The following is a 47139-nucleotide window of genomic DNA, read 5'->3' as shown; positions in this document are numbered from 1 at the left end:
CTATTTCTAATTCTATCATATCTTTGCTTAGTACTTGGTACATAGGGTTGTGTTTTTATGTTTCGCAACACAAATATCTACAACCCTTAATTTTTTCTCAAAAAAAGTCAAGATGACTTCTGTTTAAAAACTTTAAAAATTGCCTTTATGAGACTCTTTTTTGTAAAAAAATACCAAATAACTCTTGAAAAGAAAGAAAAAGCATAGTGCTTAATACATGTTTTCTCAAAAAAAGTATACTAAAAATTGCCGTAGTAACATTAAAAAGACCATTTTTTCACCTTTAAAAAAGTACAGTTGCAACCAACTAAGAGGAAAGGTTCAGTTGAGAGAGAGCACAGCTGCAACCAACTAAGAGAAGAGGTTCAGTTGAGAGAGAGCACAGCTGCAACCAACCAAGAGGAAAGGTTCAGTTGAGAGAGAGCACAGCTGCAACCAACTAAGAGGAAAGGTGCAGTTGAGAGAGAGCACAGTTGCAACCAACTATGAGAAGAGGTTCAGTTGAGTGAAAGCACAGCTGCAAAAAAAAATTGCAGCAGCAGCAATTTTTCATAAAAAGCATAAAAAAACCTCAATAACACCAAGTGTTAAAGAGGTTATATCTTCAAAAAAAATAACTAACTAAACTATTTAAGTATATGTATGTTATTTATGTACTACTGTTTTAAAAGAATATCTAAAGTAAAATAATCCGCAAGCTTGTAATCGAGCTTTACCCCGTCTTCTTTAAAAATTAAAGCATTAAAAGAATTTAAAGTATTCAAAATACAAGTGCTAACTTTCGATAACATAATATTAGTGTTAGATAGCATATTAAAAAGGATTGATTTAACTGATCTTTCTTTTAAATTGGTAAAGTAACTTATAATAAGTTCTAACAACAAATGAATTAGGGTAGCAATATTTTGTAGCGTTACTTTTGGAGTTTCTTTATAGCGAGTCATTATTTTTTTTCTTCAAAAATAATCTTTCAATAAGTTAATCTATTCTCAAATACCAAAGCATATCCGTAGTTACAGTTGAATTATATTTTAGATAAAGTATCAATACAGTGGTTAACATTCTAATTGTATTGGTTACTATGCCATTCAACCCCTTCAAAAAATAAAAATCACTAAGAATAAATTATTTAAAAATGAAATTCACTGAAAAAGGGGTATTATATGTCTCTTTAGTATAAGAGTTTTGAACCTTCATTTAAAGAATAACCAAAAAATCTAATTTAACCTCTAAAACAACATATTAGGTATTAGTATTTCTTTAAACAGTAAGGTTTATGAGAAAAGCAATATTACTCGTTTTTTATTTCTTGTACTATGTTACAGGTTATGGAATAGCTACTATTTATCCAGATGTAACTAATAGTTCAACTGAGATAATTCCTGCAAAAGAAATCACAGAAGAGTTACAAAACTTTTCATGGAAAAACATTGCGAATTGGTATCCTACAAGTACAGCTATTTCTAATGAAAGAAGCTTAGCAGCCAATTCATTTAAACTGATAGAAGAAAGAAATTCATGGGTAGATACTTTTTCAAATGAAGACATTCAAGAGTTACCAGTAGGAGTAAAATACACCAGAGAAAACACTCAATATGCAATTGGTATTACTCAAGCACGAATTTATCAAGACTACACAGAACTTACCGTATTTGCTCGCTTAAAATTACCTCAAACCGATGAAAATGGATTACCATTAGAGCTGTTTTTTGGAGCTAATAATGTAAAACTGTCCCATTACGGAGGTATCATTGGTGAAGCCAATTTAGTATTAATGGGAGATATGTATATTCCTGTAAATGCTGGTAAATGGATGTTAACCTTAAAAGGAGGTTTCGATTATACCAATGGCAACATTAATAACAAAAGTTATGTAACTATTACTTGCGATGGAGTAAAAGGTTTTAGTGTAGAAGGAGAAGTAGAATTTTCACGGGAACTTTTAATTCCTTTAGAAAGTGATGGAAAAGTAAATGAAAATAAAACATTCATAACAAAACAAGTTGCTTCAGAAAACGGAGTGCAATCGGTACAAGTGCCATATAGAGTAAAAGGAGCTTTTTCAACCATGGCAAGAGATTGGAACGATTTATTGATTAACATAGATTTACAACCTTTTGTACTGGCTAAAAAAAGAAATACAAAAAACTACGATGGAAATTTTCAATTTTATGTAAATCAGGCAGTATTAGATTTTAGTGATTTACACAACATACCAGATATGGTATTTCCGAAACATTATTATGAAAACGATTTATTGTTTCCTAATGAGCAATCTTGGAGAGGAGTATATGTAAATACATTAGAAGTAAAATTACCAAAAGAATTTAAAACACAAGAAAGTATATCACAACAAGAACGGGTGGCTTTTGGTGCGCATCATTTATTGGTAGATAACTATGGAATTTCTGGAGATTTTTATGCCCAGAATGTGTTTTCTATTAATGAAGGAAGAACCAATAAAAAAAGAGCTTGGGCATATTCTTTAGATAAAATAACAGTTTCGTTAGCCAAAAATCAACTAACTAAAGTAGCTTTTGATGGTAAAATTCTATTACCAATATCTAAAAAAGAAGAAAAATTAGGACTACGTTATCAAGGACTGATTTCTGAAGATGAATATGCATTAACGGTAAGCAATACGTCTACAGTAGATTTTAATTTATGGAAAGCCAAAGGAAAACTATTACCCAACAGTGCTATCACTTTAAAAGTAAAAGATTCAGAATTTAGACCCAAAGCTGTTTTACATGGAAATTTAAGTATAAGTGCCAATAAAAGTGCAAATACTAACGATAATGAAACTCAAAAAAAACGATTTGTAGAGTTTAATGGAGTTGTATTTCAAAACTTAGTATTGCAAACTGAAACACCTGTGTTTTCTGTAGATTATATGGGATATGAAGGACAAAGTTTACTAGGGAACTTTCCCGTTTCTATTTCAAAAATAGGAATTAGAGCCACTACCACAGAAGCCAATTTATATTTTGATTTAGGAATCAATTTAATGGGTGAAAACAATGGTTTTGCAGCACAATCTAGCTTGGCGGTTATTGGCTATTTTGAAGAAAAGAATAACAGACAAAAATGGAAGTTTAGAGGTGTTGCTTTAGAAGCCATTGCTTTAGAAGCAGATTTAGGAGGCTTTTCTATGAAGGGAAGTCTGTTAATTATGGATGATCATCCAGAATATGGAAATGGATTTGCAGCAAGTTTAGAAGCACAGTTCAAATCAGGAAATGGCATACGAGTAGGAGCTAAAGGAATTTTTGGTAAAAAAGATTTTAGATACTGGCAGTTTGATGTATTAGTAGATAATTTGCCACCAGGAATGGGAACTGGAATTCTAAATCTAGAAGGATTTGCAGGCGGGGCTTCCTATAAAATGAGACGAAAAGATTTTAGTTCTTCTTTCTCACCATCAGGGTTAGGCTATACACCAGACGCTAATATTGGTTTGGGAGTAAAAGCCATGGTAATGTTTAACGCTGTCAAAAGAGAAATACTTAAAGGTGGGGCAGGTTTTGAAATTATTTTTAACAGAAGCGGAGGAATTAATTTTTTAGGATACTACGGTCAGGCTACATTTTTAGCAGTAGGCATACCAGGTATGGATAAGATTAGTGGTTTAATGACGAAGCTGAAGGAAAATGTAGATGTAAAAAATAAATTTTTAGGCGCTACGGGAGAAAATATAGGAAACTCTTATGTAGGTAGAAATTTGTTAGATAAAGCCTCTGGAGAATTTCCGCAAACACCACCAGATCAAATGGTAATGAGTGCTAAAGCTTCCATTACCTACGATTTTCAAAATGATGTTTTACACGGCGAGTTAGATGCATATATAAATGTCGGTGGAGGTTTTATTGAAGGAATTGGTGAATACGGAAGAGCTGGTTGGGCGGTACTACATTTCTCATCAAAAGACTGGTATATTTATGTAGGTACCCCAGAAGATCGCTTAGGTTTACGAATGGGAATTGGATCAATTAGTGTAGAAACAGGAGGTTATTTTATGACAGGTTCTAAACTACCAGGTTCTCCACCACCACCTGTAGAAGTTGCTAATATTTTAAGAGTAGATCAGAGCGAGTTGGATTACATGCGAGATGAAAATGCATTAAAAAGCGGAGGTGGTTTTGCCTTTGGAACTCATTTTTCTATAGATACAGGTGATTTACGTTTCCTTGTTTTTTATGCTCGTTTTAAAGCAGGTGCAGGGTTCGATTTAATGTTACGAGATTACAAAGAAGCAAAATGTGCCAATACAGGAGATCAGGTTGGAATTAATGGTTGGTATGCAAACGGACAAGCATATGCATATTTACAAGGTGAGTTGGGAATTCGTATTAAACTATTTTTTATCAAGAAAAAGATTCCGATTATTAGAGGAGGTGCAGCTGTATTATTACAAACAAAAGCACCAAATCCTATTTGGATGCGTGGTTATTTAGCAGGAGAGTTTGATTTGTTAGGAGGATTGATTAAAGGGAATTTCCGATTTAAGTTAACGCTAGGAGAAGAATGTGTTTTTGAAGATGCATCTCCGTTAGGAGGATTAAAAATAATAACCGATGTAACTCCAGCCGATAATACAAAAGAGGTAGATGTATTTGCAATTCCTCAAGCTACTTTTAGTATGAAGGTAGGAGAGCCAATTATAATTCCTGAAGATGATGGTGATAAGGTGTATAAAATCATTTTAGACAAGTTTCAAGTATTTCATAAAGGAAAAGAAATTGAAGGAGCTATTGAATGGTCAAGGTATAAAGACAGAGCTAATTTTGTATCTAAAGATATTTTACCTCCATACGAAGAAATCAACGTAAAAGTAGCGGTAAGTTTTCAAGAAAAAATTAAAGGTGTTTTTAGAACAATAGAAGTTGATGGAGTACCTGCAAAAGAAATTGAAGAAAGAACTTTTGTTACTGGTGGAGCTCCAGATAATATTCCGTTACACAATATTACCTATGCGTATCCGGTATTAGAACAAAAGTACTTTTTAGAAAATGAGTATAACAAAGGGTATATTCAATTAAGAAGAGGACAAGATTACTTATTTGATAACAAGCAATGGAAGAGTTTTTTAACTTACAACAAAGAGGAAGATAAAACTACTAATAAGGTTAATTTCTTATACAATACAAGTGATAATGTAATAACGTATAATTTACCTAATGTATCGCAATCATCAAACTATAAAATTAGTATTGTAAGCGAATCCAAAACAGGTAATACAACTGTTGAAAATAAAAATACATATAAAAATGTAGCCATAGGAGATAATGCAGAAGGGAATACTATTAGTGTTCAGCAAAAAAAATCTCAAGAGCTTTCAAAAGAAGGAGTCATTGAACGACTGGCATATGGTTTTGCAACTTCAAGTTACAAAACATTCAAACAGAAAGTAAATGCAATTCAAACAGAAGATTACAGATGGGGAGTTATTTATTCTGATGTTATTTATCTAGGAAATACTATTAGAAAACATGAACCTTTTGATCTTACAGATTTATTAGGTTCTAGTTACACAAATAATAAGCCTTTGGTAACTATAGCAGCTACTTTAGAGGATGATTATTTCAAAAAAGATATCAATCCTCCGCTATATTCAAAATATCCTATGAAGGGGTATACCATTACCAATAGAAATGAAAATGAGTTAGGAGCACCACCTAAACATGCCTTACCAATTATAGAAAGTTACTTGCAAAATTTAGAGTACGATGTAGATTATAATATGTTAGAAACTACGTTTCCTTTCAGATATAATTTAGGATTGATCTATAAATCAGATTGGGTAGATCTTCATTCGCAATTAGTAAATGCATTATTAGAGGGAGAGATTGCCAAAGGAGATACAGTATTGAACTTTTTAGATGAAGACTATTTATTTATGCGTTACGGTTTTTATAAAACCAAACTACAATACATGCTTCCAGGAGAAAGAAAAGGAACCACCACCACTTACAAATTTAAAAACCCAAATAAGTTTAGATACTAAGAAAATTAGTGAATGAAAATTTTTAATAGTCATATCAAATATACAGGCATACTATTCATACTGTTTTGTATTGTAAAAGCGGAAGCTCAAGTACAACAAGCAGAAGTAAAAATAGCATCTAGAGTACAAAAAGATAGAGTTTTGTTACGATGGGGAGCTACCACAGCAAGTGCTTGGAAGGCGACTAATTCATCTGGATTTATTTTAGAAAAATACGTGTTATCAAGAAACGGAAAGCGTTTAGCCGATTTAGAAAAAGTATGGCAAAAGAAACTAAAAGCAGCTCCGTTAGAAGATTGGCAAGAAATAGTAGAAAATAATGATAATGCAGCAGTTATAGCTCAGGCTTTGTTTGGAGAAGGATTTTTTGTGAGTGGAGGAAACGATACACAGTTAGCAGATATTTACAATTTAGCCAATGAAACAGAGCAACGTTTTTCATTTTCATTGTTAGCTGCGGAATCAAATTTTGAAGCGGCACAAAAAGCAGGTTGGGGGTATGTAGATAAAGAGGTACAAAAAAACGAAACGTATGTGTATAGAATACTGGCGAATATTTCTGCTGAAAAAAATAACATTAAAGGAAACTCTGTAATAGCTGCTATTCAAAAGTATGAACCTTTACCAAGTCCAATAGATTTTAGAGGGATTTTTGGTGATAAAAGCGTGACGCTAACTTGGGAGTATCAATTACTTAAAAGTATTTATACTTCTTATCACATAGAACGATCTGAAGATGGAATTAATTTTAAATCATTAAGCAAAGAGCCATTGGTGAATTTAAATGATAAACCCAATGCTCCTGCCAAAAGAATGTTTTTTATAGATACGTTAGCCCAAAATGATAAAACGTATTATTATCGATTGCAAGGTATTTCCTCTTTTGGTGAAAAAAGTACCTACAGTAAAACTATTTTTGGTAAAGGACGACCAGTTTTACCTTATACGCCTAGAATTACTGATACTAGATTAACTGAAAAGGCAGATGAAGCAATTGTGTTTTGGGATTTTCCAAAAAAAGGAGAAGCGTTATTGCAAAAATTTCAAATTGTAAATGCTACTAAAGATGATGGCACTTACGTAGTGGTTGCTGATAACATAGCGCCCTCACAAAGAAGTATGCGATTATCGAATTTACATGCTTCAAATTATATAAAAATTGTGGCAGTAGGAAAAGATCCGAAACAAGAAAAAAGGTCATTTTCTTCTCTCATACAATTAGCAGACAATACACCACCTGAGGCACCAACAGGGTTAACTGGAAAAATTGATACATTAGGAATTGTAAAAATAAATTGGAATCCGAATATAGAAAAAGACTTACTGGGCTACCGAGTTTTTAGAGGATTTACAAAAGAAGAAGAACCGTCTCAGGTAACTATTTCACCAATTTCTCAGAACGAATTTATAGATACAGTAGAGGTTAAAAATTTAAACTCAAAAGTATTTTATCAAATTGTAGCCGTAGATAAAAGGCACAATCATTCTGATAAATCGGAAGTTTTAGTATTAGAAAAACCCGATTTAATTCCGCCAATATCCCCTGTTTTTACAGACTACAAAGCTCAAAAAGGTAAAATTACTTTAGCGTGGGTTCGTTCGCCAGAAAAAGAGATTACGCACATACTTTCTAGAAAAAATATCACCCAAAATACAGCTTGGGAAAACATTTTAATAACCCAAGATACGATTCAGCATTTTACAGATACAAAGTTGATGAACAATAATGTATACCGATACAAGATTAAAGCGGTAGATAAAGCAAATTTATCATCAGAACCATCTTCTCCTTTAACTATAAAAGCATTGTCTTTTGAAGTAGATACTTCTATTAAAGGATTCAATTATTTAGTAGACAGGCAAGCACATCAAATAACCTTGTTTTGGCGAGCAGATGAAGGAAAAGTAGCAGAATATACCATTTACAAGCAATTAAAAGGGAAACCGCTTAGTACATGGAAAGTATTACCAGGAAAAATCAAACAAATCATAGATACAGAAGTAAGTCCTAATCAAACTTACATATATCACATTAGAGCTTCTTTAAAAGATGCCTCTTATACTAAAGTTAAAAAAGTAGCAGTAAATTATTAAAAGATGAACAAAAAAATCTCTTTAATTATCGTCTTATTATTAAGTCTATCATACATAAATGCCCAAGAAGCATATTACGAATTAGACATTACAGGATATATAGAAAGTGGGGGAGATGACTGTGGAAGTAAAAGAGGGTTGGAATGGATTGATATTGTTTATGAAAATGGTGTAAGAGATCATTATTTTAATCCAAGAATCTATGAAAATAGGCCAATAGTAACTCCAAAAGTTAGATTTAGTGAGCGAAACAAAATAAAACAATTAATATTTTTTACTAGAAGAAGAGATGATAAAAAGTATGATTGTATTTCTGATAAGTTTACTTATACTTTAAATATTAATTCTTTAACATGTGTAGACTTTTCATTTGATTTTAAAAAAGCAGGATCTTATGTAGGTGGTAATGCTAGAATTATCATAAAACCAGTAATAAAACTACCTGATCCGGGGGTTAATAATAATTTTGGTTCAGAAGATTATTTAAGAATACCAGCTATAAATACTCCAGGGATCAATAATAACTATTTTAATTGGGAGTATGCCTTTAACCCTTCAGGCCCTTATAGAGCATTACCCAATTATACATCTAAAAAGAATTTCTTGAGAGTAAAAGGAGAAGATTTTTTAGACCCTATTAGAGATCATGGAAAAGTAATTCATTTTAGAGTAAATACAGGGTGTATAGGGTCAGTTTCTGATCCCATATCGTATCGTTTTTTAGGAGATGCCCCTCGTATTAGCCGTACAACACGAGAAGCAACAACTTGTTATGATTCTGATGATGGAAAAGTTCGAATATTTTTAGATAGAGTATTAAAAGTGGGAGAATTGTTAAGTTTTGAAAGTTCAAATCCTGATTTTCCAAGTGGTCGTTATTCAAGTTTAACGAGAAGAAACTTCGATGCTAATAATTCTATTGTAATAGATGGTTTAAAACCTGGGACTTATCCAATACAAATGCTTGGTTTTTATAGAGGTTTTAATACATATACAGAATCACCAAGACATCGACGAACAGTTGTTATTACAAAACCAACACCTTTAGAGTTTTTTGTAACTAATACAGATGTTTTTTGTCATGGAGGTAGCGATGGAACTATAACCATAAAAGCAAAAGGAGGAAGATTTAGTAAAAAATATAAATACTTATTAAGAAAAGAAGGAGACAATCGTCCAGTAAATGAGAGTGATTGGGTTTCTTTTAGAAATAGAAGTTTATCTGCTACAAGAGAAGTTACTGAGGTTGTAAGAGGATTGCCAAAAGGGAAATACAAACTGAAAGTAAAAGACTTTAACGATTGTATTGCTAAAAAAGTTATTAGAGATGCGGGCGGTAATATTATAGGGTTACGAGGAGAGAAAGAAGAAAAAATAGAAGTTAAAGAACCTAAGTCACCTCTTAAAGTAGTAATTCGCTATCAGCAAAATCCTAGTGGCTTTGGTTTTTCTGATGGTGAAATTGTAGCACAAATTACTGGTGGAACTCCATTGGCAAACGGGAAATATAATTTTAGATGGGTACACGAAAAGAATGGAATAAGAAACACATGGACTAGTTTTAGAGAAGAATTTGTTAGCGGAGAAGATGGTTGGTTTGTAACATTGACAGATGCCATTGATGGTAATTATTCATTAAGGGTTTCAGATGCTAACTATTCAAGAGCCAATAATTCAACAGCAGATAGAGATGGTTGTTTAGTAACGAATGTAACAAACACCTTAATTGAGCCAGAAAAATTAGTGATAGCTGTACAACAAACGAATCCGATTTCATGTAACCCTACAAATATCTATGGAAATACAGCTAATGATGGAGAATTAACTGTGACAGCAAAAGGAGGGATTCCTTTTAGTCCTTTATTGGAAGGAAAATATAAGTATAAATATACATGGAAGAAAAAAAATGCAGCAGGGAATTATCAGGTTTTAACAGGAGAAAAAGCTAGTGTATTAAAAAACTTAGAAGAAGGAGAATATGCTGTTAATATTGAAGATGCCAATGGTGTTACGGTAGGAACTTATGTAAATAATGTACTAAACAATGCGCAAGATGCCACGTATAATTTGGTAGCACCACCGTTATTAAAATTATCATATACTAAGCAAGATGCTTTTTGTCATCAAGGAACCGATGGTAGTATAGATATTACAATTACAGGTGGAACTGGTAATTATTCGGTATTATGGAGTAACAATGCAGCAACAGAAGATATTTCAGGTTTAACAGCAGGAATGTATACTGTTAAGGTAGTAGATGAAAAAGGTTGTGAAGTAACAGAACAAATAGAAATTAAACAACCAAATGTTCCTTTAACAGTAGCATATACGTTTTTTGAACCAACTTTTGCTGGTGCTACCAATGGTTGGATAGAAGCAACGATTTTTGGTGGTACACCTTTAGATTCAAATGCATATAATTTTAATTGGACAGATAACAGTGGAAATCCGCTGAACCATAAAGTAACTGCTGTTACCAATCCATCCAATTATGTTATAAGATTAAACGGTATAGGAGAAGGGAATTATAAATTAACGATTCAAGATAAAAATTTCCCTTTAGCTTCTGATGCACCAAACTGTACAATTGTAGAAAGTGAATATTTTATAAACGATCCAGAACCTTTAATAGCACAACTAACCGTAAAAAAAGAGATATCATGTAACAGAAATAATTCAGGAAACCCATATTCAGATGGTGAATTAGAAATGACTGTTACAGGTGGGGTACGTTTACAACCGCATGAAAATGGTGGACTTGATTATTATTACACATGGAAAAAAGAAACGAGTCCAGGTGTATGGTCAGTTTTACCAGCCCAAACAAGTAATATAGCTACAGGCTTGGATGAAGGGAATTATGCTGTAAATATAAAAGACGCTAATGGTATTGTGTTAGGCGAATATCAAAACAATGCATTAGTTACCGCAAAAGATCTTACTCAAGAAATAAAAGAACCAGAAGCCATTGAGTTAACTTTTAAAAAGCAAGATGTTTTTTGTTATGAAGGAGGTGATGGTTGGGCAGAAGTAGCCATAAAAGGCGGTATGCCCCCATATCAAATTCAATGGAATACAGGAAGTAACGACGCTAAAATTAGTGATTTGGCAAAAGGAGTTTACGAAGTAACCATAACTGATGCTAAAGGATGTACCGTTGTTGAGACCATAGAAATTAAACAACCAGATGAGGAAATTACGGTAGATATATTAGCTTTTTCTACTCCGATAAGAGGCGGAGAGTCTAATGGTTGGGTATTGGCAGAAGTAGATGGAGGTACTACTTTTTCAGATGGAAGTTATACTTATTATTGGCAAAATGAGGCAGGTAATATGTTAAACGCTCAAACGACAACTTCTGTAGTAAATGGAAAATTTCAAATTAGGTTGAACGCTATTCCGAAAGGAAAATATATTCTAACTATTGAAGATGCTAATTATGTAAGTGCTACAACTAAAGAAGGATGTACTTATTTAGAAAAAGAGTTCAAATTATACGATCCGATAGAAGCGGTAATTAGTATTGAAACCCCAATTTCATGTCATCAAAACAATGTATTTAATAATCCTTTTTCAGATGGAGTTTTAAAGGTAGAGGTTACAGGAGGAGTTCCTTTCAGTACAGGAAATCCGTATAAATACTTTTGGAAAAAACAAAACGATGTAGGGGTTTATGAAGATTTAAATGTTGACAGTGCTATTTTATCAAATCTTTCTGATGGAAATTATGCTATAAATGTTGAAGATAGTAGAGGTATAGTTATAGGAGAATATCAAAGTTTACAATTGATAAGGGCTGTAGATACGCTATTTAGATTTGAAGAGCCTGAATTATTAGAACTCGAATTGAGTGCAACTGAAATTTCTTGTAACCTAGGAAATGATGGAACTGCTAAAGTGTTGATTTATGGAGGAATACCTCCGTATGATATTCAATGGTCTAATGGTAGCAGAACAGAAGAAGCTACAGACTTAATAGCTGGTAATTACTTGGTTTTTGTTACCGATGCTCGAGGATGTCAAGCAACAGGAAATATTACACTAACACCTCCTGGAGGATTAGAAATAAAAGAAATTCGAAGAGAAAATCCTTCGTGTTTTAATGGAAATGATGGATTGATTGAAGTTAGTATTTCTGGAGGAGCACCTCCATATACGTATTCATGGGACACTGGAGCAACTACAACTACCATATCAAATTTATCGGAAGGCTCATATATTTTTACACTTACAGATAGTAATAATTGTAAAGCTTTTGTAGCGTTTACTCTTGAAAATCCTGAAGATTTTGTAATAGACCTTGGTGACGATAAAGTTTTGTGTAACGATCAGTTGTACTCCTTAGATGCTACTATTAGTGAACCAGGTACAAGTTATTTATGGAGTTCTGATAATGGTTTTTCTTCGGATGAAGCTGTTGTTGAGGTAGCAGAAGGAGGAGTGTATAGTGTAAAAGCAACTACACCTAAAGGATGTGTGATTGAGGATACTATTACAATTATTAGTAGCAATCAAGATATTGAAGCTAACTTTTTAGTTTCTTCTCAAGCATATCTAGATGAAGAAATTGTGATCTTTAATAAAAGTAGTTTGTCTCAATCTTCTTTTGAATGGATTTTACCATCTGATGTAAACATTATTGAAACAAGAGATAGAGCAATTGTTTTAAAATTTACAGAAGTAAAAACTTATGAAATAGGCTTACGCTCTAAAGTGGGAGATTGTATTCAAGAATCATATAAAAAGATTGTAATTGAAGAGCCTAGCGAACTTTCTGATTTTAAAAATGAATCGGATTTATTCATAGAACAGTTCACGATTTCTCCTAATCCAAATGATGGAAATTTTGATTGTACTATTAAATTAATTGAAGCTAGTGAGATTTCGATACGAATTTTTAGTATTCAAGGAGCATTAATGAAAAAACATATTCCTTTAGAAGTAAGTGAAGAATATTCAGAATCATTAGCTATTCAGGCACCATCGGGTATGTACATTGTTGTACTTGAAACTCCAGAAGAAACAAGGGTAAAAAGATTGATAGTAAGATAATACTGAAGAAGATGTGTGTTAAAAACTTAGTTAGGTGTCTATTGACACTAGTTTTCTTTTCTTCATGTTATGAGGAAACTGCAATAACAATTCAATCAGATTTCGAAGTCAGTTTTATAAACGAAGACAAATCTGTACCTGTTAGAATTCGAGTAAAAAATAAAACCAAAGGAGCAGATGAATATGAGTGGAGTTTTGATGGGGCAGAAGTAACTTCTTCTAAAGACGAAAACCCCGGAGTAATAAAATACACAAAAGCGGGTGATTTTAAAATACGATTAAAAGCTACAAATGTAGATGGCGAAGAAAACAGTGTAGAAAAACAGATAACACTTCATGAGGCAATAGCAATTGATTTTTCAGCAGAGATAATAGGAAGTGATTTTTCACCAGTAACCATAAAAATAGCTAATGCAACCATAGGAGACTCATTGACCTATTTATGGGAATTTGAACAAGGTACTCCATCAACAAGTACCGATAAAAATCCGGAAAACATTCTTTTTACAGCAGTTGGAGAACATACAATTAAAGTAACAGTCTCTAATGATTTTGAATCGTTTGCCAGTGAACGTAAAGTAACTGTATTGCCTAAATTGGTACCTGATTTTGATTGGGAAGTTGATTTTTTTGATGATGATTATCAAGTTCCTGTTACTATTCAATTGAATAATAATTCGGTAAGTGCTACTTCATATGAATGGAGTTTTGAGAACGGAGTTCCAGTGAATAGTAATGAAGAAAATCCTACAGTAACTTTTACAACTCCAGGAATACATCGCATCATTTTAAAGGCTTCTAACGATAAAGAAACCAGACAGCTTATTAAAACAATAGAAGTATTTCCGAATAAAAATTTAAGAGTTTTTGAAGAGGTAAAGTTGGGTGTTAATGCAGCTCATAACTCAAATGTTATAGGAGCTTTTTTTTCTTCGGAATTAAGAAAAGTAGTAACTGCTAATGAAGTAACAAATGAAAGTAAGGTAGATGTAGCTTTTTTAAGCCTAAATAATACTTTTAGTTTTAACAAATTTATAAGTCCAAATGAAGCAAATTCTAATGGATTTAGTGCAATACCCAATGCTACCAAAACAAAGTTTATTAATAATCTAGAAAACTGTGGATGTGGTATCAGTTTTACTTCAGATGATTTTGATGTGATGGAAAATGACACTCCATTACAAACAATAAATATTGTAGAAACTCCAAATGGATTACTTCATTTTAATAACAATTTGGTGCCGCGTATAGTGCTTTTTCAAACTGAAGATGGACGAAAAGGAGCTATTAAAATAAAGGAGTTTGTTGACGATGGAGTCAATTCATTTATCCGTTGTGATATTAAAATTCAAAAGTTGCCTTAAAATGAAAACCTCATTATATTTTCAACGTATTGTAATTACTGTAATACTATTATTATCTGTAGGATTATATGCTCAGAGATATCCTGTGCAAGTAACACATACCGTTTTTCCACCATATTCATCAAAACTTAGTGATTATGTAACTTCAAATGATGTAAAGTTTCGTTTAAATATAGCATTAACAGATATTTTAGGAAGTAACGAACAAGTAAAATTAAAGCTTCGTATTCAAGGAAATGGATTCAATATTCAGTCTACAGATGTTGTTGTAGGTGCTCCGCAGATATTTTTAACAGGAGGTGTTTTACAGCAATTTACCAATTTAGAATTATCAGCATATTTTCAGCCTAATAACTTAATAGGTATTCCGCCTCAACAATATAACAGACCTCTACCAGAAGGGATGTATACCATTTGTTGGGATGTATATGATGTAGTTACCAATCAGCAAATTAATAATCCAAGTTCTGGATGTGCGAATGTTTTTTTGTTATTAAACGATCCTCCTTTTTTAAATCTTCCCTATAAAGGAGATTATATTTTAGCGAAAGATCCAATGAACGTTATTTTTCAATGGACCCCCAGGCATACAAATGCCACAAATGTTAGTTACGATTTTGAGCTTCGTGAATTATGGGATATCACAATGGATCCGAGAGCCGCCTTTTTAGCTGCACCAAATTATTATACAGAAACACTAAATAATACCACCTTACTGTATGATATTAGTAAACCAGTTTTATTACCAAAAAGAACTTATGGTTGGAGAGTTAAGGCAAAATCTGTTACAGGAATTTCAGAGAATTCAGTATTTAAAAATAATGGATATAGTGAAATATTTTATTTTACCTATGCAAACCCATGTGAAGTACCTACATATATATTATCAGAAGCATTAAATAGTAGCACGGTTAAAATTTCTTGGGAGCCTCATTTTGATCATAAAGAATTTCATGTACAATATAAAAGAGCAGATGTGCCAGGCGCAAGATGGTTTGAGGTATATACCTATAATAATTTTGCACAAATAGGAAATCTAGAAGAAGGAAAATCGTATGAGTTTAGAGTAGGAGGTACTTGTAAAGAACCTTACGAGTTGTACAAAACATTTTCGTATAGCAATGTTAGTCAATTTACAATGCCTAATAAAGAAGATGTAGCTACTTACAATTGTGGGATTATTCCAGATATTGAAATAAAAGGAAGAAATCCGCTTAAAAGTATAGGAGTTAATGAAACTTTTACAGCAGGCGATTTTTCTGTGACTGTAAAACAAGTATATGGAGGTAATGGAGTTTTTACAGGACGAGGTTACATAACTGTACCTTATTTACAAGACACTAAAATAGCAGTAACTTTTTCTTCAATTCATTTAAATGATCATCATCAATTAATTTATGGAGTGGTTAAAACAACCTATGATCCTACTTGGTCTGGAGTTGAGGATGTGAATGATTTAGTGCTAGGTGGTGCAGGAAATTCTGGAGCTACAACGGTTGATTTTGTAGTAGAAGATGTACAAATTGATCCAAATGGAGATATCATAATTATAGGTGCTAATGGAGAAATTGTTGAGTTACCGGGAGGAGAAGATTATGTGATTACCGATGCTAACGGACAAACATGGTCTGTAGATGAAGAAGGAAACGTTACAGAGTCTGGCGAAGTAGCAGAAGGAGGAGCAACAAATTCAGAAAACACAAATGGTGTAAATAATCAAGGAGAAGCAATTGCCTTAACTGCTGAAGGTGTTGTAGTAACTTTTACGAATGATTCAAATGATGTGTATGGTTTTGATGCCTATCAGAAAGATCAAAAAGAAACTAAAAACTTATACAAAACACTTAATAACTATTATGTAATTCCGTATAAAGCAGTTCCAAGAGGAAAAGAAACGACCATTATTGCGAATTTAGATATTACGGATAAAAATATTCAACCTCAAGATATTATTTTTAAAACGAAAGATGGTATTGCTATTTCTAAAATAGATAGTACCGCTACTTCATACACCTTAAAGCTGAAAGGAGCATTCACAGATGCAAGTATAGAAACCCAAGCCGTTGTAAAAAAATCTGGGAAATATGAAGTTGCCGGAGCTTTTATTCAATACCAAGCTGAAGTTAAAAGCATAGATGTTGTTTTAGTAAATGCCACAAATAATAATATTGAAAAGGTAAAAGAATCTCTTCAAAGTATTTATAAAAAAGCTTTAGTTGAATTAAATATTAAAGAGATAAAAGATTTTACAAGTACGTTGGAAACTTTGGTGCCAGGTTCGGTTATAGAAAGTGGTGAAGGTGAATTGTTGGCTAAATATACTTCAGGTCAAAAAGAAATAAATAAAGCACTTAAAGGAAGAGATGATTTTAATAAGAATGCTTATTACTTAATCTTAACAAACAAAGAACCATCCACAAGAAAGGAAAAAGGAGTCATGCCTTTAGGGAAGCAGTTTGGTTATGTATATATGAATAATGGAGCAACCGACCGAACAGTGGCGCATGAATTAGGACATGGAGCTTTTCAATTGAAGCATCCTTTTTCATCGCAAGGTTACGGGTATTCAGAAAAAGCAACCAATTGGTTACTAGATTATGGTACCGATGTAAAACTTCCTTTTGTTCATTGGAGAAGTATTCACAATCCAACATTACAAATTGGCATTTTTGATGCAGATAGTGAAGGACAAAGTGTGGCTACAGCAATGCCTATTTCTTTAGCAATTAACAAGAAAAAGTACAATGGTAAATATTATTTCGGTTATTTAACTCCGTCTGGAGAACGTTTAGTGCTGTCAGATGATTATACACCGATCTTTTTTCATGGAATAGCAAATGATACTTACAACGAAGTTATACCAGGGACTTTAATTGGTTTTAAACGTAAAAACTCAAACAATAATAGAAATGTAAGTGAGGAGAAAATAGATGAAGTTGTATATAAAGCAAAAATTGAAAATGGTCAGTTTTTAGGATATGAAAATTTTTATTATCAGGCTCCTGATTTAAATGGAGATGTAGCTACTTCTTTTGTAATTGGACTTCCTTTTGGCGAATCAAAATCGAATAAGGCACAGTGGAAAAATTATAAATTTGATAGTACGAATGTTCTTGAATATCAAAATGAAACAAATGATATTGTTACCATTACTTCAGAAACATTTCAAAATATAGGGTTATTTAATACAGTAAATCCTGAGATAACAGAAGTTTTTACAGAGGTGTCTGAAATTTTGGGTGATGGACAGATTGCTGTTTCAGAATTAGAAATTCAATTATTAAGCGGTGAGTTTAATCCTGTATATGTAAATGAAAAAAAGAATACGCAAGGGAGAGTTAGAAATACGAAAGCACACATTAGTCATAATGAGAGAAGGGAAGTTTTTTTAATTGTTAAAATAGCGGAAATTTACAATAGATATCCAGTGTTATTTAAAGAGTTTACCAACTTCTTTAATAATTGGGATCAATCTTTTTTAATTAAAACTTTTTCAGACTATGGAAAATGGGATAATGAAAATATTCCATTCGGAGGAACTCCAAGTCAGGCATACAATACTTGGAAAGAAAACTTAAAGTTAGAATCGTCTAATGATGCACTATATAATTTTTATCAAGATTTTTTAATTGAATTATTAGCTTTTACTAATGAGAAAGCAACAGAAAATAATCTTTGTTTGTCAGCAGATTTTAAAACAAAGTCTAGCCAAGAAGTTTATGAATGCATAGCAAAAGCTAGTGAAAATGAACTGATAAATTTATCTGTTTCTAAACAAATTGAAGGAATTAAGAAAATACTATTATTATCTACAAATGGAGGAAGTATATCAGATAAAGAAGAAATACAAGTCGCTAGAATTTTTGAAGCCATTGCCAGCGGACCGTCGTCTAATTATCAAAAAGTACTTGCTTTACTAGAAACAGAAGAAATAACTTACAATGTAACTAACGTTGGGCAATATGCAGCTACCTCAAATGCAAAAACGTACCCACTTTGGTATGCATTATTTAAGAATATACAAGATGAGGTTTTTGTTTTTGGAGAAGATAATAGGCAGAGTATTGTAGCATCTATTGGTAAAATATTTATAGGTTCAGAGAGTTTTCAAGAACAGTTAAAAAGTAGTATTGATATTGAACTTTTAAAAGAAATGACTTTTGAAGATGTTAAAACAATACACAATCAATTTTTTACCTATGAAAATGATTATCAGAATATTTTTAGGAGAGGTTGGAGTCATATAAAAACTGATTTTAGAAGAAAAATACCTGGAATTTCTATTTATGATGAAGATGATTTTTATAAAAGTGTAGATACTGAAATTACAGGTGATTATTTAATTAATGCTGAACAAAAAGTTAAATGGGGTTTTGTTAAAAGTAAAACATTAATGAATGAAAATTTATCACCATTTCAGTTGATATCATTCATTAATATTTCTAAAAATAATTTACTAAAACCATTTACAGCTAAAGATCAAAGTGGAAATCCGCAAGCCATTTTTATACCTGCTTTTACGTTGCATTATGCTAGTGAAACTGATGCTCTGCAAACTAAGTCAGATATTATACAAACATCGGTAGATTTACTCGCTTTTTTACCAACAGGTGGAACTGCTGCTTTAAATTCTTTTGGAAGGTTTTTATACTATGCAGATAAAATGAGTTCTGCCACAAGTATGGCAGGGACAGCTTTTGGAGAAACAGATCCGGAGTTGGCTACTTATATGAATCAGTTGAGTTTGGTAACCGGGATAGCAAGTTTGGGAAGTTTGTCTAAAAAACTAACAGAAAGTAAAGAGGGAGTAAAAATTGAGGAAAAAGATATCAAAGTAGGAGACGAAATCCATCCTGATGTTTTAGAAGAAGCGAATGATCAAGTAGCCAATGTAAATAAGTTAGTAGTTGATATTTTACAAGATGATGTGCATCTGAAAAAATTAACTCCAGCACAATTACAGGCTTCTACTAAAATTCTAGAAGAAGAAATAACTGTATTAAAAACAAATACTGATTTCGATGTAGATAAAGCTCAAAAAGCGGTAGAGAAACTTAAGAGTTTAGATGTATCTAACAATTCAGTATATAAAAATATAGAAATTGTAGGTAGCCCTTATCCTGATTCATATAGAGATGTAGAAATTTCAACGTTGACTACGTTACACCCAGTGCCAAGAAAAACGCAACCTAACGGAGTTAATTCGGTTATGGAAAAAATTAAAGCTGAAGGATTTCATATAAGAGGTAATGATGGAGCGCATAGTTCACCTGTAAGAGTTGTAGAATTACCAGATGGAACCAAAGTAGTGATAGATGGAATGCATAGAGTAGCAGCGATGCAAAAATTAGAAGAAACTCATATTCCAGTATCTTATTATACCTATGATGAAGTTTTCAAGGCTTTTGAAGCAGGTATGAATAGAAATAGTATTGATAATATTTTTATAACACTTCATATTGGTAAAAGAACAGGATATTATTCAGGCGATTGGATGCCAAATATACCATGGGAATCTAATGGAAGAAATGAGGCGTTGAGTGAAGTTGATGATTTTATGAAAAAAGAGTTTCCTGATTTAGCAGGATCTTCTGAAGGAAAGTTAGCTTCTTTAAAAGGATTGATTTTTAATGAAAAATTAAGAACAGTTTTTCAGAAAGAACTATCTGGAGATATTAAAAGAATTAATGAATTTAACAGTAATCCTAATTTAGTTGATGCTTGGGTAGATATGCAACGAACATTGGATGCAAATTCAGATGCTTTTCCGAAGAATATTGATTTTACTGGATTTAATTTTGATACAGGTGATACTTACATAGATGTTATTATTCATTTTGAAAACGGTAAGTTTATATCTAGGGTTGAAGGAGCAGATGAAGTTGTAACAATAGAAAAGTTAGCAAAAGCAATAGACGCTACATCGTCTGAATTTAAAGTAAGATTACTTTCTTGTAGTACAGAGGAAGCTGCAATTTCGCTATCAAAACTTACTAAAAAACCATTTTATGCTAATGATGGAAAAGTTAAACTGTATTCAGATGGAGAAGTTATACATGTAACTCCTTTCCAAAAATACCATAGAGGTGCTCGTAGTGATGTAGATGAAATTCCACCGAACTTTGAACCAAGACCAGGTACACCAATTGTTTTAGGAAAAGAGACAGGAATTGATGAACAGCTTCAAAAGATTTTTAAAGAAAATGCTGAACTAGTTCAGGGGAAAATTAATGAATTAAATTTTTCAGATGAAACATTAGCTGCATTTGTAGATGATTTTGGCTCTTTGAGAAAAGAAACGGTTGAAGTTGTTGGTAATAATCCTTTGTTAGTAGCATCATGGAAAGTTTATGATGACGTTTTTGGAGGAAAACCTTTTCAAATCAATAAAGAAAACTTACAAAGTGTATCAACGGTTTTAGAAGCTGTAGGAGGTTATAAAAAATGGAAAAATACAGCTAAAGGAAAAGAAAATAAGCTATGGGATAGAGTAGTAATTGAAGATAAAAGTTTTAGTGCAGTATTATTAAATGGAGAGACTGTAAAAATTGGGAATTTTAATTTGAATGAAGATTTACGTATTGTAAACTTTAGTTTTGATGTTCCTAATTATTTACAGCGTCAAGGAATAATGGGGGAATTATTTCAAAGTGTATTGATAAAACATGACCCTATTGAGATTAAAGAAATGTGGTTAGGTTTTGGGTATGCTGACGGTATGTCTACAAGCTTGTATGAGTATCAGAAAAACTTAAATGAAACGAATGATAAAATAACCGCTGCATTTGCTACACCAACAGGAAAAATAGCAAAATTGAATGGCTACGATGGTACTCCTGTTTTTTTAACACAAGATGAGAATATTGTTGAGTTATTTTTTACGAAGCCATTTTATAGTTCAAGAACTGATGTTAGAAAGTTGTTTGAAGAATTGACGGCATATGAGAATTATAAAAAAATCAATGACTTTATTCAAAAGTTAGAGCAGCACAAATTACTGAAAGAGTTTGTGATTGACTTTAAAGGGAAAAACAATAAGTTAAAAGAATTGCTAGAGAATCCTGAAATTATAGATACTTGGATTCCAAAAGCATTAGAACTTAAGATTGGTAACTTTTCAGCTTTATACAAGGCTTTTGAAGGTAAAGCAAATGTTGATGCTATTAAAGAGACAATTCAAACATTTAAATTATCCTCTAATGAAGAAGTTGCCTTTGTTGATTATATAGTTTCTTTAGATCGATTGGTACAAGATGAAATATTGGTAAATACTAATGTTTTAGAACCTTTAAAGGCGTATCATGATATTGTGCCTCAAAAGCAGTTTGATTTACCAATGATACAATTACAACAGATTCATAGAATTCTGAAAAAGATTGGAGGTTATAATGGATGGAAGAATTCTGAAAAAGGTAAGAAAAATCAATTATGGGATCGAATAGAAATAGATAACAAAGATCATGCATATGTAATTTTATTAGATGATCTTAAAACACAAGAAATAGGTGGCTTTGCTTTATCAAAGGAAGGTATGTTTATTCATACTGTAGATCTTCCACAATACCTTCAAAGACAGCAAATAGCTACAGAAATATTTAGAAGAGGAATAGAAAAATACAATCCAAAAGAAATTGAAGAAACATGGGGAGCTACTAATATCAATCATAGTGATGTTTCTACAAATTTATCGGTTTACTTATCAGAGATAAAAAAAGGTAAAACCAGAGAAGAAGCTGCTTTTGCAACTCCTACAGGAAAGTTAGCAAAGCAAAATGGATATACAGGAACTCCAGTGTTTAGAGTTGATACCGAAACAAGAGTAGATGTCTTTTTTACAAAACCTAGAAGTAATGAAGGAATTTATAAAAATGTTAAAATAGTAAGAAACCCTAAAGGAACACCATACCCTGAAAAGGTTAAAGATGTAAAAACATCTGAATTGACAGTAATACACCCAGTAACTAAAAACCGAGTAGAAGAAGTAGTAGAAAAAATACAAAACGAAGGTTTTGTTGTAGCAAATAGTGGTTTTATTGATGTTGTTGAGTTACCAAATGGGACTAAACTTGTATTAGATGGAATGCATAGGGTAGAAGCAATGAGAAATAGGTTAAATGAAAATTATGTTCCTGTTTATTATAATACCTATGATGATTTTATATATGATGAAGATGAAATAGAAAGAATTTATTTTTCTCTGCTCTTAGCTACAAGGTCTGGATTTTATAAAGGAGAATGGATGCCTGAAGCTTCATGGATAGATACAGCAACTAAAATTAGGTTCTTAGAGAGCATTGAAGAATCAATGAAAAGAGATTTTTCTGACTTTGTTCAGAAAGATGAAGATATTTTAAGGTCTTTAGAAATATTAGTTCCTGAACATTTGCAAGAAACATTTAAAAACGAGTTTCAAAATAATACAACTAAACTAGCAGAATTTGCAGAGAAGCCTGAATTAATAACTACTTGGGTGAAAATTAAAAATGTACTTATAGAAAATAAAAGTGCATACCCTAATAATATTGATTTAGTTGGAATTAATTTTAATACAGGTGATGACTTTTTAGATGTTATTATTCATCATGGTGAAAAAGGTTTTGAAATACGAGTAGAAGGAAAGAATACGGTAATACCAATAGAATTATTGGCAGATGTGATGAATTCAATTCCCGAGAGTCAGAAAATCAGATTATTATCATGTAATAAAGATAAAGCAGCTTTAGAGCTATCAAAAATTGTTAAAAGACCATTTTATGCAAGTGATGGGGTAGTAAAATTATATGCTGATGGAACGGTAGTACATAGTACTCCGTTTAAAAAATATTATAAAGGAAATCGTAATGATACTGATGAAATTAAACCTAGTACAGATTCAGGAAAAGGAGAATCAATTCATTTAGGTAAACAGGATGAATTGAATCAGGTATTTGGAGAGTTTGATGCTGTTGTAAAAGAACGATTAGAACAATTAAATTTTTCTAAAGAAGATGTAGATGCTTTTTTAAACTATGTTTTTTTAACAGATGAAGCAGATACAGCCATCATAAATAATCTAAATATTATAAATGGATGGAAAGTGTTTTATGACACAAACCCTAGAGGATTATACACTAAAGATATTGAAGACTTTCAGCAAATAAGCGATTTGGTTGCTTTAATAAGTAAAAACTATAATGAAGAGGTAGCGAAAAAATTTATAAATAATCTTGATAATCATTCATATAGAATTAATGAGTTTATAGAAAATACAGCCTTGATAGATGAATGGGCTATTCTATATCAATTAAAATCTCGTTTTCAAAATTTGAATCAAGGAAGTCCTGAAAAAGTAGCAGATTTTATAACTCGATTGGAGCGTTTAGATGTCAACTATATAAAGGAGTTTATAAATGATTTTGAAAAAGTTGGTGAATCTGATTTACAAAGATTTGTTGAAAAATCTGATTTATTAATTAGTTGGAAGTTTTTATTAGACAAAGGAAGTAATAACAGAAAAGATTTTGATTTCTTAGAATTTATTCAACAAAATACAATTCCAATCTTCTTAGAACAAGTAGAGGAGAAAATAGCGATTCTGAAAGGAAAGTATCCTGATATGTCAGTAGAAGAATTTACGGCTATTTATAACTATACAGTGATGGCATATTCAGAATTGAATGCCGCCTTAAGAGGGAGAAGAGAAATGACTAAAGATTTACAAGTTTTTGATAATGTACTTAGAAAATCTTTAGAAAGATTGCCAGAAAAATATAAGCATACAACATATAGAGGTACTCAGGTAAGAGAATCAAGATTAGAAGCGTATAAAAAAGCGTTTGAAAATCAGAGTAAAATAGTAGAGGAAGCATATACTTCTGCCAGTAAAAGTATAGCAACAGCTAAAACTTTTATTCCTAAAATGACAGAATCGAATAGGCAAAAAGTACTGTTTACGATTGAAAGTACAAAAGGAGTAGATATTGAAAATATTTCTGCTGACGGTCCTACATTCAAAACTACATATAATGAATCTGAAATATTACATATAAGTAATACCGAATATTATGTGACAAATTATGTAGAGAAAATAGACGAGAACGGGGAGAAGCTTACTTTAATAACACTTAGCGATACCAGATCAAAAACCGTAGGATCGAAAAATAATCAAGCAAAAAGTGAACTAGAAAAAGTATTTGAAGGTTTAGACTCGAATGTACAGCTAAATACAATTATTCAAAAAGTAGCAGGATTTGAAGAGTTAACAATTAACGATTTTATTACAGACTTTAAAAAAGCTCCTAAAGTGCTTTTAGAAACAATTGCTAAATCTCCTTTGTTGGTAGATAATTGGAAGCTATTAAATTCAATTAAAAGTCCCAACCGATTGGATGTTGACTTTTTAAAGTTGTTCAATATTGATTTAATGATGAATTCATGGAAAGAAGTAACTAAAAATAGTGTTAAGCTCAAACAATTATATCCAAATGTAACTCTTGATGAATTGACAGCTGTGTATCATTATACAAGCTCATTGTACACAGTTGAAGGTTTCAATAAAGCACTAAGAGAGAATGTAACTTTAAAAGGAAACTTACAGATTTTTAATAATGTATTGAAAAAGAGTTTAGAAAAGTTTCCTAAATATAAAGAAGTAACATATAGAGGTATTACCACAGAAAAGTCAAAAATTGAAAGATATAAAACAGCATATGAAAACAAAACAAATGTAGAAGAGTTAGGCTATTTGTCTACGAGTAAAGATCGATTTGTAGCAGGATTATTTTCAGAAAAAACAGAAAATGAGGTAAGAGTAATATTTACTATTCAAAGTAATAAAGGTGTGGATATTGAAAATGTTTCGTTGTTAGGTCCTACTTTTTCGAATGTTTCAGAAAGTGAAGTGTTATTTCTAAGCGGTGAAAAGTTTAAAGTCACCGAGTTTAGGGTAACAAAAGACAATGATGATAGAGAGTTAATATACATAACACTAGAAGATTAAAAGCGGGTATAGCATTTCTATAATTTTTTAAGGATTGTATGTTGAGAGATAGAAAAATATATGTGGTAATAATTATTTTTTGGTGGTTTGGTGTTTTAAACGCTCAGAATTTAGATCTAGATAATATTGTTAAATCCACAAAGTTTAAAGTAAGTGGAAATATAAATGCGAATATGGTGTATTATAATTCGAATATTAGAAATGCACGAATACCATTTACATATTTTGCACAAGGAACGTTGAATATGAGTTGGCTGACTTTTAGTATGCCTATATCTTACAGTTATTCAAATCAAGGTGAAAACTTTAATTATCAATTACCTTTTAAGTTTAACCGGTTAAGCTTACATCCAAAATATAAATGGATTCAAGCTCATATTGGAGATGTAACTATGAATTTTTCACCTTACACATTGAGTGGGCATCAATTTACAGGTGGAGGTATAGAACTATTGCCTAATAAACCGATAAAGTTTAGTGCAATGTATGGTAGGCTACTAAAAGCCACACCCGACGATGGTAATGAACAAACATTACCTGCTTATCGAAGAGTGGGGTATGGTGCAAAAATTGCTTGGGAAAAACCGAGTTATCAATTCGGAATTATTGGTTTTTATGCAAAGGATGATTTAAATTCAATTCCGTTAATTTCTGAAGAACGAAATATAAAGCCAAAAGAAAATTTGGTGATCAGTTTAAATGCAGCCACAACTATTGCAAGAAAATACGGAATTAAGTTAGAGTATGCTTCTACAGCCATTACTCAAGATATTAGAGCAGATAACAGTGATGTTTCAACCTATAATATAGCTGGACTGTTATTTAATAAAAAAACATCTACCGAGTTTTACAATGCGTTAAAACTAGGATTTGATGCTAATATGGGAATATTAAAGTTTGGAATGGGATATGAAAGAATAGATCCTAATTACGAAACTTTAGGAGCATATTATTTTAACAATGATTTTGAAAACATAACGATGAATTTGGCTACAGCATTGTTTAATAATAGATTGAGTTTAGATTTTAATATAGGTTATCAAAGAGATAATTTAGAAAATCAAAAAACACAGTCTTTGGGAAGAACAGTCGGAAGTGTTAATGCTACGTATCAGTTAACAAATACAATTATGTTAAGCGGATCTTATTCGAATTTCACCTCTTTTACCAATCAAAGTTTAAATCAATTTGATGATATTAATGACAATGATTTAACAGATGAAGATCAAGAGGCTTTAAATTATAGACAACTTTCTCAGAATGCAAATGTAAGTTTGAATTGGGCATTACCAAAAAAGAAAAACACTACACAGAATGTAAATTTGAATTATGCTTTGGCATCTTCAGCAAATGAAGAAAATGGAATTATTAGAGTAGGGCAGGCAAATAATTTTCATAACGGTACAGCTACTTATACACTAGGATTTCTTAAACAAGCGTTTACCATAGCTTCTTCATTAAATTATAATTACAGCGATATTGGTAGAGATGATAGTAAGGCATGGGGAGCATCTACAAATTTTAGCAAACTCTTTTTCAAGAAAAAATTGAATACTTCTTTAGGCATAGCATTTAATAAAAATGAAAATAGAAATGTACAAACACAAGTTGTTAATTTAAGGGCAAGTGCAGGAACAATTATTAAAAAACAACATAATTTAAATTTAAATGCAGTTCAATTATTTAGAGATATAACCAATCAAGAAAGATTAAATGAACTTACTGTTACTATAAGTTATGGGTACAATTTTGGCTTAAAAAAGCCTCAAATTCGTTTCAAAAAAAGAGAAAAAACAAAAAAGGGAAAGATATTTCAGTTTTCACATAAAGAACACATATTTCAGGGAAGTCATACAAAAATAAGTGATGAAGTATTGGTGCTTATAGAGAAGCCTTCTTTTAAATGGGTGAAATATTTGAAACAGGTAAAAAATGATTTAGAGTTACTAGGATTAAACTTAAAAGAAAATGAAGAGAACAGTAATAAAAAGTATAAAAAAGCTGCAATTGATTATTTAAAGTTGTTATATAAATACAAGGACTTTTCAGATATTTATCATAAGATTTCAGCTGAAAGTTTAAAAGAATTGTATGCAGATGCCGTTTTGTTAGATGATAGAATTAAAGATAACTATACTAGATTATTAAATTTAATTACTGCTGAAAAGCAAAAAGGGAATTATGTGTTAGAAAGCGATGAAAAGGATTTAATAGTTAGAAGAAAAAAATACAATGCCCATGTTTGGATGCAAGAACAACTTACAGGGCTTACTTATCAAGATGTTGTAAATGATAAAGGGATTTTAAAAGGTTTTAAAAAGAAGTATATATCAAAGGTTTTTGATATGCTAGAAAATGGTAAATCTATTAAAGAAATAAAGGCATATTTATCTATGAAGTATGCAAAATATTATCATGATAATGCACCAAAGTAGTTTAAAAATAGAATAATTATATAATTCAACTCTCTACTAACAAAAAGAATAAAGCTACCATGAGTATTCCTATTCATTGTAGCTTTATCTATTATAGTTTATTTAAAAATTGTGTAGTTTATTTACTACAACTCTCACAGTACATTGCTCTTAAATTATCATCTTCTAAAAGTTGAAAGGTAACACCTTTATTTAATGCAGAATTGTAAAGTTTGCAAAAGCGCTTTTTATTCATATTAACTGCATTTAAAAGAATAGCTTTGTAGGCATCTGTATGAATTAGTTCTTCTTTTGTAATAGTTAAGTTTAAGTAATAAAATAGCAAATCTTCGTCAACAGTAACTTCTGAAACTTTGTCTTCAACTGCATCAATAGCATCATAAATGTTACTATTGTAAGTTAAAAACTGAGCTAAATTCAAATAATCAAAGTCAGATAAAGGAAGTTTTTTATACGAGTTCATTACAAATTCAACAGAGCTATTTCTTCCTTGTATATTGTTTTTACGAATATCTTCTTCTGCTTTAATAATGTGATAATTCACAATCATTTTGTCGATTAATTCTTGAGAAACACCCACTTTTTTTAGATTCAAAATCTGTGATTTGAATTTTTTTCGATCAATTTGACGTGCTTTATTTTTCCAAATAATAAACTTCAAAACAGTTAAATTATATAAGATGTGCTTGTTGTTAGGATCTAGTTTTTTTAATTCTAAAAGCTTTTTTTCAACACGTAGTGTTTGCCTAACATCCATAAAGTATTTGAAAATAGCGTTTTTAGCAAGCAAATTAATAAACTTTTTAGTTTTTGGTATCTTCATTTTCTGAAGTAAACTAAGAGAAAACTTTCTGCTAACTCTATCTAGAATAGAGTTTTGAATACTACATGCTTTTGTTAAACTTTCTTGTTTAATTGCTTTGTTAAAAAGCGTAATAAGTTCGTTTACATGAGTGTTTTTATATTCATCTTTTTTCTCTAATGAAAGTACAACAACTGCTTTTCTATGTTTTCTTAAAATAGGCTCTAAACTAATAGCATACTCATTAATTAATTTAGCTTTTACTTTGTTTTTACTAAGCTTAGTAAGCTTTTTATGTTTTGTTTTTTTGATGTCATTTAAGAATTCAACCCAATTTTCTGAAGTAGAAATGTCAGTTTTTATACTTGGTTGCTGAAATGATTGTAATGATCCGGCAATACTTTTAGCTCGCTTAAATTGTAGCATAGCATTGTGCTCAAAACTTCCTTCAACAGAGGCATATGCTTTAATATTAATCTTTTTAATATCATAGTCTGTTAATCGAAGAGAATCGTATAAAGGTCTGATGTCTTCTGGTTTGTATTCAGATTTATCTTTTTCAAAAGGAATCGAAAACGTTAGTTTTTTATGTCTAGTCACCGAGTTCAGTTTTCTAGGTGCTATTTTTCTGTTTTTGTAAGTAATTGTATCTAAGAAAACTCCCATGTCTAGTAAACCTCTTGGGTATTTTTCTAAGTTGTAAATAGTGAAATACTTACAAAAAGTTTTTTTATGTAAAAAAAGTAGATTGAATTCGATATTCTTATCAACTAAATTAGAAGGAATTTTTCTGATAAAAACTCGAAACTTATTTCGCTTTACCTCTTTAAGTTTACCAGGCTTATTCATTTCATAAATAGGAGGTAGTAGCACACCTCTAATCTGTGAATGCGTAAGTTCTTTGTCGCAAGAGTATCTGTCTCTTTCAACAATATCTACAGCAATTCCATCGTCTTCATTTTTAAATAAAGCCTTGTACCAATTTTTGTTGTTTACCTCAAAATAAAGATTGTCGTCTTCAATAGTAATTCCAAATCTAACCTGTTGTGGTTTTTGTTTGAAAACCTTATTAAAGGCATTGCATTTACTTTCTCTGTCCCCATCAGGAAAGTAAATTCCGTACGTGTGTTTTTGTGCACTTGCTAATATAGAAATAGCAAATACAACTAGTAATAGTTTATTTTTCATTCTTCCCCAAGTCATATACCGAAGTATAAGACTGTGTTTTTATTTAGTAACCCCAATGATTGAAAAAATCAATCTCAAAAATAAACGGCAAAAATGTGATAAAATTGTATCAGCGTTAAATTTATCGCAAAAAAGTGGTTTTTTGAGTTTGATTGTTGTTTTTTAAGGTGTTAAAAAAATTAAAGGGAAAATAATTATGGTGTTTTTTATTATTTGTGCTACAAAATAGTACAGGTGTTAAATATATTTTTTTCCGAAAAGCTCTTTAGCATCTTTCATAATTTGTTTGATGTCTTGATCATCTTTTCTAGGACAAATCATGATAACATCTTTTTTCTCAACAACAATAAAATCTTCGAGTCCTTGTATAACTACTCGTTTACCATTTTGAGTACGAATCATGTTTCCTTTGGCATCTCTAAAAATAACATTTGCACCAACTACAGCATTTTCGTTCTCATCTTTTTTTAGTTTTCCATATAAAGAACCCCAAGTACCAAGATCATTCCAGCCAAAATCAACTGGTAAAACGTGCACATTTTTAGCTCGCTCCATGATAGCAAAGTCAATAGAAATGTTTTCACATTTTTCGTAGTTGTTTCTTATAAAGTCATCTTCAAAATCAGTATTATAAACATTACTTCCGTCATCTAAAACATCTACCATTTCTGGAAGGTGTTGTTTAAATGCGGCAAGTATACTTTTTACAGACCATATAAAAATACCCGCATTCCAAAGATAATCACCACTATGAATAAATTTCTCAGCAGTTTCTAAATCAGGTTTTTCTGTAAAGTTTTTTACTTTTTTGATTTCATCAGTATCTTTTTCGTACTGAATATATCCATAACCAGTATTAGGATGATCAGGTTGTATACCTAAAGTCATTAGAATATCTTGTTTAGAACAAGCTTCAAATGAAGTTTTAATGTTTCTTAAAAACTCACCTTCATCTTTTATCCAATGATCAGAAGGAGCTACTAAGATTACAGCATCAGGATTTTGACTGTATATTTTTAAAGCAGCATATAAAATACAAGGCGCTGTATTTCGCATTACTGGCTCTAATAATAATTGTTTGTTGTTAAGTTGAGGTAATTGTTGAAGTACCAATTTTTCATAATTTGAATTGGTAGCAATTAGAATGTTGTTACTAGGAACAAGCTCATTAATTCTTTCGAAAGTACGTTGAATTAAAGATTGCCCAGTACCTAGCATATCATGAAATTGTTTGGGGAATTTTTGAGTACTTACTGGCCAGAATCGAGATCCGACACCTCCAGCCATAATTATTGCATAATAGTTTTTTTTCATGATTTTAAATTGGTTAGTGTTTTTTTACCAAAATAATTGGGGTATTTTGATTAAATAAATAGGTTTGATTATCAGTTAAATTTAAACATTCGTAACGTGTTCTTCTTTTATTTCCTCTCTTATATAAATTGTCTTTAAAGTTAAATATACCTCCTAATGGTACTTCTGAAACAAGGTTTTTACCTGTTTCTATTGTTTTTTCGTTTTTTAAATTTAAAGATGAAAGTTCTTTGTTATTCATCTTTACGGGGATTACTTCTGCATTCTGATTAAATAAATATACTCGTTTGTTAGTTAAATTAATACATTCATAACGAGTTCTTCTCTTATTTCCTCTTCTGTACAGTATGTTTTTAAAGCTAAAAATATGACCATTCGGAATCTCAAAGATAAAATTCTTTCCCTCTTCTGCAACACCATTTTTTAATGCTAATGCTAAATTAACATCAGTATCTGTACTAGCTTTCGGATTTTTTAAATAGTTAGCTAAATGTGGTAAAATTTTCGGATGATAAATCTCTGGATTTAAAAACGGAAGCATTAAATGTTGAAATGCAGTTTTCCATTCTTTACCATGAGGTTGTACTCGCCCAAATTTTTTATACGTTACATGATGTGCTATTTCATGTATTAAAGTTAATAAAAATTGATATTTATTTAAAGTATTGTTAACTGTAATTTGAGTTTCACCATTGGGCATCGCTCTAAAATCACCATGTTTAGTTTGCCTTTGGTTAACAATTTTTAAACGTATTTTATGCTCCTTGATAAGGTAAATAACCAGTTCTATAGATTTTTCAGGAATGTATTTTTGTAGTGTTTCGTGCAACGATTTACTTTTCGGTAAACATACTAAAAATATTAAATTACAGAAGTAGGTAAGTATCCATTTTTAATTAAATCTTCTTTTTGATTGATAATTATCTTTTGTCCGTTTTTTAAAAGAAAGTTTTGATCGGTTATTTTTAAAACATCATCGTAATAATGATCAGTAATAATAATTCCTTTTTTGTTTTTTAGGTTTAATAAGTATGATGATATAATGTCTTTATAAAGAGGTTCTATCATTGAAAAAGGTTCATCTAACAATAAAAAGGGGTGAGATAAATGACCAATTAGAAGTAATTCTAGATATCTTAATTCACCTAATGATAAATGTGCAACTTTTTTAGCATCGAAGCTTGCGACTCTTGGGCTGTAGAAAATTTTATCTTGATCGTTACTATTTTCAAAGAATAACGGAATTACATCTCTAACTTTTATATCTTTTGGTAAAAAAGAGTCTTGTGGTAAATATCCAATTTTTTGAGAGGGAATGATGTTTTTCTGTACGATAAGTTTTTTGTTAATTTTTATATTGATAGATGTTGCTTTTTGAGTGCCAAAAAGAACTTTTAAAAAAGTAGATTTTCCTGATCCATTTCTGCCAAAAACTCCGATAATTTCTCCTGTTTTACAAGAAAAATTAAGGTTGTTTAAAATTATTTTTCGTCCATATGTTTTGGTCAAATTTGAAACTTCTAGAATATCCATTTCACAATAATTAAGTAAATTAATAATAGAGGAATAGAAATAGTTAAGTTCATTAAAAAGACTTTTTTAATGAGCATTTGTTTAGTGTAGCCAAGATTGTAATAGGTGTAATATTCATTTTTTTTAATGAAATTATAACCTAATAAACCAATTAGAATTCCTACTGAAGAGAAAAGTATAAATACCCAAAACCAGCCCATCACAAAACCGATTGTGAATGAAAAAATGATATTGAAAAGGTTTACATCCAAAAAATATTTCCAGAGAGCTTTAAAAGACATTTTATTTTTTTGAGATAAAAATAAAAGTGTATTGTAGAAGAAGATGGTAAGGAAATGTTAATCTTTATAAAAGTATAGAACTTGAGGAGTAAAGAATTTATTTTCTTAACTACTCCTCAAGTTTTATGAATTTTTAATTTCTTAAATTATGGTGTAGAGCTTGAAACTTGTAATACTTTACCATTGTAAAATTTATTTCCTGTAAGCGCAAAATCAAAAATATATGCAGCCATTTCTTTTGCATTTAAAGGAGCTTGATATCCAGGGAAAGCTTCTTCTAGCATTTCAGTTTGTACTGCACCAATAGCTAAAACATTAAAGGCTATTTGAGCTTCTTTGTATTCTTCAGCCAATAATTCAGAAAGTGTAATAACAGCACCTTTTGCTGAACTATAAGCAGCTAAACCAGGAAATTTCATGCTACCTTGTATTCCGCCCATACTGCTAATTGTTACTACGTGGCTATTAGGTTGTAAATTAGGAATTAATTTTCTTGTTAAACTAGCTACTCCAAATACGTTTACTTGATATACTTTCAAAAAATCTTCTGAAGTTAATTCTGTAAAAGGTTTATTAATTAAAAAGCCAGCATTATGGATTAAAATATCTACATTTTTCCATGAGTTATTAATAAATTCAACAGCAGCATTCATGGTAGTTTCATTAGCTAAATCTATTGGTAATGCTGTGATGTTATTGTTATTTAAATTGGTTACAGGAGTTGTATTTCTTGATAAAGCCAATACATTATGTCCTGAATTAGCAAATATTTGGGCTAACTCTAAGCCAATTCCTCTACTAGTACCGGTTATGACTATGTTTTTACTCATTTAAGTTGTTGTTTAAATCTTGTTTGTAATGATTTTTGATAGTTTCCCATTTTTGTTTTAACAAAGTGTTTTCTGTGAAAGAGTTTTGTTTGTTGGCTATCTCTTTAGTGTACTCAATACGATCATGTAAATCTGGATGACTACTTAGATATGATGGGAAGTTCACCTCAGTTTCTTTTTCAAAAATCTGAAATAATTCTGGCATACCATGTAAATCTAGTTTGTTTTGTTTTAAAAACTCAAGTCCAAATACATCAGCTTCTTTTTCTAGTGTTCTACTGTAAGATAGTTGAGAAAACAAATGAGCATTTTCACCTAGAATTGTAGTGATTCCGTTTATATCTCCAAAGAGAATAGAGAAAAATAAAGCACTAGAAAGACTTTTTGAAACGTTTTTCAATACATGTCTTTTTTCAATATGTGAAATTTCGTGCCCAATAACTGCTGCTAATTGATGTTCGCTTTCTATCTTTTTTAAAAGATAAGAGTTGATTATAATTTTTCCGCCAGAAATAGCAAAAGCATTCATTTCATTGCTCTCAGCTACAATGATATTTATTGGAAATTCGCCATTAGTTTCTAATATATCAACAAACTCTTGTAATCTATTGGATTGTATAGAGTCAATTTCTAAATCAGCCGACAGTGTATTGTATACATGATTACCAAAACTAATAACATTACTTTTACTCATGTTACTAGCAAAGCTAACAGCCATATTTGGAATTACATAAACATACATTGCAGCACTAATACTAATAATCAGCGCAAGTAAAATTAAAATAGATCTTTTAACAGATTTGTGTAAGAATACATCAACCTTACTATTTAATTTAGGGTGATCACTGTTGTTAATGTAATCAATAAAGGCTTCATTTTTGCTTTCAATTTTTTGAAAAGGAAATGTTTTTCCATATGTAAAACTTACTAAGCCTTTGGTATAAACTTCTGAACGCTGAATTTCATCAATATTCCAAATAATATCTGATTGAATTATGGTTTGATTTACAAAAGAAATTCTCCAAGTATTACTATTTGGATGAATAATTACTTCATGAGATTTAGAAGATTTACCATCAAAATACGTTGCTTTTAAAGCCATTTTTATAGTAAGTCAAAATCTAAAAAGTCTAAGAAATCATCACCAGACGCATCATCGTAGTTATCATAACTAACCTGACGAATACTAGAAGTGTCTAATCCTTCTTCAATTTCGATAAACCTGAAGACAAAGTTTAAAGTTCTTACTTTTACCCAAGGAGCAGCAATACCAAACGTAAAAAGTATCAGTAAAAAGTTAACAATCATTAACTCAAAGATATCTCCTGCTTGTGCAGTAAATTTGAAATCTACTTTTTCTCCATTTTGAGTAATTTCAGTATTATCAACATAAAAGCTCATTAATTGCTTGTAATACCAAAAAGAATATATTCCTAGAGTTAGATAAAACAGCAAAACAAACTTTAAATTAATCCAAAATAATGTTTCTCCTTTTCCTTTAAAGTCAAAAGAAAGATTACCAAAACGTAAATGACTCAATAAGTACTTACGTATTTCTACTTCAAACCAAGGACCGTATATCCCTAAAGTTAAAATAGTAATCAAAAATCCTGCAAGAAACTTCCAAAACAGTTCCATTCGATCACCTAAATATTTAAAATGAATCCCTTTCCATGAACTTCGAGATGATTTATATCTAGCAGCACCATGAATAGCAAAAGGCATAATTAATATCAGGAAAAGATAAAAAACACCAAGAGAAATTCCTGTAGTCAATCCATCACCAGATTGTAAACCGTATATGAGAAAGAAGTATAAAAGTAAAAAGATTCCATATACTTTTATGAATCCTTTAAAAACCTCTTTACCAGTTCCATGAAAAGTGAATCTGTTTTGATCTAATTCAGTAGATTGATAATGATATTTCAATCGTTCAACTTTTGCCCAAGGATAATAAAATCCTAAAGTAATAATGGTTAATAGTAAATTTTTGAAAAAAATCACTGCAAATTCACTGCCTTTACCAAAATAGTTAAAACGCTTTTTTTCTGTATTTAAATTAGAAATAATTTTCATAGAACCTTGCTATAGTTGATGAGAACAAAAATGTGATTTTATTTTATCTTTTACAACTTTTCAAATTTTTTAAGTAAAAATTAATACTATCAATCTTAATATGCATAATAGTTTGTTATTTTTTGATTAAAAAAAGAACTATTCATCTCAGAGGATAAATAGTTCTTTAAAACAAACCAAATTAACTACGATTAATTATAATGAAAAAATCTATTATAAATTTAGTTTAATTGTAGGTTGTTTTTATGTTTTTTCGATAAGTTGTAGTACAATATAGATCAATTAAAAACTTCATTTAGTCGAACGTAATATGTTGATAAGCACCAATATCTGGATTTGTTCTAGCAACTCCTAAAATATCTGTTGTAATGGCAGTAGGTAATGCTTTGTTAATAGCATCACTTTGTACTCCAATAATAAAATCTTCTTTGAAAGGATCTCTAAAATCAGGATTACCATTTAGAGTAATATTGTTGTAGTGAGTTGTATTACTAAAATCTAGTTCGGTGTTTTCAGCAAAACGATCATTAATATCATTAAACTTAATTAAAGAGTTTGAAATATTGTAGTTGAAAGTACCACCTGCATCTAATTTATCCATAACAAGTTCAACGTTATTATTACCATGCATAATACAGTTTGTAAAATTAGCTACCTCTAAATTATAAACTTCAGCAACATCTTCACCTTTATCATTTTCAGTAAGTATAAAGTTGTTAACTAATACACTAGGTAATGTACGCAAACTGTTATTCCAGTAATTGGCAAATGTAGCATGATTGAAATTATAACGACCACCACCAGTTGCAGCCAAAGAAGTTTGTCCAGCACTTCCTATTACTACATTATTTCCATTAATACTTGTAGTTCTTCCTAAAATACCAAAATTCACATTATTGTAAATTTCAACATTATTTAAAGTAAGGGTAGGAGAGGTAGGAGAAAGTCCATCTACTAACATACCAATAATAGCATTTTTTATTTCAGCAAAATTTACTTCGTTATCAACACTTCCTTCTCTAATCCAAATAGTTCCCCACTGACCAGAAACGTTACTAAAAGAGTCTTCCAATCTGTCACCTTCAAAAATTACTTTCTCATCTAATGTACCATCAACTTTTAAAGTGGCACCGTTATCAATAATAAGACCAGAATTGTCGTGAAAATGAATTTGAGCACCAGCTTCTATAGTTAATGTTTTTCCTGCAGGAACAGCTGCATATCCATATATTACATAAGGTTTTTCATTGGTAAAAGTAAGTTCACTATCTTCTAAAAATCTACCTTGAATAGCAGTAGGTGTACCGTCTAATGTTAGTTGATCAATTTCCATGGTCATTGGATCTCTTTCAGGAAAAATAAAAGTAGCATCTTTCACAAGTGTAACTAAGTCAACATCTTGTTGTTTGCTTCCATTATCAAATAAAATTTGATCAGTGTATAAAGGGTCAGTAACAGCATTAAAATCTATAGTGGTTTCAACAAAAACATAGATACTATCGTTTGCTAAAATTTCGATGTCTTCAAAATTCTGACCAGCAATTCCATCTACATTTAAACGATAATTAGAAGTAACTCCGTTTTTTAATTGAATTTGAGGAATTGAAATAGCTTTATTACTTCGATTATAGACTTTTAAATTATAAGTAGCCGAACCAATATTACTAAAAATAGTATCTAAAAAAACGGTGTCTTTAGAAAATTCTAACTTGCCAAAACTTTCAATTGTAGTAAAATCTTTTCTACAAGAACTAAAAGCTACTATTAATGCTACGATAATAATGGTTTGTATAAACCTCATAATTTTATGAATTGTTATTGTTTTATTAATTCAATTTCAAACAATTTACTCCAATTTTTTCCTGTAACGAATAAACGATTGTTTTCTTTATCAAATGCAATACCATTTAAAACATCTTCGTTAGTGTCTAATTTTTGAGTTTTACTTACTTCAGTAACTAATCCTTTTAAGTTGATAATACCTTCAACAATTCCAGAATTAGGATCTATAATAGCTATTAACGGTTTTTGCCAGTAATTCGCATAAATTTTACCATTAAAATATTCAAGTTCATTTAATTTTTGAAGAGAAAGTTTATCAGTATATGCTTGAATACTTGTTATCTCTTGTTGGTTAGAAGGATCTAAAAACCAAATCTTATTTGATCCGTCAGATTTGATTAAGTTTTTATCATCATGAGTCAATCCCCAACCTTCATTACTTTTATCGTACTCAAACTCTTTTTTTAGTTCAAACGTTTCCAAGTCAAAAATAAACCCTTTTCTAGCTTGCCAAGTCAACCAAAAAATATCATTACCAACGATCGTCATACCTTCACCAAAATATTTATCGTCAAGTTTATATTCCTGTAAAACTTTCCCAGTTTCAGTTTCTATCTTTCTTAGTTTAGATCTACCTCTTTTTCCTGTAGTTTCATATAAGAATCCATTGTGGAATTCTAATCCTTGAGTAAAAGATTTAGTATCGTGCGGATAAGTATTTACTATTTTGTACGAATACAGAGAAGGTTTTACGTTAGAATAAACCTCAATAGAATTATTTATTTTTTTTACTTTTCCAGGAACAAAAGCAAGAGCAGTAAGTCTGTGTTTACCAATTCCTATTTCAGATGTATTTAGCGTTATTTTGTTGTTTTGTAAATCAACACGCTTGTTATTGACATAAAAATGAATACTATCGGGAGTATTACCACTTATTTGTTGAAGTTCTACATCAACTTTTTTACCAATTGTAGTTTTAGCATCTGTTTTTATCTTAAACTGATAACTTGTTTCACTACAGGAAAATAAGCTTGAAGTAAGGGTTAAAAGGAGGATGTTATAAAGATTTAATTTCATATTCTTTCGGTTGAATGTAATTTCAATACAAATAAAACAATTTATTTGTTTGGAATTTAAAAAAAAGGGTTAAATTTGCACCCTCAAATAGCCATTGCCGGTTTTTGAATTTTTGGAGGCGTTTAAAACCTTACCAATTTTAAACAATTTCATACAAAGTTAAAAGTTTTAAACATGAAAAAAGGTATACACCCAGAAAATTATAGAATGGTAGCATTCAAAGACATGTCTAACGGAGATGTGTTTTTAACTAAATCTACAGCTAACTCAAAAGAAACAATTGAAGTTGAAGGCGTAGAATACCCATTATTAAAGTTAGAAATTTCAAGAACTTCTCACCCGTTTTACACTGGTAAGTCTAAGTTAGTAGATACTGCTGGACGTATTGATAAGTTCAAAAACAAATATGCAAAATTCAAGAAGTAATCTCGAATTTTTAGAAAAAATAGAAGCTCCGAAATATTTCGGAGCTTTTTTTATGGATTAAAATCTTTATTTTTAACCTTTATAATTATTATTCAATATGAGAGACACTATTTTGGCGTTATGTATTACAGCTACAGTTTTATGTGGCGTTTTAGTATACTTTATCCCAGAAACTGGAAATTTTATTTTATTAGGTATTTCATCAATAGTAAGTATTTTGGCAGTATACGATGCTTTTATACAGAAGAATCATTCATTGCTACGTGCATTTCCAGTGGTAGCTCGTTTACGTTGGCTTTTTGAAGAGGAGAGAGAAAAAATACAGCAGTATTTTATTGAAGATGATTTAAATGGTACTCCTATTAATAGAGAAAAAAGAAGTATTGTATATCAAAGAGCAAAAAAAGAAACTGAAACAGTTCCTTTTGGTACACAACATAATGTTTATGAAAAAGGTTATGAGTTTGTAAAGCATTCTTTATTTCCTACAGATCATCATCATATTGAAGGGGAAGATGTTGTTATTGGATCAGATAAGTGTCAAAAAAAATATAAAGGATCTATTATTAATATTTCTGCTATGTCATTTGGTTCTTTAAGTAAAAATGCAATAAAAGCTTTGAATCAGGGAGCTAAGATGGGCGATTTTGCTCATAACACAGGTGAAGGAGGAATTTCACCATATCATTTACAAGGTGGAGATTTAATATTCCAGGTAGGTACAGGTTATTTTGGAGCAGGAAAAACTGTAGATGGGAAACGTTATTTTGATGATGATATTTTTAAGGAGAATGCGGTTAGACCTGAAGTGAAAATGATTGAGATAAAATTATCGCAAGGAGCAAAACCAGGGCATGGAGGAATTTTACCTGCTAAGAAAAATACAGAAGAAATATCAAAAATTAGATCTGTAGAACCATTTACAAGAGTTGATTCACCTCCTGGACATTCAGCTTTTTCTAATTTTAAAGAAATGATTGTTTTTCTTCAAAAAGTTAGAGAACTTAGTGAAGGAAAACCAGTTGGAATTAAGTTTTGTGTAGGAAATAACGAAGAAATTGAGCAAATGATTAAAACTTTTGCTGAAATAAATAATTACCCAGATTTTATTTCTGTTGATGGGGGAGAAGGTGGAACTGGTTCTGCACCGTTAGAGTTTTCAAATTATGTGGGTACACCTTTGTTTGATGGTCTTTCTTTTGTAAACAAAATGTTGATTAAATACAATCTAAAAGATCAGATAAAAATTATAGCTAGTGGTAAGGCTATTGATGCATTTGATATTGTAAAACTGAAAGCATTAGGTGCAGACGCTGTAGGTATGGCTAGAAGTTTTATGTTGAGTTTAGGGTGTATTCAAGCGCGTGAATGTAATTTAGATACTTGTCCTGTAGGTGTAGCCACACAAAATGAAGATTTAGTGGAGGCTTTGGTAGTTGAGGATAAGAATGTTCGTGTTAAAAATTATCATAATAAAACGATCTTGGCTTTAAAAGAGGTAGTTGCGGCTATGGGGAAAAATTCAATAGATGAAATTGAAGCGAAAGATGTTTTTAGAAGAAATAAGGCTGGAGATATTAGTTCTTTAGAAGAAATATATTATTAATTAATAATTTCGATTATAGTTAGAGTGGATTATAAAGTAGAAGAAGTTTTAGGAAATTATAAATTACTAAGATATCCTAAAACAACCAATAAATCATTGAGAGCATGGAGTAATGCAGAGTTATTGGTTGCTGATTATGTTAAGGAAAAGAATAGTGAAACTGTACATGTTTTTAACGACAGATTTGGAGTATGGAACTGCTTACTAAATGAAAAAAGAATAACTACTATTTGGACATATGCAAGTCAAAAAAAAGCAATAACATATAATTTAGAGTTGAATAAGTTAGATGTTGAAATAGAGTATAAATCTCCTTTAGACACTCTTAAAGAAGTTGATTTAGCTCTAATAAAAATACCAAAGTCACTAGAGTTATTCGAACTGTTTTTACAGCAAATTCATAAAAGTGCAACTTCTAAAATTGAAGTTGTTTGTGGTTTTATGACTAAATATTTTAGTGCTTCTTATCTTGAAATTGCTGCAAATTATTTTGAAGAAGTTAGTCAGACTAAGGCTTGGAAAAAATCTAGATTATTAATTCTGAAGTCACCTAAAAAAAATGAATACAAAAGCTTGATAAATGAAATTGAATGGAAAGATACTTTTTTAACACAATATTATGGTGTTTTCTCTTCTGGAAAAATAGATATAGGAACACGGTTTTTATTGGATAATTTCAAGATGAAATCCAATGAAATAAAAGTTTTAGATGTAGCTTCAGGTAATGGAATTATAGCTTACGATGTGTTAGAACAAAATAAAAATGCAGAAGTAACATTGATTGACGATTTTAATTTGGCAATTGCTTCTTCTAAGTTGAATGTTCTTTCCAAAAAGACAAAATTTGTTTGTGATGATACCTTAGATTCTTTAAGTGAAGCCTATTTTGATTTGGTAGTTTCAAATCCGCCATTTCATTTTGAACATGAAAATAATATTGAAATCACTTTTAATTTGTTTGAAGGTGTAGAAAAATGTTTGAAAGTTGATGGACGATTTGTACTAGTAGCAAACAAGCATTTAAATTATAAAACGTATTTATTAAAACTATTTAAAGTTGTAGGTATTATCGCTGTCAATAATAAATTTGTGATTTATGAATGTTTAAAATAGTTCTGTTTTTGTTGTGTTTTTGATAAGTTAAACTTAGTTTTATTGGTTTTTTGTGTGTTTTTTGTGTTTTTTATTGTGTGTTTGAAATTAATCAGTATATTTAGCTTTGTAAATGTAAACTAACGGTTAATTTTAAATCCCCAATTCATGAAATTAAACTCAAACGCACAAAATGTAGAGAAAGAACAAATTAAATTTTTTAAGTTTCCTAAGAAAGAAGTTCTTAATATGAAGAAAGATCAAATCAATAGGTCTATAGATTTAAGAAGGGCACTATATTTAGGTAATTTAGAACGCCAAAAGGTGAAAATTGTATTTGCAGATGAAAACGGTTATAAGAGAGTAGAAACAACAATATGGGGTGTTACAGATAAATCTGTAATACTCAAACAGTCAACATTAATTCCATTACAAAGAATAGTTAGCGTCGCTTAAAAAAGAAAATAAAATTATTTGAATTAAAACAAAAACCTTTAGAGTAATCTAAAGGTTTTGTTTTTTATACTAATTTTTTAATCATTCTAAGTTTATGAGAATGTTTGAGCGTATCTGTATTGTAAATGCCACTGTGATCTAGTTTGTCTATTCTTACTTTACCATGTGCATGAATAATGTTATAATCGTTCATAACAATACCTACATGGGTTATATTACCTTCTTCATTATCAAAAAAAGCTAAATCACCAGGTTCACTTTCTTCTATAAAACTTAAAACTTCACCTTGTGTTGCTTGCTCTTTAGCATCTCTAAGTAAATTATATCCGCATAATTTGTATACGGTTTGTGTAAACCCTGAGCAGTCAATTCCAAAAGGAGTTTTTCCTCCCCATAAATAAGGAACGTTTAAGAACAAAAAGGCAATTTCAATGATTGATTGCTTTGATAATTTTTTATTGTTAATTCTACCTTCATAGATATATGAATTTGCATTAATAGAAAACTGATTATCCTTGTAAAAAGGAAGTCTAGCACCTAAAGGTATAGTAGTTAAGTTATTTTCTTTATCATGAATAAAGTCTATTAACTCACCCGCAAATACTTTGGGTTGGTCTTCTATCTGCATATACAATGACTCAGGAATTTCTTCATATTGCTTATTATCAATATATCCTTCATAGCCATCAAAAGCTAATTTTATCTTGCTCCATTTTTTATCTTTTTCTAAAATAGTGAAATGTTCACCAAAAATAATTTGATTCACCATTTCAGAAGTATCAGTGGGTAATAACCTTAACGGAACAATACTTAAATTACAAATTCCAAACAATCAGTAAAAATTTTAAAAAATTAAATTCTTTCTATTACCATTGCGCTAGCACCACCACCACCGTTACAAATACCAGCAGCACCAATTTTAGCGTCATTTTGTTTTAAAATAGAAGTTAAAGCAATTATAATTCTTGCTCCAGAAACTCCTAATGGGTGCCCTAATGAAACAGCACCACCATTTACATTTACTTTATCAGCAGAAATACCTAAGATTTTAGTATTCGCTAAACCTACTACAGAAAATGCTTCGTTTAATTCAAAATAATCAACATCATCTATAGCAACACCAGCTTTAGCTAATGCTTTAGGTAAAGCTTTTGCAGGTGCAGTAGTAAACCATTTAGGTTCGTGAGCAGCATCTGCATACCCTTTAATTTTAGCCAAAGGAGTAATACCTAATTCTTGTGCTTTATCAGCAGACATTAATACTAACGCAGCACCACCATCATTAATTGTAGAGGCATTAGCAGCAGTAACAGTTCCTTCTTTTGTAAAAGCTGGACGTAAAGCTGGAATTTTCTCCATTTTTACATTTTTGTACTCTTCATCTTCATTAAAGATAACTGGTTCTCCTCTTCTTTGTGGAACTTCTACAGGTACAATTTCATCAGCAAATTTACCTTCGCTCCAAGCTTTAGAAGATCTGTTGTATGATTCTATAGCAAAAGCATCTTGATCTTCTCTAGAAAAGTTATACTCAACAGCACACTCATCAGCACAAACACCCATAGCTACTTTTTCATAAGCATCTACTAAACCGTCTCTTTGCATACCATCTTCCATTTTTACAGGACCAAATTTGGTAGCAGAACGTGCGTGTTGGTAATGAGGAATCATACTCATGTTTTCCATACCACCAGCTACAACGATTTCGGCATCACCTAATGCAATAGTTTGCGCAGCTAACATGATAGATTTCATACCAGAAGAACATACTTTATTCACAGTTGTACAAGGAACAGTATCAGGTATACCAGCCAAAATAGCTGCCTGACGAGCAGGAGCTTGACCTAAACCAGCTGAAACAACGTTACCCATGAAAACTTCTTCTACTTGATTTGGTTCTATATTTAGTTTATCTAAAGCGCCTTTGATAGCAATTGCCCCTAATTTAGGAGCAGGTATATTTGATAATGTACCTAAGAAACTTCCTATTGGAGTTCTAGCTACAGATACAATAACTACTTCTTTCATTATAAAATAATTTGATTTTTATATACTGCGAAAATAACCATTTTATAATAAGTTCTCAAATAATAACAAAAGGTTATATTTACACTTAGAAGTTTACAAGGATGAATAAAATTATCACTAGTTTATATAAAAATAACACAGCTATTTACAGAGTGTTATTGTTTTTAGTTACTACTTTTTTAATAGTGTATTTACTACCTAAAGGAGGACAGTTTAGATATGACTTTTTACAGGGTAAGCCATGGCAGTATGATAATTTATATGCTCCTTTTGATTTTGCAATTCAGAAGACAGAAGAAGAAGTTTCAACAGAAATAAAAGAATTAAAGTCTTCTATACAACAATATTTCTCTTACGATTTAAATATTCCAAATAGTAAACAAGAAGCTTTTTTGAAAGCAATGAATGCTTTAGCTGCCGTTGATAGTTTAGATACTAAAAAAGTGAATAAACTAAGAATTGCAGGACGAAAGATTATAGAAGAGGTTTACAATGTGGGATTTGTAGATGAATTTTCAGCAAATAAATCTAATGATAATGTAATGATATCATTGAGGAAGAATAATGCTATAGAAGATGTGTTATTTTCAAATTTAACACAATCAAAAGATGTACTTTCTTTAATCGTAAAAGGTTTGGAAAAGTTTGAAAGATCATATTCAAAAGATTTTGTAATTAAAGAATTATCGGAATTACTAGAACCTAATGTGGTTTTTGATCAAGAGTTTACCGAAAAAGAACTAGATGAAGTAATTGCTGGAATATCTTATACAAAAGGAAAAATTTCTAAAGATGAATTAATCATTCAAAAAGGAGATATTGTTGAAGGAAAAAAGTTTAGTGTTTTAAGCTCGTTAAAAGAAACATCAAAATCTCAAATATGGACAAAATCTAACTATAATTGGTTGGTTTTCGGATACACGATTTTAGTGTCAATAGCTTTATTAATGTTGTTGTTGTTTTTACACGGATACAGAAGAGAAATTTACAATAATAACAGTCAAATTACATTTATCTTTTTAAATGTTTTATTAATAATTTTTGCGCAAACAATTATTGTATCCTACAATCCACATTTATTGTATGTAGTGCCACTTACTATTTTACCAATTGTATTAAAAGCGTTTTTTGATGCTAAATTAGGATTCTTTGCGCATGTACTAACAGTTCTTTTATTAGGGTTTATTGTGCCTAATAGCTTTGAATTCATATATCTACACATAATAGCTGGTATTGTAACTATTTTATCAGCAACTGAATTGTATAAGAGAGCAAGTTTATTTATCTCAATAATGCAGGTAACGTTGGTGTATATGATTGCTTATTTTGCTTTTTCAATTATTACAGAAGGAAACATAACTAATATTAAATGGGCGAATTTTGGATGGTTTGCAATGAATGGATTGTTATCCTTTTTAGCTGTATTCTTCATTTACTTCTATGAAAAACTATTTGGTTTAGTTTCAGATGTAACTTTGTTAGAGCTGTCAAATACAAATTCAAAGCTTTTAAGAGAATTAAATGAAAAAGCACCAGGTACATTCCAACATTCAATTCAGGTAGCTAATTTAGCTGAAGCAGCAGCAAATGAAATAGGAGCAAACTCTATGTTGGTAAGAACAGGAGCTTTATATCACGATATAGGAAAAATGGCGAATCCTAAATATTTTATAGAGAATCAAATTACAGGTGTAAATCCTCATAACGATTTATCTCCTAGAGACAGTGCCCAAATTATTTTAAGTCATGTAATACGAGGAATAGAAATAGCCAAAAAGAATAATATACCTGATAGAATTATAGATTTTATAAGAACACATCATGGAACAAGTTTAGTGTATTACTTTTATAAAAAAGAGCAAGAAAACAATCCTGATGAAATTATAGATGAAAAAAAGTTCAGATACCAAGGTCCAATTCCGTTTTCTAAGGAAACAGCTATTTTAATGATATGCGATTCTGCAGAGGCTGCTTCAAAAAGTTTAAAAAAACCAACAGCACAATCTATAGACGAATTAATAGATAAGGTTGTGGAAGGTCAAAAAAACAATAATCAGTTTATAAATTCGAATATTACGTTTAGAGAGATAGAAAAAATTAAAAAAATTATTAAAGCTAAGTTGATGAATATATACCACTTACGAATTGAGTATCCAGAATAGTGATTTTTTTTCTTAAAAAAAGTTTGTGAGATACTTTAATTCGTTATATATTTGCACTCGCAATTTTAAAGCTCACAATTGAGAGTTTTGGGAGAGGTGGCAGAGTGGTAATGCAGCAGCCTGCTAAGCTGTCATCCTTCGGGATGCCCGGGTTCGAATCCCGGTCTCTCCGCAACAAAATTGCAGATGACCCAATCGGGGTGTAGCGTAGCCCGGTCATCGCGCCTGCTTTGGGAGCAGGAGGTCGCAGGTTCGAATCCTGCCACCCCGACATAAAAAATTAATGGTCGCGTAGCTCAGCTGGATAGAGCATCTGCCTTCTAAGCAGACGGTCACAGGTTCGAATCCTGTCGCGATCACAATAAGCCTTACTAATTTTAGTAAGGCTTTTTTGTTTCTTTGTAATTGAGTTAAGTGTTTGTTTAAAAGTGGTTTGAATTTGGATCATTCCTAAAAGTTGTGGTTAAGCAAAAATTTGTGTTAATCTGTATAGAAAGAATTCTACATTTCTCACTCCTCTAAATTGAGCTCTAAACGCTTTTATTTTAGCATTAAAAGA

At 30.8% G+C, this 47139-nt stretch carries 22 protein-coding genes and 3 tRNA genes; 14 read left to right on the top strand and 11 right to left on the bottom strand.

Going from position 1 to position 47139, the window contains the following annotated elements:
- Positions 1-1276 precede the first annotated feature (1276 nt).
- From EYW44_RS20245 to EYW44_RS20220, 6 genes are read left to right on the top strand one after another with little or no spacing between them, the layout of a single operon-like run.
- Complete coding sequence (locus tag EYW44_RS20245; RefSeq protein ID WP_132727107.1) at positions 1277-6004, top strand: hypothetical protein; 4728 nt, start codon at positions 1277-1279, stop codon at positions 6002-6004.
- Between the two features lie 12 nt (positions 6005-6016).
- On the top strand, positions 6017-8098 hold the full coding sequence (locus tag EYW44_RS20240; RefSeq protein ID WP_132727104.1) for a fibronectin type III domain-containing protein: 2082 nt from the start codon (positions 6017-6019) through the stop codon (positions 8096-8098).
- A gap of 3 nt (positions 8099-8101) precedes the next feature.
- Positions 8102-13150 (top strand): T9SS type A sorting domain-containing protein, encoded by a 5049-nt coding sequence (locus EYW44_RS20235; RefSeq protein WP_132727102.1) that lies wholly within the window; start codon positions 8102-8104, stop codon positions 13148-13150.
- 41 nt (positions 13151-13191) lie between these two features.
- Positions 13192-14514, top strand: coding sequence for a PKD domain-containing protein (locus tag EYW44_RS20230; protein ID WP_165872284.1), 1323 nt, complete (start codon positions 13192-13194; stop codon positions 14512-14514).
- Position 14515: 1 nt separating this feature from the next.
- Positions 14516-25492: an ADP-ribosyltransferase domain-containing protein gene (locus EYW44_RS20225; RefSeq protein ID WP_132727097.1), complete on the top strand. Its 10977-nt coding sequence runs from the start codon at positions 14516-14518 to the stop codon at positions 25490-25492.
- 38 nt (positions 25493-25530) lie between these two features.
- Entirely contained in the window at positions 25531-27927 is a 2397-nt protein-coding gene (locus EYW44_RS20220; protein ID WP_132727094.1) for a hypothetical protein, read from the top strand.
- Positions 27928-28045: 118 nt separating this feature from the next.
- On the opposite strand, the gene EYW44_RS20215 is transcribed toward EYW44_RS20220, so the two are convergent.
- The 9 genes from EYW44_RS20215 to EYW44_RS20175 form a co-directional block, all read right to left on the bottom strand.
- Entirely contained in the window at positions 28046-29917 is a 1872-nt protein-coding gene (locus EYW44_RS20215; RefSeq protein ID WP_132727092.1) for a hypothetical protein, read from the bottom strand.
- Between the two features lie 237 nt (positions 29918-30154).
- Positions 30155-31231 (bottom strand): mannose-1-phosphate guanylyltransferase, encoded by a 1077-nt coding sequence (locus tag EYW44_RS20210; protein WP_132727089.1) that lies wholly within the window; start codon positions 31229-31231, stop codon positions 30155-30157.
- A 13-nt stretch (positions 31232-31244) separates the two neighbouring features.
- Complete coding sequence (locus EYW44_RS20205; protein WP_132727087.1) at positions 31245-32060, bottom strand: SprT-like domain-containing protein; 816 nt, start codon at positions 32058-32060, stop codon at positions 31245-31247.
- Between the two features lie 32 nt (positions 32061-32092).
- The gene (locus EYW44_RS20200; protein WP_132727084.1) at positions 32093-32764 is read right to left on the bottom strand and encodes an ATP-binding cassette domain-containing protein; all 672 of its coding nucleotides are present in this window, start codon (positions 32762-32764) and stop codon (positions 32093-32095) included.
- A 427-nt stretch (positions 32765-33191) separates the two neighbouring features.
- Positions 33192-33875, bottom strand: coding sequence for an SDR family NAD(P)-dependent oxidoreductase (locus EYW44_RS20195; protein ID WP_132727082.1), 684 nt, complete (start codon positions 33873-33875; stop codon positions 33192-33194).
- Positions 33868-34977: a M48 family metallopeptidase gene (locus EYW44_RS20190; RefSeq protein ID WP_132727079.1), complete on the bottom strand. Its 1110-nt coding sequence runs from the start codon at positions 34975-34977 to the stop codon at positions 33868-33870. The genes EYW44_RS20195 and EYW44_RS20190 overlap by 8 nt, the downstream gene beginning before the upstream one ends.
- Positions 34978-34979: 2 nt before the next feature.
- Positions 34980-35951: a YjgN family protein gene (locus EYW44_RS20185; protein ID WP_132727076.1), complete on the bottom strand. Its 972-nt coding sequence runs from the start codon at positions 35949-35951 to the stop codon at positions 34980-34982.
- Between the two features lie 295 nt (positions 35952-36246).
- Complete coding sequence (locus tag EYW44_RS20180) at positions 36247-37752, bottom strand: hypothetical protein (protein ID WP_132727074.1); 1506 nt, start codon at positions 37750-37752, stop codon at positions 36247-36249.
- A gap of 14 nt (positions 37753-37766) precedes the next feature.
- A complete protein-coding gene (locus tag EYW44_RS20175; RefSeq protein ID WP_132727071.1) occupies positions 37767-38810 on the bottom strand; it encodes a glutaminyl-peptide cyclotransferase in 1044 nt (347 codons plus the stop codon).
- Positions 38811-38984: 174 nt separating this feature from the next.
- On the opposite strand from EYW44_RS20175, the gene EYW44_RS20170 reads away from it, so the two are divergent.
- From EYW44_RS20170 to EYW44_RS20155, 4 genes are all read left to right on the top strand, one after another.
- On the top strand, positions 38985-39236 hold the full coding sequence (locus tag EYW44_RS20170) for a type B 50S ribosomal protein L31 (protein ID WP_132727068.1): 252 nt from the start codon (positions 38985-38987) through the stop codon (positions 39234-39236).
- 97 nt (positions 39237-39333) lie between these two features.
- Positions 39334-40842, top strand: a complete 1509-nt coding sequence (locus tag EYW44_RS20165) for an FMN-binding glutamate synthase family protein (RefSeq protein WP_132727066.1) — start codon at positions 39334-39336, stop codon at positions 40840-40842.
- Between the two features lie 24 nt (positions 40843-40866).
- Entirely contained in the window at positions 40867-41955 is a 1089-nt protein-coding gene (locus EYW44_RS20160; protein ID WP_132727063.1) for a methyltransferase, read from the top strand.
- A 147-nt stretch (positions 41956-42102) separates the two neighbouring features.
- A complete protein-coding gene (locus EYW44_RS20155) occupies positions 42103-42390 on the top strand; it encodes a hypothetical protein (protein ID WP_132727060.1) in 288 nt (95 codons plus the stop codon).
- Positions 42391-42454: 64 nt separating this feature from the next.
- Here the strand turns inward: EYW44_RS20155 and EYW44_RS20150 are convergent, their stop codons facing one another.
- Both EYW44_RS20150 and EYW44_RS20145 read right to left on the bottom strand, forming a co-directional pair.
- Entirely contained in the window at positions 42455-43222 is a 768-nt protein-coding gene (locus tag EYW44_RS20150) for a C40 family peptidase (protein ID WP_132727057.1), read from the bottom strand.
- 20 nt (positions 43223-43242) lie between these two features.
- Positions 43243-44418: an acetyl-CoA C-acyltransferase gene (locus EYW44_RS20145; RefSeq protein ID WP_132727054.1), complete on the bottom strand. Its 1176-nt coding sequence runs from the start codon at positions 44416-44418 to the stop codon at positions 43243-43245.
- Positions 44419-44519: 101 nt separating this feature from the next.
- On the opposite strand from EYW44_RS20145, the gene EYW44_RS20140 reads away from it, so the two are divergent.
- The 4 genes from EYW44_RS20140 (at position 44520) to EYW44_RS20125 (ending at position 46939) form a co-directional block, all read left to right on the top strand.
- Positions 44520-46580: an HD family phosphohydrolase gene (locus EYW44_RS20140; protein ID WP_132727052.1), complete on the top strand. Its 2061-nt coding sequence runs from the start codon at positions 44520-44522 to the stop codon at positions 46578-46580.
- A 90-nt stretch (positions 46581-46670) separates the two neighbouring features.
- Positions 46671-46752: transfer RNA gene (locus tag EYW44_RS20135), tRNA-Ser, on the top strand.
- A gap of 24 nt (positions 46753-46776) precedes the next feature.
- Positions 46777-46851 (top strand) — tRNA-Pro (locus EYW44_RS20130).
- A gap of 14 nt (positions 46852-46865) precedes the next feature.
- Positions 46866-46939, top strand: a tRNA-Arg gene (locus EYW44_RS20125).
- The last annotated feature ends 200 nt before the right edge of the window (positions 46940-47139 follow it).

This window comes from Tenacibaculum sp. M341 (assembly GCF_004337695.1).
Lineage (GTDB): Bacteria > Bacteroidota > Bacteroidia > Flavobacteriales > Flavobacteriaceae > Polaribacter.
This window is presented reverse-complemented; position numbering and strand designations above follow the sequence as displayed.

Excerpts from the sequence above, each read along its gene's own strand:
- EYW44_RS20190 (WP_132727079.1), bottom strand. The coding sequence starts at position 34,977 with ATGGCTTTAAAAGCAACGTATTTTGATGGTAAATCTTCTAAATCTCAT.
- EYW44_RS20195 (WP_132727082.1), bottom strand. The coding sequence starts at position 33,875 with ATGAGTAAAAACATAGTCATAACCGGTACTAGTAGAGGAATTGGCTTA.
- EYW44_RS20225 (WP_132727097.1), top strand. The coding sequence starts at position 14,516 with ATGAAAACCTCATTATATTTTCAACGTATTGTAATTACTGTAATACTA.
- EYW44_RS20210 (WP_132727089.1), bottom strand. The coding sequence starts at position 31,231 with ATGAAAAAAAACTATTATGCAATAATTATGGCTGGAGGTGTCGGATCT.
- EYW44_RS20245 (WP_132727107.1), top strand. The coding sequence starts at position 1,277 with ATGAGAAAAGCAATATTACTCGTTTTTTATTTCTTGTACTATGTTACA.
- EYW44_RS20240 (WP_132727104.1), top strand. The coding sequence starts at position 6,017 with ATGAAAATTTTTAATAGTCATATCAAATATACAGGCATACTATTCATA.
- EYW44_RS20235 (WP_132727102.1), top strand. The coding sequence starts at position 8,102 with ATGAACAAAAAAATCTCTTTAATTATCGTCTTATTATTAAGTCTATCA.
- EYW44_RS20220 (WP_132727094.1), top strand. The coding sequence starts at position 25,531 with ATGTTGAGAGATAGAAAAATATATGTGGTAATAATTATTTTTTGGTGG.
- EYW44_RS20140 (WP_132727052.1), top strand. The coding sequence starts at position 44,520 with ATGAATAAAATTATCACTAGTTTATATAAAAATAACACAGCTATTTAC.
- EYW44_RS20145 (WP_132727054.1), bottom strand. The coding sequence starts at position 44,418 with ATGAAAGAAGTAGTTATTGTATCTGTAGCTAGAACTCCAATAGGAAGT.
- EYW44_RS20155 (WP_132727060.1), top strand. The coding sequence starts at position 42,103 with ATGAAATTAAACTCAAACGCACAAAATGTAGAGAAAGAACAAATTAAA.
- EYW44_RS20215 (WP_132727092.1), bottom strand. The coding sequence starts at position 29,917 with ATGAAAAATAAACTATTACTAGTTGTATTTGCTATTTCTATATTAGCA.
- EYW44_RS20175 (WP_132727071.1), bottom strand. The coding sequence starts at position 38,810 with ATGAAATTAAATCTTTATAACATCCTCCTTTTAACCCTTACTTCAAGC.
- EYW44_RS20170 (WP_132727068.1), top strand. The coding sequence starts at position 38,985 with ATGAAAAAAGGTATACACCCAGAAAATTATAGAATGGTAGCATTCAAA.
- EYW44_RS20180 (WP_132727074.1), bottom strand. The coding sequence starts at position 37,752 with ATGAGGTTTATACAAACCATTATTATCGTAGCATTAATAGTAGCTTTT.
- EYW44_RS20165 (WP_132727066.1), top strand. The coding sequence starts at position 39,334 with ATGAGAGACACTATTTTGGCGTTATGTATTACAGCTACAGTTTTATGT.
- EYW44_RS20200 (WP_132727084.1), bottom strand. The coding sequence starts at position 32,764 with ATGGATATTCTAGAAGTTTCAAATTTGACCAAAACATATGGACGAAAA.
- EYW44_RS20185 (WP_132727076.1), bottom strand. The coding sequence starts at position 35,951 with ATGAAAATTATTTCTAATTTAAATACAGAAAAAAAGCGTTTTAACTAT.